33 protein-coding genes (1 of these 33 running past the window's edge) are annotated in these 57,671 nt (G+C 70.6%); 23 read left to right on the top strand and 10 right to left on the bottom strand.

All coding sequences use genetic code 11. The features are described 5' to 3' along the window. The first annotated feature begins 454 nt into the window (after nucleotides 1-454). The gene (locus tag ACFWIW_RS21405) at nucleotides 455-1,654 is read left to right on the top strand and encodes an NAD(P)/FAD-dependent oxidoreductase (protein ID WP_378370032.1); all 1,200 of its coding nucleotides are present in this window, start codon (nucleotides 455-457) and stop codon (nucleotides 1,652-1,654) included. 26 nt (nucleotides 1,655-1,680) lie between these two features. Here ACFWIW_RS21405 and ACFWIW_RS21410 read toward each other — a convergent pair whose 3' ends face one another. Further along, a complete protein-coding gene (locus ACFWIW_RS21410) occupies nucleotides 1,681-2,481 on the bottom strand; it encodes an SAM-dependent methyltransferase (protein ID WP_378370033.1) in 801 nt (266 codons plus the stop codon). 240 nt (nucleotides 2,482-2,721) lie between these two features. Between ACFWIW_RS21410 and ACFWIW_RS21415 the strand changes: the two genes are divergently transcribed. Continuing rightward, entirely contained in the window at nucleotides 2,722-3,510 is a 789-nt protein-coding gene (locus tag ACFWIW_RS21415) for a S1 family peptidase (protein ID WP_378370034.1), read from the top strand. A 55-nt stretch (nucleotides 3,511-3,565) separates the two neighbouring features. On the opposite strand, the gene ACFWIW_RS21420 is transcribed toward ACFWIW_RS21415, so the two are convergent. Beyond that, nucleotides 3,566-4,543, bottom strand: a complete 978-nt coding sequence (locus tag ACFWIW_RS21420; protein ID WP_378370035.1) for a hypothetical protein — start codon at nucleotides 4,541-4,543, stop codon at nucleotides 3,566-3,568. Between the two features lie 857 nt (nucleotides 4,544-5,400). Between ACFWIW_RS21420 and ACFWIW_RS21425 the strand changes: the two genes are divergently transcribed. The 13 genes from ACFWIW_RS21425 to ACFWIW_RS21485 all read left to right on the top strand — a co-directional run bounded on the left by ACFWIW_RS21425 (nucleotide 5,401) and on the right by ACFWIW_RS21485 (nucleotide 38,284). Continuing rightward, nucleotides 5,401-8,829 (top strand): AMP-binding protein, encoded by a 3,429-nt coding sequence (locus ACFWIW_RS21425; protein ID WP_378370036.1) that lies wholly within the window; start codon nucleotides 5,401-5,403, stop codon nucleotides 8,827-8,829. Further along, nucleotides 8,826-12,338: an amino acid adenylation domain-containing protein gene (locus tag ACFWIW_RS21430; protein WP_378370037.1), complete on the top strand. Its 3,513-nt coding sequence runs from the start codon at nucleotides 8,826-8,828 to the stop codon at nucleotides 12,336-12,338. The genes ACFWIW_RS21425 and ACFWIW_RS21430 overlap by 4 nt, the downstream gene beginning before the upstream one ends. A 10-nt stretch (nucleotides 12,339-12,348) precedes the next feature. Beyond that, the gene (locus tag ACFWIW_RS21435) at nucleotides 12,349-17,667 is read left to right on the top strand and encodes an SDR family NAD(P)-dependent oxidoreductase (protein WP_378370038.1); all 5,319 of its coding nucleotides are present in this window, start codon (nucleotides 12,349-12,351) and stop codon (nucleotides 17,665-17,667) included. Between the two features lie 303 nt (nucleotides 17,668-17,970). Further along, the gene (locus ACFWIW_RS21440; protein ID WP_378370039.1) at nucleotides 17,971-21,003 is read left to right on the top strand and encodes an amino acid adenylation domain-containing protein; all 3,033 of its coding nucleotides are present in this window, start codon (nucleotides 17,971-17,973) and stop codon (nucleotides 21,001-21,003) included. Then, entirely contained in the window at nucleotides 21,000-26,426 is a 5,427-nt protein-coding gene (locus tag ACFWIW_RS21445) for an amino acid adenylation domain-containing protein (RefSeq protein WP_378370040.1), read from the top strand. Before ACFWIW_RS21440 ends, ACFWIW_RS21445 begins: the two co-directional genes overlap by 4 nt. Further along, the gene (locus ACFWIW_RS21450) at nucleotides 26,423-27,694 is read left to right on the top strand and encodes an ATP-grasp domain-containing protein (protein ID WP_378370041.1); all 1,272 of its coding nucleotides are present in this window, start codon (nucleotides 26,423-26,425) and stop codon (nucleotides 27,692-27,694) included. The genes ACFWIW_RS21445 and ACFWIW_RS21450 overlap by 4 nt, the downstream gene beginning before the upstream one ends. Beyond that, on the top strand, nucleotides 27,691-28,956 hold the full coding sequence (locus ACFWIW_RS21455) for an ATP-grasp domain-containing protein (RefSeq protein ID WP_378370042.1): 1,266 nt from the start codon (nucleotides 27,691-27,693) through the stop codon (nucleotides 28,954-28,956). Before ACFWIW_RS21450 ends, ACFWIW_RS21455 begins: the two co-directional genes overlap by 4 nt. After that, the gene (locus ACFWIW_RS21460) at nucleotides 28,953-29,888 is read left to right on the top strand and encodes a TauD/TfdA family dioxygenase (protein WP_378370043.1); all 936 of its coding nucleotides are present in this window, start codon (nucleotides 28,953-28,955) and stop codon (nucleotides 29,886-29,888) included. Before ACFWIW_RS21455 ends, ACFWIW_RS21460 begins: the two co-directional genes overlap by 4 nt. 195 nt (nucleotides 29,889-30,083) lie before the next feature. Then, nucleotides 30,084-30,494 (top strand): hypothetical protein, encoded by a 411-nt coding sequence (locus tag ACFWIW_RS21465; protein ID WP_378370044.1) that lies wholly within the window; start codon nucleotides 30,084-30,086, stop codon nucleotides 30,492-30,494. Between the two features lie 184 nt (nucleotides 30,495-30,678). Beyond that, nucleotides 30,679-33,435, top strand: a complete 2,757-nt coding sequence (locus ACFWIW_RS21470) for an AAA family ATPase (protein ID WP_378370045.1) — start codon at nucleotides 30,679-30,681, stop codon at nucleotides 33,433-33,435. A 245-nt stretch (nucleotides 33,436-33,680) separates the two neighbouring features. Then, on the top strand, nucleotides 33,681-35,231 hold the full coding sequence (locus ACFWIW_RS21475; RefSeq protein ID WP_378370046.1) for a S8 family serine peptidase: 1,551 nt from the start codon (nucleotides 33,681-33,683) through the stop codon (nucleotides 35,229-35,231). Nucleotides 35,232-35,257: 26 nt separating this feature from the next. Further along, nucleotides 35,258-36,718 carry a trypsin-like serine protease gene (locus ACFWIW_RS21480; RefSeq protein ID WP_378370047.1) on the top strand — a complete coding sequence of 487 codons (1,461 nt, stop codon included), beginning with the start codon at nucleotides 35,258-35,260 and terminating at the stop codon, nucleotides 36,716-36,718. Nucleotides 36,719-36,745: 27 nt separating this feature from the next. After that, nucleotides 36,746-38,284 (top strand): S8 family serine peptidase, encoded by a 1,539-nt coding sequence (locus ACFWIW_RS21485; protein WP_378370048.1) that lies wholly within the window; start codon nucleotides 36,746-36,748, stop codon nucleotides 38,282-38,284. A 70-nt stretch (nucleotides 38,285-38,354) separates the two neighbouring features. On the opposite strand, the gene ACFWIW_RS21490 is transcribed toward ACFWIW_RS21485, so the two are convergent. Further along, complete coding sequence (locus ACFWIW_RS21490; RefSeq protein ID WP_378370049.1) at nucleotides 38,355-39,386, bottom strand: Lrp/AsnC family transcriptional regulator; 1,032 nt, start codon at nucleotides 39,384-39,386, stop codon at nucleotides 38,355-38,357. A 116-nt stretch (nucleotides 39,387-39,502) separates the two neighbouring features. Here ACFWIW_RS21490 and ACFWIW_RS21495 point away from each other — a divergent pair, with 116 nt between their 5' ends. Together ACFWIW_RS21495 and ACFWIW_RS21500 are read left to right on the top strand one after the other, a co-directional pair. Next, on the top strand, nucleotides 39,503-40,729 hold the full coding sequence (locus ACFWIW_RS21495) for a M20 family metallopeptidase (RefSeq protein WP_378370050.1): 1,227 nt from the start codon (nucleotides 39,503-39,505) through the stop codon (nucleotides 40,727-40,729). Further along, entirely contained in the window at nucleotides 40,726-42,054 is a 1,329-nt protein-coding gene (locus tag ACFWIW_RS21500; protein ID WP_378370051.1) for an MFS transporter, read from the top strand. Before ACFWIW_RS21495 ends, ACFWIW_RS21500 begins: the two co-directional genes overlap by 4 nt. On the opposite strand, the gene ACFWIW_RS21505 is transcribed toward ACFWIW_RS21500, so the two are convergent. The 3 genes from ACFWIW_RS21505 to ACFWIW_RS21515 all read right to left on the bottom strand — a co-directional run bounded on the left by ACFWIW_RS21505 (nucleotide 42,055) and on the right by ACFWIW_RS21515 (nucleotide 44,966). Further along, nucleotides 42,055-43,098 carry a quercetin 2,3-dioxygenase gene (locus tag ACFWIW_RS21505; RefSeq protein ID WP_378370052.1) on the bottom strand — a complete coding sequence of 348 codons (1,044 nt, stop codon included), beginning with the start codon at nucleotides 43,096-43,098 and terminating at the stop codon, nucleotides 42,055-42,057. Next, nucleotides 43,095-44,009, bottom strand: coding sequence for an alpha/beta hydrolase fold domain-containing protein (locus ACFWIW_RS21510; protein WP_378370053.1), 915 nt, complete (start codon nucleotides 44,007-44,009; stop codon nucleotides 43,095-43,097). Before ACFWIW_RS21510 ends, ACFWIW_RS21505 begins: the two co-directional genes overlap by 4 nt. A 75-nt stretch (nucleotides 44,010-44,084) precedes the next feature. Beyond that, on the bottom strand, nucleotides 44,085-44,966 hold the full coding sequence (locus tag ACFWIW_RS21515; RefSeq protein WP_378370054.1) for a LysR family transcriptional regulator: 882 nt from the start codon (nucleotides 44,964-44,966) through the stop codon (nucleotides 44,085-44,087). A 234-nt stretch (nucleotides 44,967-45,200) separates the two neighbouring features. Here ACFWIW_RS21515 and ACFWIW_RS21520 point away from each other — a divergent pair, with 234 nt between their 5' ends. Next, the gene (locus ACFWIW_RS21520; RefSeq protein WP_378370055.1) at nucleotides 45,201-47,504 is read left to right on the top strand and encodes an ATP-binding protein; all 2,304 of its coding nucleotides are present in this window, start codon (nucleotides 45,201-45,203) and stop codon (nucleotides 47,502-47,504) included. On the opposite strand, the gene ACFWIW_RS21525 is transcribed toward ACFWIW_RS21520, so the two are convergent. Continuing rightward, nucleotides 47,479-49,794, bottom strand: coding sequence for an ATP-binding protein (locus ACFWIW_RS21525; protein WP_378370056.1), 2,316 nt, complete (start codon nucleotides 49,792-49,794; stop codon nucleotides 47,479-47,481). The two genes, ACFWIW_RS21520 and ACFWIW_RS21525, sit on opposite strands and share 26 nt — an antisense overlap. Nucleotides 49,795-49,888: 94 nt before the next feature. Beyond that, nucleotides 49,889-50,578, bottom strand: a complete 690-nt coding sequence (locus ACFWIW_RS21530) for a TetR/AcrR family transcriptional regulator (RefSeq protein WP_378370057.1) — start codon at nucleotides 50,576-50,578, stop codon at nucleotides 49,889-49,891. A 266-nt stretch (nucleotides 50,579-50,844) separates the two neighbouring features. On the opposite strand from ACFWIW_RS21530, the gene ACFWIW_RS21535 reads away from it, so the two are divergent. Then, nucleotides 50,845-52,878 (top strand): oxygenase MpaB family protein, encoded by a 2,034-nt coding sequence (locus ACFWIW_RS21535; RefSeq protein ID WP_378370058.1) that lies wholly within the window; start codon nucleotides 50,845-50,847, stop codon nucleotides 52,876-52,878. A 57-nt stretch (nucleotides 52,879-52,935) separates the two neighbouring features. Here the strand turns inward: ACFWIW_RS21535 and ACFWIW_RS21540 are convergent, their stop codons facing one another. After that, entirely contained in the window at nucleotides 52,936-53,562 is a 627-nt protein-coding gene (locus ACFWIW_RS21540; protein ID WP_378370059.1) for a Crp/Fnr family transcriptional regulator, read from the bottom strand. A 132-nt stretch (nucleotides 53,563-53,694) separates the two neighbouring features. Then, nucleotides 53,695-54,105 carry an ArsR/SmtB family transcription factor gene (locus ACFWIW_RS21545; protein ID WP_378370060.1) on the bottom strand — a complete coding sequence of 137 codons (411 nt, stop codon included), beginning with the start codon at nucleotides 54,103-54,105 and terminating at the stop codon, nucleotides 53,695-53,697. 195 nt (nucleotides 54,106-54,300) lie between these two features. Here ACFWIW_RS21545 and ACFWIW_RS21550 point away from each other — a divergent pair, with 195 nt between their 5' ends. The 4 genes in view from ACFWIW_RS21550 to ACFWIW_RS21565 are tightly spaced (at most 34 nt apart) and all read left to right on the top strand, a layout consistent with a single transcriptional unit that may run on beyond the window. After that, entirely contained in the window at nucleotides 54,301-54,705 is a 405-nt protein-coding gene (locus ACFWIW_RS21550; protein ID WP_378370061.1) for an arsenate reductase ArsC, read from the top strand. A gap of 34 nt (nucleotides 54,706-54,739) precedes the next feature. Next, nucleotides 54,740-55,819 carry an ACR3 family arsenite efflux transporter gene (arsB, locus tag ACFWIW_RS21555; protein ID WP_378370062.1) on the top strand — a complete coding sequence of 360 codons (1,080 nt, stop codon included), beginning with the start codon at nucleotides 54,740-54,742 and terminating at the stop codon, nucleotides 55,817-55,819. Next, a complete protein-coding gene (locus tag ACFWIW_RS21560; RefSeq protein WP_378370063.1) occupies nucleotides 55,816-56,865 on the top strand; it encodes an ArsO family NAD(P)H-dependent flavin-containing monooxygenase in 1,050 nt (349 codons plus the stop codon). The genes arsB and ACFWIW_RS21560 overlap by 4 nt, the downstream gene beginning before the upstream one ends. Continuing rightward, nucleotides 56,862-57,671, top strand: partial view of a sulfite exporter TauE/SafE family protein gene (locus tag ACFWIW_RS21565; RefSeq protein ID WP_378370064.1) — the 5' portion only. The gene runs 30 nt beyond the window's last position; the window shows 810 of its 840 coding nt (coding positions 1-810); it begins with the start codon at nucleotides 56,862-56,864; the stop codon falls past the right edge of the window. The genes ACFWIW_RS21560 and ACFWIW_RS21565 overlap by 4 nt, the downstream gene beginning before the upstream one ends.

The following is a 57,671-nucleotide window of genomic DNA, read 5'->3' on the forward strand; positions in this document are numbered from 1 at the left end:
GTTGTTTGGTTTGGGGGGCTCGGTTTTGTTTAAAAGACCCCCCGCCGCCGTGTCCCCGGGCGGGGCCCGACGCCTCCCTCCGCCCAATCCGCCGCGGCGAAGGGAGCCTTCGGCCCGCGTCTGTGTGGATTTCGGGGCGTGGGATGACCGGAAACCCGCACGCCGCCTCAGTCGCGGTGACAAGCGGATGCCGCCGGTCACGCCGAGTGGCTACAGAGGCGACGTTGGGGCGCCCGCGATAACGCCGTCACCCGCTGGACCGGCTTCGATCGGGTGGCTCCTGCCTGCGGACTTGACCGCCGACGATAATAAGACCAAACTTCATTGGCGAAAAGGGGTCATCTCGACGAACGACCCGGAGCAGGCGAAGCGGTCGGTGCGCGGACCGGTCGCGGGCGCGACCGTGGGCGTCGGCGGCGGCCGGCCCGTAGCCCGACCATTGAGGAGCTGACCAGTGGAATCGCCGACGTTTGTGGTCATCGGTGCCGGTCTCGCCGGCGCGAAGGCCGCGGAAGCCTTACGCGACAAGGGATTCGACGGGCGGATCGTGCTGCTCGGCGAGGAAGGGCACCGGCCGTACGAACGGCCGCCGCTCTCGAAGGACATGCTCACCGGAAAAGCCGGGCCCGACAGTGCCTTCGTGCACGACGAGAGCTGGTACTCCGGCCACGAGGTCGACCTGCGGCTCGGCGCCCGCGTCACCGCGATCCATCGCGCGGCCCACGAGGTCGAGCTCGCCGACGGCACCCGGGTCGGCTACACCAAACTGCTGCTGGCGACGGGTGCCGAGCCTCGCGTCCTGCCGGGTGCGGAGGGCGCGCTCACGCTGCGCCGCCTCGGCGACACCGACCGGCTGCGGCAGGTATTGGCGTCCGGGTCCCGGCTCGCCGTGGTCGGCGCCGGGTGGATCGGTCTCGAAGTGGCTGCGGCGGCCAGGCAGGCCGGTCTCGACGTGACGGTGCTGGAAGCGCTCGAGCTGCCACTGCTGCCCGTGCTGGGGCCCGACGCGGCCAAGGTGTTCGCCGACCTGCACACCGCGCACGGCGTCGACCTGCGGCTCGGGGTCAAGGTGTCCGAAACGGGCGCGAGGCATGTCGGTCTCGCCGACGGCACCCGTGTCGACGCCGACGCCGTTCTCGTCGGGATCGGCGCGGTCCCGAACACCGCGCTGGCCGAAGCCGCCGGGCTGACGGTGGACAACGGCGTCCGCGTCGACGCCCACCTGCGCACCGAGGATCCGGACATCTTCGCCGCCGGGGACGTCGCCAACGCCGATCACCCGTTCCTCGGCCATCCGGTCCGGGTGGAGCACTGGGCGAACGCGCTCAAGCAGCCCGCCGTCGCGGCCGCCGGGATGCTCGGCAAGGACGAAACCTACGACGAACTGCCGTACTTCTTCACCGACCAGTACGACCTCGGGATGGAGTACCTCGGCCACAACGCCGGCCACGACCGGGTCGTCTTCCGCGGCGACGTCGGGGCGCGGGAGTTCATCGCCTTCTGGCTCAAGGAAAACCGGGTACTGGCGGGGATGAACGTCAACGTCTGGGACGTCACCGACCCGATCAAGGCCTTGATCCGCGGCGGGCGGCCGGTGAACCCCGGCCGCCTCGCCGACACCTCGGTGCCACTCGGGGAGGTCGCCGTCGGCTGAACCCCGAGGAGCGGCGGGCCGGGTTCTCAGACCTTGCGTCCGACGCCGGCGTAGACATCGTCCGGCTCGATGTCGCGGAGGCCCGGTTCCGCATGCCACAGCGGCGCGCTCACGACCCCCGGTTCGACCAGGTCCAGTCCGTCGAAGAGGGCGGCGACCTCGGCGTAGGGGCGGAAATACATGGGGTCCCGGCTGTTCTTCATCGCCTCGGTGACCGCCGCCATCGCCTCGGGCGCGTGGTCGGCGGTCAAATGCGACAGCGCGACCAGGCTGCCGGACGGCAGCGTTTCGCGGTACCGGGCGACGATCTCGGCGGGGCGCAGACTGTCCGGGATGAAATGGAACACCGCGACCATGAGCAGCCCGATCGGCCGATCGAAGTCCAGCATCCCTTGCGTCGCCGGGGAATTCAGCACCTCCTCTGGCCGGCAGAGGTCCGCCTCGACGACGGTGGCGTTCGGATTCCCGTCGAGGATGAGGCGGCTGTGGGCGACGGCGACCTTGTCGTAGTCGACGTAGACGACTTTGCAGCCGGGGTCCATGTCCTGCGCGATTTCGTGCACGTTGCCGACGGTCGGAATCCCCGAGCCCAGATCGAGGAACTGGGTGATGCCCTGTTCGACCATGTACCGCACGGCCCGGCGAAGGAACGACCGGTTGGACGCGGCGACCCGGCGTCCCGACGGCAGGACGGCCACGACCTTTTCCCCGACGGCGCGATCGGCGTCGAAGTTGTGGCTGCCGCCGAGCAGCCAGTCGTAGACCCGAGCCGCACTGGGCAATCGGACGTCGACACCCTCTGGAACCCGTTCACCCTGCACGGACACCCTGCACCTCATTACGCGTCGGTCGGCGGAAACCCTTTGTCCCCAAGACGGTACCGAGTCTGATGCCCGTGGCAAGCCTGCCGCGACCGGCTGCGACGAGTGCACCCATCGTGTGACGCGGTCACGCTGGGTCGGCCATTCGGCCGATGGGGACCCGGCCGATGAGCTGATCCAGTCATGATCTTCGCCCCATAGTGTGACGACTGTCAGTAATTCGTCGTCTACGGGGAGATCACGATAATGCTTCGCAAAACAGGGATACTGGCGGTCGGGCTGGCCGCGGCGGGAGCGGTGCTGATACCGGGGGTCGCCGCGGCGGACGGCGGGCCGACGCCCTACGTCATCGGCGGGCACGACGCGACCGAGGACTACTCGTTCATGGTGTCGCTGCAGCAGGGCGGGAACCATTTCTGCGGCGGCTCGCTGATCAGCGAGGACTGGGTGGTGACCGCGGCGCACTGCGTGAAGGGAGCGAAGCCGGGGGAGATCAGGACCAGGATCGGGGCGCGGCAGCACAACAGCGGGGGGACCGAGACCGGCGTCAGCCGGATCATCGTGCATCCGGATTTCGTCGGGGAGAAGCCGCCGGGCGGGGACATCGCGTTGGTGCGGTTGGACAAACCGGTGACCGAGAAGCCGATCAAGATCGCCGAGGCGGTGGGCGACGCGGGCACGGCGACCCGGATCCTCGGCTGGGGCGAGCACTGCGCCGAGCAGAACTGCGGTGCGCCGGAGATCCTCCAGGAGCTGGACACCAAGGTGAGGCCGGCCGGGGATTGCCGCAATCTGGCCACGGGCAAGGAGATCTGCACCGGTTCCGACACACCGGACGCGATGGGCTGCTACGGCGACTCGGGCGGGCCGCAGATCAAGGGCAGGCCGGGTGAGTGGGAACTGGTCGGTGCCACCAGCCGCGACGGTGACGCGGATCCGAAATGCGCGAGCGGGCTGGGGATCTGGACCGATGTGACGGTGTACCGGGACTGGATCGCCGAGCAGCAGGCGAGCCACTCGGGCCGCGGGGCGTGACGTCCGGGCGAGGACGGTCGTCACGTGACCGTCCTCGCCCGTTCGCTCCGGACCGTCAGCGGGGCGCGAGCCCCTCCAAAGAGGACAGTGGCGCCTTGTGCAGGTTCGAGATGATGTTCCTCGGCTTGTCCGCGGCCTTGCTGTAGTAGTGCGCGCCGGACTCGAACGCCAGGTAGACGTTGCTGCCGTAGACCGTCAGCCCCTCGGACATGCTCGGCGCGCGGAAGCAGTGCTTCTTGGCCGTGTCCAGGTCCTTGTCGCCGGCGCCGCGCCGGACGACGTAGATGTTGCTGCGGTTGTTCCTGCCGTGCGAAGTGCTGTAGATGAACAGGTCCTTGGTGACGATGAGACCCTGCGTCTTCGTCGGCACCTCCCACGACCCCGGCCGGTAGCTCAGCTTGCCGTCGGAACCGACGGTGTACGAGTGCATCAGTCCGCGTTTGGCGTCCTCGAACTTGCCCGCCCACAGCGTGTCGGTCGGGCCGTGGCTGGTGAGGAACGAGGAGGCGTAGACGGTCTGCGCCTTCCCCTCCTGCTCGATGGGCAGCGACTTCTTGATCGCGTTCTTCAGCTTCGCCAGCGAGTACTTGCGGATCGTGTCGCCCTTGCCCGACACGAAAGCCCAGCCCTGCTTCTCGAACACGGCGATCCCGCCGACGTGCGAGTACGCGAGCAGCGCCTGGCCGACCTGCTTGCCGGTCTTGGCGTCGATGCCGATGATGATCGCGCTGCGGTGGCCCGACTCGTACGAGCTGACCAGGATCAGGTCGTTCGAGCCGTCCCAGTTCGACCAGGTCGCCGTGCCCTGGGGGATGTTGGTCGCCAGCGCGGGGACGGGGTGGCTCTTGCTGAACCGGTTGTCGTAGGCGTAGGAGGCGGATTCCCCGTGGTAGAAGGGCCCGTCCTTGCCGCTGGACTTCGTGTCACAGGTGATGGCCGCGGCCTCAGCGGAGGCGGTGCCCACCACGGTGAGGCCGAGCAGCAGCGTGCTCGCCGCGGCGGTGATCGTCGCCTTCTTGAGTAGCGTCTTCATTCGTTCCCTTGTAGTCGTCGGGCGTCCGGTTCTCAACTTGGACTCGCGGGAGGCGCGTGCGGTTCCGGTGGCTCACGTCCTTTCCCGCCGAGCCGATACGGCGGCGGGTCGCTGCCGCGCGGTGGATCGGTTTCCGGACCCGGCTGCCGTCGTGAGTCCGCGAAGTGTCCACAAGGGACAGTTCGCCACGATGGGTGACCGGTTTATGTCATGATGTCCGCTTCTCGCCCGGGTCGTGAGTGAAAAAGAGGGTTAGAACGATCATTGCCACTCACGACCCCGGCGCAGGACGGCCATGCCTCAGGCGTCGCCGCCCTGCCGCGCATCGAAGCCCGCCCCGCCGGAGATCGAAGTCCGCCCCGCCGGAGGCGGCCCGGCTGCCGATCGCCAACGGCGTCGTCGAGCGGTTCCAAGGAGCCGGTCTTCCGAGCTGTGCGACTACCGCGCCTCGCCCCGGGCAAGGGTGAATTCTTACTCGTTCCGGGAGCGGGTCGCATTTCTGAATCGATTGTGGAAAATTGTCCACTTTGTTTTCGTTAATATGCTTCCCGGCACAGTGTCGGTTAATATCCGACACATTACTGAATGTGATCAACCGAGTGTCGTTGGTGGCCGGAGGGTTCGCCGCGAAAGCAGCCAAGGCTGCCGATTGGACTGGAAGACGTGGGTAGCTGCGTCTTGTGGTCCAAGATCAGTGCGCCATTCGGACCAAATAGGCGGAAATCGTATTCCTCGTCGCGGCCGGCCGTCTTAACCTTGCGTAATTCTTCACCTGCATGGTCACTGGGGAGCAAGATGAAGTCCACGCCGTTGTCGCCGCGCGCCCGAAAAGCCTCGGAGCGACTGCTCGACGCCCGATGAAACAAGCCGGCTGCGTCAGCCGATTCGATGTGCTCGCCCGGCGATCGCCCGACCGGATAGCGGTCTTCGAACACGGCTCCGTGCTCACCTACGCCGCGCTCGCCGGGCTCGCGGGCGGCCGCGCGCTGCGGTTGCGCGACGCCGGGGTCCGGCCGGGGGAGCGGGTCGGGCTCGTCACCGGGCACGGCGGCGCCGCGATCGCGGCGATCCTCGGCACCCTCGCCGCGGGCTGCACCTACGTGCCGCTGGACCCGACCTTCCCCCGGGAGCGTCTCGAGTACCAGATCGCGGCCGCGCGGGTGACCGCCGTGCTCGCGGATCCGGACCACGTCGAGCTGGCGGAGTCCTTGTGCCGCACCGGATCCGCGCGGCTCGTGCGCTCGGGCACGGAGACCGCGCCGCTCCTGGTGCCCGAGCCCGATCCGGACAGCCCGGCGTACGTGCTGTTCACCTCCGGGTCCACCGGCAGGCCGAAGGCCGTCGCGCAGACCCACCGCAACCTCCTGCACGTCGTCGACAACCAGATCGCCGCGCTCGAAATCACCGCGGCCGACCGGCTCAGCCTTCTCGCGTCGTTCGGCTTCGACGCGGCGATCCCGGACCTGTACCCCGCCCTGCTCACCGGTGCCGCGCTCGTACCGGTCGACCTGCGCGCCCACGGCCTCGCCCACGCCGCGCGCGAGCTGGCCCGGCACGAGGTGACCGTCTACCACTCGACGCCCACGGTCTACCGGCACCTGCTCGACATCGTCGGCGACACCGGCCTCCCGTCCGTGCGGACCGTGCTGCTCGGCGGCGAGCGGGCGACCCACGCCGACGTCCGCCGCGGCCGGTTCGCGCCGGACTGCGTGTTCGTCAACGGCTACGGCGCCACCGAGGTGACGTTCGCCGCGCACTACCGGACGACCGCCGCCGAGCTGGACCCGGACGCCGACGGGCCGCTGCCGATCGGGCGGGCGCTGCCCGGATTCACGCTCACCGTGCTGGACTCCGGCGAACTCGAAGTGCGGGGGCGGCACCTCGTCGACGGCTACCTCGACCAGCCGAGCCCGGCGTTCGGGGTGACGGCCGACGGCGTCCGTCGCTACCGGACCGGCGATCTCGCCACGCTGCTGCCGGACGGGAACCTCGTCTGCCTCGGCAGGCTCGACCGGCAGGTCAAGGTCCGCGGCTTCCGGGTGGAGCTGACCGAGATCGAAGCCAGGCTCGCCGAACAGCCCGGCGTGGCCGAAGCCCGCGCGATCGTGCGCGACGGCGACCTGCTCGCCTACGTGACCCCGGACGGCCCGCGTCCGGACGGCCGGATGCTGCGGGCCGCGCTGGCGGACGTCCTGCCCGGCTACTCGGTCCCCGCGGCCGTCGCGGTGCTGGACGGATTTCCGCTGACCGTCACCGGGAAACTCGACGAACTCGCGCTGCCGGACCCGCGGACGATCACGACCGTCCCGCCCGAGCGGCTGACCCCGGACGAGGAACGCGTGCACCGGATCTGGTGCGCGGTGCTTGGCCGTGACCGGGTGGGGCGCACCGAGGCGTTCTTCGACGCCGGCGGCGACTCGCTGCGGCTCGGCCGGGTGCAGGCCGGGCTGGCCGACGAGTTCGGGGTGGACGTCCCGCTGCTCGCCCTGTTCGAGCGTACGACGATCGCCGGGCAGGCCGCCTGGCTCACGGAGTCCACTTCGGACATTCGACAGCCGGTCACGGCGGAGGAGCAGGCCGGGGACCTCATCGCCGTCGTCGGGCTGGCCTGCCGGTTCCCCGGCGCGCCGGACGCCGCCTCGTTCTGGTGGAACCTCTGCGCGGGCGTCGACTCGATCCACGACTACACCGACGACGAGCTGGCGGCGCTGGGCATCGGGCCTGGCCTGCGGGCCGACCCGGCGTACGTGCGGGCGGGCGGCCGGATCGAGGGCGTCGAGGAGTTCGACGCCGGGTTCTTCGGGTTCACCGACGGCGAGGCCGCGCGGACCGACCCGCAGCACCGGCTGTTCCTCGAAACCGCGTGGCAGGCACTGGAGGACGCCGGGCGGGACCCCGCCGCCGAGACCGGGCCGGTCGGGGTGTTCACGTCCACCTCGGTGAACCGCTACTTCCTGTTCCACCTGTTCGGCAACCCGGCGGTGACCGGTGACGTCGACCCGGACGACTGGGAGGGGCGGCTGCCCGGCCGCCAGCTCACCGACCATCTTCCCAGCCAGGTCGCCTACCGGCTCGGGCTGACCGGGCCGGCGGTGGCCGTGCAGAGCGCGTGCTCCAGTTCGCTCGCGGCGGTGGCGCTGGCCGCGCAAAGTCTCCTGGACTACCGGTGCGACGTCGCGCTGGCCGGCGGGGCGAGCGTGACGTGGCCGCGCTATCGCAGCGGTGGGCTCGTCTCGCCGGACGGCCGGTGCCGCGCGTTCGACGTCGCCGCGGCGGGCGCCGGGTTCGGCTCGGGCGCCGGGGCCGTCGTGCTTCGGCGGCTGGCGGACGCGGTCGCCGACCGCGACCACGTCTACGCCGTGCTGCCGGGCTGGGCGATCACGAACGACGGCCCGGACCGCGCGGGCTACGCCGTGCCGGGACCGGCCGGGCAGGCGGCCGCGGTGGCCGAGGCGCTGGCCGTCGCGGACGTGGCCCCGGACGAGGTCGCGCTGCTCGAAGCCCACGGCAGCGGCACCCCGCTCGGCGACGCGATCGAGGTGGCCGCGCTCAACCGCGTCTACCGCGACGTGCCGCCGGAAACGTGCGCGCTGGGTTCGGTGAAGACGAACATCGGGCACCTCGACGCGGCGTCCGGTATCGCCGGGCTGATCAAGACCGTGCTGTCCGTGCGGCACGGCGTCATCCCGCCGAACCTGCATTTCACGGCCCCGCATCCGGAGGCCGACCTGGCGGGCGGCCCCTGGTACATCCCGGCGAAGGCGACCGACTGGCCCGTCCGCGAGCGGCGGGTGGCCGGGGTCAGCTCGTTCGGCATGGGCGGCACGAACGTGCACGTGATCGTGGAGGAGGCCCCCGCCGTCCCGTCACGGCCGGAGGCGGGCGGCCCGTTCGTCCTCCCGGTGTCCGCGCGTGACGCGAAGGCGTTGCGTGAGGCGGTTTCCCGGCTTCGCGACCGGCTCGCCACGGACGCGCCGGACCTCGGGGACGTGGCGTACACGCTTTCCGTCCGGCGGGCGTTCGCGTGCCGGGCCGCCGTGGTGGCGGATTCGGCGGAGTCGGCGGTCGCCGCGCTCGACGCGGTGCTGGCGAACGGAACCGACGTCGAAGGCACGGCCGGGGCGGAGCGGGACCTGGCCGTCCACTGGGCCGGGGGCGGCGAGATGGAGTGGGACGCGGGCGGCGAACCCGGCCGCGTCCCGTTGCCGGGCTATCCGTTCCAGCGGGAGCGGCACTGGATCGACCCGCTGCCTCACCACACGACCGACCAGGAGATCCCTCGGTGACCGACACCTTGCCCGTCACGGGTGGCCACGGCCCGCCACTGTCCTATCCGGACACCACACTCACCGGGCTGATCCTCGCCCAGGCCGCGCGCACCCCCGATGCCGTCGCCGTCCGGCAGGGCGAAACCCGGCTCACCTACCGCGAACTCGTCGCGTCGGCGACCGGCGTCGCCCGGCTGCTGCGGGCCAGGGGCGCCGGGCCCGGTACCCGCGTCGGTGTCTGCGCCGACCGGCGGCCGGAGCTGATCTCGACCGTCGTCGGGGTGCTGCTGTCCGGCGCCGCCTATGTGCCGCTCGAACCCGGCGGCCCGAAGGCGCGGCTGGCCGAAATCGCCGCGGACGCCGAGATCTCCCTCGTCATTGGTGATCGCGCGCGGGCCGAATTCGGTGCCACGGCGGGTATCGAGACGCTCGATGTGCCGCCGCCCTCGGACGAACCCGCCGAATGCCCAGCCGGGCCGGACGACCTCGTCCACCTTCTCTACACCTCCGGCTCCACCGGACGGCCCAAGGGCGTGCTGACCAGCCACCGCAACGTGGTCGCGTTCGTCACCGGGTTCGCCGCCGCCCTCGGGATCCGGCCCGGTGCCCGGGCACTCGGCATCTCCTCACTCGCCTTCGACGCCTTCACCATGGACGTTTTCGTCCCGCTGGCGCACGGCGGATCGGTCCAGCTCACCAGCGCCGCCGACCGGGCCGATCCCGAACGGCTGCGGCGGTTCCTCGTCGAGCACGACGTCGAGTGGGGCTTCGTCACGCCGACGCTGCTGTCCATGGTGGACCCCGCGGCCGTTCCCGGCTGGCGCGTCATCGCCTGCGGTGGCGAGCCGGTACCCGCGGAGCTCGCCGCGCGCTGGCTGCCGGGACGGCGGTTCTTCAACGCCTACGGCCCGACCGAGACCACCGTCGTGGTCGTCACCGACGAGGTCACCGGCATCCCCGCCGACCCGCTGCCGCTCGGCCGCCCGACGCCGAATCACCGGGCGTATGTCGTGGACGCCGAACTGCGGCCGGTCGCGCCCGGCGAGATCGGCGAGCTGCTCATCGGCGGCCCGGGTGTCGCGCGTGGCTACCTCGGCAGCCCGGAGCTGACCGCCGCGAAGTTCGTCGAAGACCCGATGAGGCCGGGGGAGCGGCTCTACCGCACCGGAGACCTGGCCCGCGAGCTGCCCGACGGCCGTCTGGAGTTCCTCGGCCGTGCCGACCGGCAGGTGAAGGTCCGCGGCCAGCGCATCGAGCTGGGCGAGGTGGAGGCCGCGCTCACGACCCATCCGGACGTCGACGCCGCCGCCGTGGCGGCCGTCTCGGGTCCGGCGGGCACGCGGCTGGTGGCCTTTCTCGCACCGGCGTCCGCACCGTCCGATGTGGACGAACTCGGCCGGGACCGGCTCACCGCGGCGATGCGCCCGGCCGCGATCCGGGTGCTCGATCGCCTGCCGGTCAACCCGGTCACCGGCAAGATCGACCGGCCCGCGCTGCGCGAGCTGGCCGAAGCGGCACTGGCCGGAGGACAAGACCTCGGCCCGCTCGGTACCCCGGCCGAACGCGCGGTCGCGGCCATCTGGCGGCGCGTGCTCGGCGACGGCGCGGGGACGGATTTCCTCGCTTCGGGAGGGAATTCGATCGCCGCGATGCGCCTGGTCGCGGCGCTGCGGACGGAGCTGGCCGCGGACGTCGCGACGGAGGACGTCTTGGCCGGCGGCACGCTCGACGGGCTCACCCGGCGGGTCGCGGCCGCGTCACCGCTGACCGGGCCGGGGCTGACCACCGGGCACGCGCCCGCGTTGTCCCCGCAGCAGCGGCGGCTGTGGTTCCTCGACCAGCTCGCCCCGGACGCCGCGCCGTACAACATCGCGATGGCGTTCCGGCTGACCGGCTCGCTGGACGTCGATGCGCTGCGCCACGCGTTGCGTGCGGTCGCCGAGCGGCATGACGTGCTCCGCTGGCGGATCCGCGCCGTCGACGGCGCGCCGGTGGCGGATCGACTGCCGCCGTCGGACGTTCCGCTGCCGGTGGCGCCGGTGACCGAGGACGGTCTGAGGGCCCGGCTGGCCGCCGACGCCGCGACGCCGGTGCACCTCGACCGTGAGGCTCCCTGGCGCGTGCGGCTCTACCGGCTCGGCGAGACGGAGCACGTGCTCGGTTTCACGCTGCATCACGCGGTGTTCGACGGCTGGTCGCAGGACCTGCTGTGCGCCGACCTGTCGGCGGCCTACCGGGGCGAGCCGCTGCCGCCGCCGGTGGCGTCCTATGCGGACTACGCGGTGTGGCGGGCCGCCCGCGACGAACGCCGGGAAGCCGTGGATGTCGCGTGGTGGACCGGACATCTCGCCGGTGCACCGACCACAGTGGACCTTCCGCGCGACCGGCCGCGCCCGGCCGTGCAGACCTACCGGGGCGCGAGCCTGCGTCAGTCCTTTCCAGACGGTGCCGCCGAATCGGTGCGGGCCTTGGCCGCCCGCACCGGCACGACGCGCGCCGGGGTGCTGCTCGCCGCGTTCGGCCAGCTGCTGCGGCGGCTCACCGGCGCGGCCGACCACCTGGTCGCCACGGTCGTCGCGGACCGGCAGCTCGCCGAAAGCCAAGACGTCGCGGGGTTCTTCGTGGACATCGTGCCGGTGCGGCTGCGGGCGGACGACGCCGCGGACTTCGCCACGCACGTCCGTGACGGCGGCGCGGAACTCCTCGCCGCGACCGCGCATCCGGCCGCACCGGTCGAGCGGCTCGTCGAGGCGCTCGGCGTGCCCCGCGATCCCGCGCGCGCCCCGCTCGTGCAGGTGATGTTCAACGTCCTGAACTTCGCCGAGCCCCAGCTCGACCTGCCCGGCATGGCTTCGGCGTGGGTGCCGGTCGACAAACCGGGGTCGCCGTTCGACCTCACGGTGTACGTCCACGACGACGGCGTCGAACTGCTGTACAACCCCGACCTGTTCGACCACGCCCGGATGGCCGGGCTCGCCGAGGACTACGTCGCGCTGCTCGGCGCGCTGGCCGCGGCGCCGGACGCGCCGGTCGGGACGAGCGCGCCGGAGCTGCCGCGGGTGAGCGTCCGCACCGCCGCTCCGGCCGCGGCGGCCCGTACCCCGGCACGGCCGCCGTCGGTGGCCGCGGACCCGGCTCCGGCCGCGGCGGCCCGTACCCCGGCACGGCCGCCGTCGGTGGCCGCGGACCCGGCGGCACTCGCCGCGACCGAGGCCGTGATCGCGCGTGCCTGGTGCGACGTCCTCGGCGTCGCCGAAGTGGGACACACCGACAACTTCTTCGACGTGGGCGGGCATTCGCTCGCCCTCGCCAGGGTGCACGCCCAGATCACCGCCCGGCTCGACCGCCGGATCCCGATGGTCGACCTGTTCACCCACCCCACCGTCCGCGCCCTCGCCGCGCACCTGCACTCCGGCGGCGCCGCCGTCCCGGAGCTGGCGCGTGCCGCCGAACGCGTCGCCGCCCGCCGCGGCCGCATCCAGACCAGAAGACCCCGTCGCACCGCCGGCCCGGCCGGCCCCGGATAGGAGCACCACCGTGACCCACTTCCCCGAAACCGGCACCGGCGATCCCGGAGCCGAACCGATCGCGATCGTCGGACTCGACGTGCGCGTGCCCGGCGCGCGGGACGCGCACCAGTTCTGGCGCAACCTCGTCGACGGCGTCGAGTCGATCGTGCCCGCCACCCGCGAGGAGATGATCGCCCGCGGCGCCGCACCGGACACGGTGGACGATCCGAGCTGGGTGAACGCCACCGCCGTGGTCGACGGCTTCGACGAGTTCGACGCCGAACTGTTCGGCATGACCAGCCGTGAGGCCGAGATCACCGACCCGCAGCATCGGCTGTTCCTCCAGTCGTGCCACGCCGCGCTGACCGACGCGGGCTACGATCCGGCCCGCTTCGACGGCGCGATCGGCGTCTACGGCGGGTCCGGCGGCACCGGCTACCTGACCGAGAACCTGATGCGCAACGAGCGGCTCCTCGCCTCGCAGCACGGCGGGATCGGCATCTCGACCGGCAACCAGCCGAGCTACCTGACGACCTCGGTGTCGTACAAGCTCAACCTGCGCGGCCCGAGCCTCGCGGTGTTCACCGCCTGCTCGACCTCCCTGGTCGCGGTGCACCTCGCCTGCGAGGCGCTGCGCAACGGCGAATGCGACATGGCCCTGGCGGGCGGCGTCAACATCGAGATGCCGCACGGGGTCGGCTACATGGGTGTCGACGGCTTCACCTCACCGGACGGCCACGTGCGGGCGTTCGACGCCGGTGCCAACGGCACGGTCTGGAGCAGTGGCGTCGGGGTCGTGCTGGTGAAGCGGCTGTCGCAGGCGATCGAGGACGGCGACCACATCCGCGGTGTCGTGCTGGGCAACGCGATCAACAACGACGGCGCCACCAAGGTCGGCTTCTCCGCGCCCAGCGTGTCCGGGCAGACGGAAGCGGTCGCGCAGGCCGTCGGCATGGCAGGCGTCGATCCGCGCACCATCGGCTACGTCGAGGCGCACGGCACCGGCACCGCGCTGGGCGATCCGATCGAGATCACCGCACTGTCCACTGTGTACGGTGACAGGGTCGCGGACACCGGCTGGTGCGCGATCGGCTCGGTGAAGTCCAACATCGGCCACCTGTCGCAGGCCGCGGGTGTGGTCTCGTTGATCAAGGCCGTGCTCGTCATGGAGCACGGGCTGATCCCGCCGACCATCAACTACCACGAGTCCAACCCGGGGATCGACTTCCCGGCGAGCCCGTTCTATCCGGCGCGCGAGGTGACGAAATGGGAGGCGGGCCGGACGCCGCGGCGGGCGGGCGTCAGCTCGTTCGGCGTCGGCGGCACCAACGCGCACGTCGTGCTGGAAGAGGCGCCGAGCCCGCAGCGGTCCCGGACACCGCGTCCGGCGCATCTGCTGCGGGTGTCGGCCAACACCGCGGAGGCGCTCTCGGCCGCGGTCGACCGGCTCGCCGACCGGCTGGCCGGGGACGTCGACCTCGATCTCGCCGACGTGGCGTACACCCTCGCGGCCGGTCGCACCGAGTACCCGCATCGCGCGGTCGTCGTCGCCCGTGACCCGGAGGACGCGGTCGACGGGCTGCGCGATCCCCGGCGTCTCGTGTCCGCACAGGCCGGGGAGACGAACGTGGCGTTCCTCTTCCCCGGCCAGGGTTCCCAATACGCCGGGATGGGCGCCGAGCTGTACGACGCCGAGCCGGTGTTCGCCGCGGCCGTCGACGAATGCCTGCGGCTGCTCGAATCCGAGCTGCCGGAGCTGCGCGAGCTGATCTTCGGGCGCGGCGGTGAGCAGGCGCTGCGGGAAACCCGCGTGACCCAGCCCGCGCTGTTCGTCGTCGAGTACGCGCTGGCGAGGCTGTGGCAGAGCTGGGGTGTGCGGCCCGCGGCGATGATCGGTCACTCGATCGGCGAGTACGTCGCCGCCACCGTCGCCGGGGTCTTCACCCTGCCGGACGCGCTGGACCTGGTCGCCGCCCGCGGCCGCCTGATGCAGTCGATGCCCGCCGGGGCGATGCTGGCCGTCCAGCTCGACGAGGAGAGTGTCACCTCGCGGCTGCCGGACACGCTCGCGATCGCCGGGGTGAACGGGCCCGGCACCTGCGTCGTGGCCGGGCCGTCGGACGCGGTCGCGGAGTTCGCGGCGACACTCAAGGCCAGCGGCGTGCAATGCCGCGAGCTGGTGACCTCGCACGCGTTCCACTCGCCGATGATGGACCCGATCCTCGCCGAGTTCACCGCGGCCGTCGCCGCCGTCGCCCGCACCGCGCCCGCGCTGCCGTTCCTGTCGAACGTCACCGGCGACTGGATCACCGACGCGCAGGCCACCGACCCCGCCTACTGGGCCTCGCACCTGCGTCAGGCCGTCCGGTTCGGTGACTGCGTCAAGAACCTGTTCGCGCGCGGCGGCCGCTGGGCGCTCGTCGAATGCGGGCCGGGTCATCAGCTGTCCGGGCTGTCCCGCGGCCAGGTGCCGAAGGGGATGCCCGCGCCGCAGCCGAGCCTGCCGGGCCGCACCGAGCGCATCGGTGACGTCGAAACCCTTTACGGCGCCGCCGGTCTCTTGTGGACGAACGGGGTTTCCCTGGAACCAAGGACATTCGGTGCGCCCGGCCACCGGGTCCCGCTGCCCGGCTACCCGTACGCGCGCAAGCGGTACTGGGTCGACCCGGATCCGGTCACGGCGGCCCAGCCCGTGCGGTCGAGCGGTCCGCTGCCGCTGTCCGAGTGGTTCGCGGTCCCCGCGTGGAGGCAGGCGGAACCGGACCTGAGACACGAACCCTTCGCGAACGCGCTCGTCTTCGCCGCCGATGACGTCCTGCCCGGCCTCCTGCGCGACGCCGGTGTGACGGTCACCGAAGTGCGCCCCGGCGACGGATTCGCCGCGACGGAGACCGGATTCACCGTGCGGCCCGGAGCGCGCGAGGACTACGACGCGCTCGTGGCCGCGCTGCCCGCCCGGCCCGAGCGGGTCGTGCACGCCTGGACGCTGGCCGGGGACGAGCGCGGCATGGCCGCACAGGACCTCGGGTTCTTCAGCGTGCTCAACCTCGTCCAGGCGTGGGGCGAGCCGGTGCGGATCGACGTGGTGAGCACCGGCACCGCCGACGTCACCGGCACCGATCTGACCCGGCCCGAGCACGCGACCCTCGCCGGGATCGCCCGGGTGGTGCCGCTGGAGATCGCGGGCACGGTGGTGCGCCGGATCGATGTGGACAGCCCGCGGGACGCGGTCGCCGAGCTGTTCCGCCCGGCCGACGCGGCGGCCGAGGTCGCGCTGCGGGCCGGTCGTCGCTGGGTGCTCGACTACACCCAGCTCGACCTGCCCGCGACCGCCGAGCCGGTGCTGCGCGAAGGCGGCCGGTACCTGATCACGGGCGGGACCGGCGGGATCGGCATCACGCTCGCCGAGGATCTCGCCCGCCGGGTGCGGGCGAAGCTCATCCTGCTCACCCGCGCCGGGCTGCCGCCGCGGACGGAATGGGACGCGCACCTCGCCGCGCACGGCGGCACCGATCGCGCCGGACGCGCGATGCTCGCCGTGCGGCGGATGGAGACGGCGGGCGCGGTGGTGCACATCGCCGCCGCCGACGTCACCGACGCGGCGCGCCTGCGCGAGGTGCGTGAGCTGGCCGAGCGCGAGTTCGGCGGCCTCGACGGGATCGTGCACGCCGCCGGGCTGCCCGGTGGTGGTGTCGCCGAGGTGAAGGAGCGGGCCGCGGCCGAGGCCGTGCTGGCCCCGAAGATCGCCGGGACGCTGGCACTGGCCGAGGCGTTCGCCGACCTGCCGATGGACTTCGTCGCGCTGTGCTCGTCGATCACCGCGGCGGTGGGCGGCATCGGGCAGGTCGACTACTGCGCCGCCAACAACTTCCTCGACGCCTACGCGCGGGGCGGCCACGGCTGGCGCGCCCGGCTCGTCTCGCACGCCTGGGGTGGCTGGGACGAGGTCGGCATGGCCGCGGAGGTGGCCGCGCCGACCACGATCCGTACCGCCCGGGCGCGGTCGCTCGGCCCGGTCGAGCACCCCGTGCTCACCACGCGCTCCGAGGACGGCGCGCACGGCCTCGTCTCGGCGGCCACGCACTGGCTGCTCGACGAGCACCGGATCGCCGGGGTGCCGGTGGTGCCGGGCACGGGACATCTGGAGACCGTCCGCGCGGCGGTCGCCGCGGCGCTGCCGAAGCCCGGTGACGGGCACGTCGTCGAGCTGCGGGACGTCGTGTTCCTGGAACCGTTCGGTGTCCCGGACGGCTCGACCGCGGAGTACCGCGTGGAATTCGACGGCGACGAATTCACCGTGACCAGCCACGTCGCCGGCGCGAGCCGGACCCACGTGCGCGGGGCCGCGGGATGGACCGCGGCCGGGACGGTGTCCACTGTGGACATCGACGCGGTGACGGGGCGGACCGAGCCGATCGACGACGGGAACGGCTTCGGCACCGGCCGCACCAGCATGGTCACCTTCGGCCCGCGCTGGGCGGCGCTGCGCGAACACCGCATCGGCGCGGAGGAGGAACTGGCCACGATCACGGCTCCCGGCGCGGCGGCGGGTGACCTCGGCGCGTGGGGCCTGCACCCGGCACTGCTCGACGTCGCGACCGCGTTCGGCCGCGGCCGGGGGAGCGGCACCTACCTGCCGATGAGCTACGGCCGGATCGTCGTGCACGACGCGCTCCCGGCGAGTTTCCGCAGCCACCTGCGCTACCGCGACACCGGCGGCGACCAGGTGGTGGCGGCCGATCTGTCGCTGTGCGACGAGACCGGCCGCGTGCTCGTCACGATCGAGGATTTCGTGCTGCGACAGGTCGATCAGGACGCCGTCGGCGGTGGCCTGACTGCCGTGTCTCCTGCGTCTACTGTGGACAATTCATCGACCGGGATCCGGCCGGTGGACGGCGCCGAGGCGTTCGTCCGGGCGTTGTCGCCCGGTCTCGGCGGGCAGGTGGTGATCAGCACCCTGCCGGTGCGGGAACTGATCGAGCGTCAGGTCAGTGCCGAGGAGCTGGAGGAACCCGGCGACGCGCCGGTGGCGGTGTCCGAGGACGACTACGTCGCCCCGCGCACCGAGCTGGAGGCCGAGATCGCCCGCCAGTGGACCGAGCTGCTCGGCGTGGAGAAGATCGGTGTGCACGACGACTTCTTCGCCCTCGGCGGCAACTCGCTGGTCGCGATCCAGCTCATCGCCCAGGTGCGCAAGGCCACCGGCACGCGGCTGGCGATGAAGACGCTGTTCGAAGCGTCCACAGTGGCCACCCTGGCCGAGCGGATCGAGGAGCTGCGCGCCGGCAAGACCGAGGCGCCGTCCGAAGAACCCGCCCGGACCACCATCCCGAAGCTCGAACGCTGAAGCGGTGATGGTCGTTGAGACGCGAACTGAGGGTCGGCCCGGTGGTCCGGCGCGCCCGCGACTGTCCACAAGGGAATCAAATCCCTGCCGGCGTGACCGTTTTGGGTGCTTTGCTCGGGGGTCGTGAGTGGCAATGGTCGTTCTAACCCTCTTTGCCACTCACGACCCTCCCGGCGGAACCGTGCAAAGGTCGCGAATCGGTCAATTTGGCGGCAAAAGCGTCCCTTGTGGACACTTCGGAGCGCGCCAGAGGTTCGATCGTGGACCGGCGGGTTCACCAACAGACATTGAGAACAGGAAATCATGAGCGACACGAAGGAATGGACGTTCCCGGCCTCGTTCGGCCAGGAGCGGATCTGGCTGTCCGGCCAGCTCGACCCGGTGTCCCCGGTGTACAACCTGCACTGCCAGGCCCGGCTGGACCGCCCGCTGACCCCGGAGCAGTGGCGCGCCGCGCTCGGCGTCATCGTCGGGCGGCACGAGGCGCTGCGCACGTCGTTCCGCATGGAGGGCGGCGCGCTCATGCAGGTGGTGCACGCCGAGGTGCCGATCGAGCCCGAGGTGCACGACCTGCGGGATCTGCCCGCCGGCTCCCGTGAAGACCGGCTCGCCGAACTCGTCGGCGCCATCTCACGCGAGGCCATCCCGCTCGACGCACCGCCGCCGTGGCGGGCCCAGGTGTGCCGCATGGCCGACGACGAATGGGTGCTCACGTTCGTCGTGCACCACACCGTGTTCGACGCCGGATCGGTGCTGGTGCTGGGCACGGAACTGGGCGAGGCGTGCGACGCCGTGTTCGAGGGCCGCGAGCCGAAGCTGCCCGAGCTGGCCATCCAGTACCCGGACTTCTCGGCCTGGCAGCGCGGGCAGCTCGAAACGTCCAGTGAACAGCTGGACTACTGGCGCAAGCAGCTCGCCGGGTTGCCGCCGGTGCACGGCCTGCCCACCGACCGGCCGCGGCCCTCGGAGCTGACGTTCGCCGGTGACCAGGTGCACTTCACCCTCCCGGACGGTCTGATCGACCGGGTCGGCGAGCTGAGCCGGGAGCTGTCGGCGTCGCCGTTCATGGTGCTGCTGGCCGGCTACGCGGCACTCCTGTCACGACTGTCCAGAGTGGACGACATCGTCGTCGGCGTCCCGGTCGCCGGCCGCGACCTGCCGGAGCTTGCCCACCTGATCGGCATGTTCGTCAACCAGATGGCCGTGCGCGTCGACTGCTCGGGCGCGCCCGCGTTCACCGAGCTGGTCGGCCGGGTCCGGACCACACTGCTGGAGGCGATCGACCACAGCCAGGTGCCGTTCCAGGCGGTCGCCGAGGCGGTCGGGGCCGAACGCGATCCCGGTGTGCAGGCGCTGTACCAGCTCGGGTTCAACTTCCTGCCCGACTCGGGGCTGGAGCCGATCCGCTCGGCCACCGCGAAGGACGACATCGCGATCGACCTGACCGCCGTGGACGGCAGGCTCGTCTATCGCACCGACCTGTTCGACCGCGAGACCGCCGAAGCCGTGGCCGAGCGGTACGTGCGGCTGCTCACTGCGGCGCTGGCCGATCCCGCTCAGTCGGTCGCGGATCTGCCGCTGCTGTCGGACGCCGAACGTGAATCGGTCCTGAATAGTTGGAACCCGGCAGTGTCCACTTCGGACACAGCCACCGTGCACGCCAGGTTCGAGGACCAGGCACGGCGGACTCCGGGCGCACCCGCCGTCGACTTCGGTGGGGTTCGCTTGACGTATGCCGAGCTGAACGCGCGAGCCAACCGCGTCGCACACCGGCTGCGCGAACTGGGCGCCGGTCCCGGCACCGTCGTCGGCGTCTGCGTGCCGAACTCGGCGGACCTGCTGATCGGTGTGCTCGGCGTGCTGAAGAGTGGCGCGGCCTACGTCCCGCTCGACCCGGCCAACCCGGCTCCCCGGCAGGCGCTGATCCTCGCCGACGCGGGTGCCCCGTTCGTGCTGGTCGCCGGAGAGTCCACAGTAGACACCAAGACGCTGGCCCTGGACGACCCGGCGGAATGGTCCGCCGCGGCCACCGAGGATCCGGAACCCGCGGCAGGGCCGGGCGACGTCGCCTACGTGATCTACACGTCGGGCTCGACCGGGCGGCCCAAGGGCGTCGAGGTCGAACACCGGGCCGTCGACACGTACCTGGCGTGGGCGCGTGAGGCCTACCCCGGCCTGGCCGGACGGGCGCTGCTGCACACGTCGCCGTCGTTCGACCTCACCGTGACGACACTGCTCGGCACCCTCACCGCCGGGGGCGCGGTGGTCGACAGCCGCCCGACGTTCGTCAAGGCGACCCCGACACACCTCGCCATCCTCGCCGAAGAGCTGTTCCCGACGGGTGAGCTGGTGCTCGGCGGTGAAGCGTTGACCGCCGAGGCCGTCCAGCCGTGGCGGGACCGGCACCCCGGCACGCTCGTCGTCAACGAGTACGGCCCGACCGAGGCCACGGTCGGCTGCGTCGTGCACCGGATCGAATCCGGGGACGCGCTGCCGTCCGGGCCCGTCTCGATCGGCCGTCCGGCGCCCGGCACCCGCGTGTACGTCCTCGACGAGCGGCGGCAGCCGGTGCCGCCGGGCGTCCCGGGCGAGCTGTACGTCGCGGGGTCGCAGCTCGCCCGCGGCTACCTCGGCCTGCCTGAGATGACCGCCGAGAAGTTCACCGAGGGTCCGTACGGCCGGATGTACGCGACCGGCGACCTCGTCCGCTGGCGCCGCGACGGCACGCTCGACTACCTCGGCCGCGTCGACGAGCAGGTGAAGCTGCGCGGCTACCGTATCGAGCCCGGCGAGGTCGAAGCGGCGCTGCGCGAGCTGCCGGACGTGCGGGACGCGGCCGTCGCGGTCCGCGGCGAAACGCTCGTCGGCTACGTCGTCGGCAGCACCGAGGGAGCGGCCGAGGCCCTGCGGAAGACGTTGCCGGAGTACCTGGTGCCGACCCGGTTCGTGACGCTCGACGCGTTGCCGATGGCGGCCAGCGGCAAACTCGACCGGGCCGCGCTGCCGGATCCCGAACCCGATGAGGCACCGGCGTACGTCGCACCCCGGACCGCGGCCGAAGAGCTCGTCGCCGAGGTCCTCGGGGAGCTGCTCGGCATCGACGATCTCGGCGCGCACGACGACTTCTTCGCCCGTGGCGGCAACTCGCTGCTGGCGATCCGCGCGATGGCCCGGCTGCGCAAGCAGATCGAGGTCGACATCCCCGTGCGCGGGCTGTTCACCCTCACGACCGTCGCCGGGCTCGCCGCCGAGATCGAGCGACGGCTCGCCGAGGACCTCGACCAGCTCAGCGACGAAGAGGTCCAGCGCCAGCTGGCCGAAGGCGAGAAGTCATGACCGCGATCGACGAGACCAGCGCGGCCGCGCGCCGCGCCCTGCTCGAACGGCGGCTTCGACGGCGCGCGGAGCCGGCGGCGACCATCACGCCGCGTCCCGCCGACGCCGTCGTACCGCTGTCGTATCAGCAGGAACGCGTCTGGTTCATGGAGCAGTTCGCGCCGGGCACCGGGTCGTACCACATCCCGGTGCCGATCCGGCTGACCGGCAGGCTCGACGTCGCCGCACTCCAGTCCGCTTTGGACACTCTGCCCGCGCGGCACGAGGCGCTGCGGATGCGCTTCCCGGAAGGGGAGGACGGACAGCCGACCGTCCACATCGAACCGTCGGCCACCGTCGATCTGTCCATAGTGGACGCCGGAAGCGAGGAAGCGGCCCGTGCCGCCGTCGACGCCGCCGCGGCCGAGACGTTCGACCTGGCCACGGGTCCGCTGCTGCGGGCGACGCTGGCCAGGGTGTCCGACGAGGAACACCTGCTGGTCCTGTGCACGCACCACATCGTGGGCGACGGCTGGTCGGTAGACCTGCTGCTGCGTGACCTCGCCGCGCAGTATCACGCCCTGAGCACCGGCGGCACGGCCGAGCTGCCCGCGCTGAGCATCGGGTACGGTGATTTCGCGCACTGGCAGCGCCGCACGCTCACCGGCGGCGAGCTCGACCGGCAGCTGGAGCACTGGAAGGCACAGCTCGCCGGGGTCGAGCCACTGGAGCTGCCCACCGACCGGCCCCGGCCCGCCAAGCAGAGCTTCGACGGCGCGATCCACGAGTTCTTCGTCGAGCGCGAGCTCGCCCGCGCGCTCGGCGAGCTGAGCCGCGAGCACGGCGTCACGCTCTTCATGACCCTGCTGGCCGCCTACCAGGTGCTGCTTTCGCGGTACTCGGGCCAGGAGGACTTCGCGATCGGCTCGTCGTCGGCCGGGCGCGGCCTGCCCGAACTGGAGGGCGTGGCGGGCATGTTCATCAACATGCTGCCCCTGCGTGCCCAGCTCGCGGGCGACCCGACGTTCGCCGAACTGCTCGAACGCACCCGGCGGCACGTGCTCGACGCGTTCGAGCACGCCGACGTCCCGTTCGAGCGGCTGGTGAACGCGCTCGGCGTGCCCCGCGACGTCAGCCGCTCGCCGGTGTTCCAGGCGATGTTCGTGCTGCAGAACTACGAGATGGGGCGGATGGGTGCCGCCGGGCAGTCCGATGTGGACTTCCGCTGGCTGCCGATGGACCTGCCCGCGACCCGGTTCGACTTCGAGTTCCACGCGATCGAGGTCGAACGCGGGCTGATCGGCAAGCTCGTGTACAACACCGCGCTGTTCACCGAGGACACGGTCGCCGGGATGGCCGGGCGGCTGGTCACGCTGCTGCGCTCGATCGCCGCCGCTCCGGATCTTCGGCTGTCCGAAGTGGACATTCTCGACGCGGCGCAGCGCGAACTCGTCCTGGAGCGCTGGAACGCCACGACGGCCGAGTTCCCGCAGACCACGCTGCACGCGCTCGTCGAGGAGCAGGCCGCCCGGACGCCGGACGCGCCCGCGGTGACCTTCCGCGGCGCGTCGCTGACCTATCGCGAGCTGGACGAGCGGGCCAACCGGCTCGCGCACCGGTTGCGTGGTCTCGGCGTCGGGCCGGGCGTGCTCACCGGCGTGTTCGCGGAACGGTCGTTCGAACTGGTCGTCGCGCTCCTCGGCGTGCTGAAAGCCGGTGGCGCGTATGTCCCGCTCGATCCGGAGTACCCGGCCGACCGGCTGGCGTTCATGCTGCGGGACGCGGCCGCGCCCGTCGTGCTGACGCAGGCGGCGTTGCGCGAAACGCTGCCGCCGGGTGACGCGACCGTCATAGTTCTGGACGACCCTGACGATCTCGCCGAGACGGCCGGGCCGCCCGAACCGCTCGCCGGACCGGAAGACCCGGCGTACGTCATCTACACCTCGGGCTCCACGGGGCAGCCGAAGGGCGTGCCCAACGGTCACCGCGGCATCGTCAACCGGCTCGACTGGATGCAGCGCGCGTACCGCCTCGACGGCACCGATTCGGTGCTGCAGAAGACCCCGGCCGGTTTCGACGTGTCGGTCTGGGAGTTCTTCTGGCCGCTGATCACCGGTGCGCGGCTCGTGCTCGCCGAACCCGGCGGCCACAAGGACGCCGCGTATCTGCGTGAGCTGCTCGCGTCCGAAGGCATCACCACCGCGCATTTCGTGCCGTCGATGCTCACGCTATTCCTGGCCGAGCAAGGCGTCGAGACCTGCACGGCGTTGCGGCGGGTCGTGTGCAGCGGCGAGGAACTGCCGCTCGACGCCGCGCGCGAGTTCGTCCGGCGGCTGCCGGACTGCGAGCTGCACAACCTCTACGGTCCGACCGAAGCCGCCATCGACGTCACCGCCTGGCACTGCACGCCCGCCGCGCTCGCCGACGTCGCGTCGGTGCCGATCGGGGCGCCGATCCAGAACATCCGGATCTACGTGCTCGACCGTGCCGGGCGGCCCTGCCCGGTGGGCGTGCCCGGCGAGCTGCACATCGCGGGTGTCGGCCTCGCCCTGGGCTACCACAACCGCCCGGAGCTGACGGCCGAGCGGTTCGTGCGCGATCCGTTCCACAGTGGACGGATGTACCGCACCGGCGACCTCGCGCACTGGCGCCCGGACGGGACGATCGCGTTCCTCGGCCGGATCGACCACCAGGTCAAACTGCGCGGCCTCCGTATCGAGCTGGGGGAGATCGAGACGACCTTGCGCGCCCGGCCGGGCGTACGCGACGCCGCCGTGATCGTCCGCGAGGACACGCCGGGGGACAAGCGGCTGGTGGGGTACGTCGTCGGCGACGCCGAGCCCGGGGCGCTGCGGACGGCGCTCAAGCAGAGCCTCCCGGACTACATGGTCCCGCCGTCGTTCGTCGCGCTCGACGAGCTGCCGCTCACCCCGAACGGCAAACTCGACCGCAAGGCGCTGCCCGCCCCGGTCGCGTCACGGGACGCGACCAAGGAACTGGTCGCGCCGTCGACCCCGGTCGAGACCTTGCTGGCCGGAATCTGGCGCGACGTGCTCAAGGTGGACGAGCTGGGCGTCGACGACGACTTCTTCGACCTCGGCGGCCATTCGATGCTGGCCACCCAGGTGGTGGCGCGGATCGGCAAGGCGGGCGCGGGCCAGGTCGGCGTCATGGACCTGTTCCAGCACCGCACGATCCGCGAGCTGGCGTCCTTCATGGACGGTGACGACGCCGACCGGCCGCGGCACCTGCTGTACGAGCTGACCAAGCCGGTGAAGCAGCGGACGCTGACCTATGTCTGCTTCCCCTACGGCGGCGGCAGCGCGATCGTCTACCAGCCCTTGGCCGACGCGCTCCCGGAGGGTTACTCGCTCTACTCGGTCGCCATCCCCGGCCACGACGTCGGGCTGTCCGAAGAGGCGTTGCCCTTCGACGACCTGGTCGAGCGGCTGGCCGGCGAGATCCTCGACCGGATCGACGGCCCGCTGGCCATCTACGGTCACTGCGGTGTCGGCAACGCGCTCGCCGTCGCCGTCGCCCGAATGCTCGAAGAGCGCGGCCGCGAGCTGGAGGTCGTCTACATCGGCGCGATCTTCCCGTTCGCCCGGATGAAGGGCGCGGTGGGCACGCTGCGCACGCGGCTGGAGAAGCTGCGCAGCAACCGGTACTACTCGAACTGGCTCAAGGGCATGGGCGTCGACACCGACGACCTCGACCCGGCGCAGGCCGACCGGATCATCACGAACATGCGGGCCGACAGCCGCGCCGCCGAGGAGTACTTCAGCGGCCTGCTCGACGCCCGCGTGGCCAAGCTGCGCGCGCCGATCGTGTCGGTGGTCGGCTCCGAGGACCCGGTCACCGACTACTACGCCGAGCGGTACCGGGAATGGGAGTTCCTCACCGACACCACCGCGCTCGTGGTACTCGACCAGGCCGGGCACTTCTTCCTGCGTTACCGGGCCGAAGAACTCGCGGAGATCGTCACGCGCGTACATCCGGCGCTGGACGATCCCGGCGAGCTCGACGTCCGGGTCCGCGGCGAGGACGCGGGCTGGGCGGTACACGAAACCCATCGGTCCACTGTGGACGACAAACCCGCGGTGCGGCCGAGCATGGGCCGGTTCGTCACGATCACCATCGGGCAGCTGGTGTCCTCGACCGGCTCGGCGCTGACGTCGTTCGCGGTACCGATCTGGCTCTACACCCGCACGGGCTCGGTCGCCGACCTCGGCCTGCTGTGGGCGCTCGCGCTGCTGTTCGGCGTGCTCGTCCTGCCGGTGGCGGGCGCACTGGTCGACCGCGGCGACCGGCGGCGGATCATGATCGCGGCCAGCGGTATCGCGGGCGGCATCCAGCTGATACTGGCGTTGGTGCTGATCACCGGGCACGTCCAGCTGTGGTTGTTCTACGTGCTGATCCCGCTCGGGTCGGTGGCCGCTTCGTTCCAGCGCATCGCCTATCAGTCGTCGGTGGCGCAGCTGGTACCGAAGCAGTACCTCGGGCACGCGATGGGGCTCGCGCAGCTTTCCACCGGTTTCGCCCAGCTACTGATGCCGGTGATCGCGGCCGGGCTGCTGGCGACGATCCAGCTGTCCGGGATCCTGATCCTGGACATGGCGAGCTACGCGTTCGCGATCGTGGGCCTGCTGCTGGTGCGGTTCCCGGACATGCTGGGCTGGCGCCCGCGCGAACCGCTGCTGACCGCGATCGCGGGTGGGCTGCGGTACTCGTGGAACCACCGCGGTTTCCGCACGATGCTGCTGTACTTCGCGCTGGCGAACGTCTTCCTCGCTCCCGCGCTGGTGCTGCTCTCGCCGCTCGTGCTGTCGTTCGGCTCGGTCACCGACGTCGCACAGGTGGCGCTGGCCGAGGCCGTCGGCGCGGTGGCAGGCGGGATCGGGATGGCGCTGTGGGGCGGCCCGCGGCACCGGCGGATGGTCGGCGTGCTCGTCGGCAACGTGGGGATCGCGCTCGGCAGCCTGGTGATGGGCCTGCGGCCGTCGCTGATCGTCGTCGCGGCCGGGGTGTTCCTCCTCGCCGCCGCGATGTCCGTGTCGCAGGGCATCTACGCGACGCTGGTGCAGGTCAAGGTGCCGCAGCGGTTCCACGGCCGGGTGTTCGCGATCAACCAGACGATCACGTGGTCCACGCTGCCGATCGGGTTCGCCGTGCTGGCGCCGTTGGCCGTCGGCTGGTTCTCGCCGCTGCTGGCGCCGGGCGGCGCGCTGACCGGGTCGGTCGGCGCCGTGCTCGGCACCGGCGAGACCCGGGGCATCGGGCTCGCCTACGTCGTCTTCGCGCTGATCCTGCTGCTGATCAACGTGGGCGGGTTCTCGCTGCGGCTGCTGCGCCGGTTCGACACCGAAGTGCCCGATTCACTGCCCGACGACCTGGTGGGGGCACAGGAACGGGAGCGCAAGCTCGCCGGGAAGGAAGCCGCATGAGTACGGCAGTGCTGGTCAGGGAGGCCCGCGGGCACTGGGTCGGCGAGGTCGCCCCGTCGATGCGGGCGGCCGGGCACCGCGTGGTGCTGCTCGCCCCGCCGATGGACGCGGCCGAGCGAGCCGCGCTGGACGGCGTGGTGGACGACATCGTCGCGCTCGACGACGTCCACGACGCGGAGGCCGTCGCGGCGAAGGTCCGGGAGATCGACGGCGGCGCGCTGGCCGGGATCTTCACCGGCTCGGACGGCGCCATCGCGAGCACCGCCCACGCCGCGGAACTGCTCGGCGTGGCGCGCTGCCCGGCGTCGGTGTTCGCCCTGTGCGCGAACAAGTTCGAGGTCCGGGAGGCGCTCGCCGCGGCCGGTCTGCCGGGGCCCGCGCACGCCCTGATCTCGTCGGCAGGCGAGGCGGCAGCGGTCGCTTCGGCGGTCGGGCTCCCGGCGATCGTCAAACCGGTCAACGGGGCGGGCAGCAACCTGGTCCGCACCGTGTCCACTGTGGACGAGCTGGCGGCCGCGTACGAGCATCTGGCCGCGCGGCTGCCCGAGTCCGCGGATCCGCGCTACCACCGTCCTTTGGGGACACTCGATCCTTCGGCGACGTTCCTCGTCGAAGGGTTGCTGTCCGGCCCGGAATACGCGGTGGACGTGCTCGTCCGTGACGGGGTCGCCGAACCGGTCGAGATCCTCGACAAACCGCTGATCGACGAGCGGAAGTTCGAGCTGGCACTGTCGTGCCCGCCCGCCGGGCTCACCGCCGGCCGGGCCGAACTGGTCACGGCGGCGGCGGTCGCGGCCGTCCGCGCACTGGGGCTCGACAACACCTGCGCCCACGTCGAGCTGATCGACGACGCCGACCGCGGCCCGACGATCGTCGAGGTCAACGCGGGTCGCCCGGCCGGGTCGATCATGCCGCTGCTGGCGAAGCTGCGCACCGGCATCGACGTGTTCGCCGAGCTCGCGGCGCTCGCGGTCGACGCACCGCCGCCGGTGCGGGAACCCGCGAAACTGCCGATCCCGCTGGGCATGCTGATCCTCTACGCGGCCGGTTCGGGCCGGTTGACCAGGATCGGCGGGCTCGACGAGATCGCCGAACTGCCCGAGGTGATCGACGTCGTCACCACCGTCTCGCCGGGGCAGGTGCTCACCGACGAACAGGAGACCTACGCGGTCAACCTCGTCGTGGCCGGGTTCGCCGACCACGACGACCTCGCCGCCCTGCACGCCGAGGCGAGCAAGCTCGTCCAGCTGGACCTGGAGGAAGTGTGAACACCGCGTTCGTGGTCTGCGAGACCGCCGGACAGTGGATCGCCGACGTCGTGGCCGCCGTCCGGGCGACCGGCCTGCGGGCCGAGCTGGTCAGCGAGCCCCTGGACCCGGCCGAGCTGACGCAGCTGGCGGACGTGGTGGACGGCATCATCGTCGTCGCCGACGTCCGTGACGCCGAATCCGTCGCCGAGGCGATCCGGGCGCGGAACGCGCGTCCGGCCGGGCTGGTGACCGCGGCCGAGGGGATCATCGCGAGCGTCGCCCGTGCGGCCGAGCTGCTCGGCGTCGCGCGCTGCCCGGCGTCGGTGTTCACGGTGACGCACGACAAGTTCGCGGTCCGGCGGACGCTCGCCGCGGCCGGATTGCCCGGCCCTCGCTGCGCGCTGATCTCGTCGGCCGACGACGCGGAGTCGGTGGCTTCGGCGGTCGGGCTCCCGGCGATCGTCAAACCGGTGAACGGCGCGGCGAGCAATCTCGTCCGCACGGTGTCCACTGTGGACGAATTGGCGGCGGCGTACCGGCTGCTGGCCGAGCGGCTGCCGCACTCGGAGGACGCCCGGTACCACCGGCTCGTCGGGTCGATCGACCCGCTGAAGGTGTTCCTCGTCGAAGGCCTGCTGCGTGGGCCGGAGTACGCGGTCGACGTCCTGGTGCGCGACGGCGCCGCGGAACCGGTGGCCGTGGTGGAGAAACCGCTGATCGACGAGCGGAAATTCGAGCTCGGCATGGTCTGCCCGCCGCTCGAACTGTCCGAAAAGGACACCGAGCGGCTGTTCGCGGCGGCGACGTCCGCCGCGCTCGCGCTGGGCCTGGACAACACCTGCGCTCATCTGGAGCTGATCGACGACGCCGAGCTGGGCCCGACGATCGTCGAGGTGAACGCGGGCCGCCCGGCCGGTGGCGCCCAGCCGGTGCTGCTGAAGCTCGCGACCGGCATCGACGTCATCGCCGAAGCCGTATCGCTGGCGCTGGGCACGCCGCCGCCCGCGCGCGGTACGGGCCTGCCCGTGCCGGTCGGTTACCTGATCTTCTACGCCGAGGGCACCGGACGGCTGATCCGCGTCGAAGGCACCGACGAGGTCGCCGACCTGCCCGAGGTACTGGAGGTCGTCACGATCGTGCGCCCCGGCCAGCTGCTCACCGACGACCAGGAGATCTACGCGGTGAACGTGCTCGCCGCGGGGTTCGCCGACACCGAAGACCTCGCCGCGCTGCACGCCGAGGCCGCCAAGCTGATCCGATTCGAACTGGAGGAGTCATGACCGCCGAACTCACGGCGAACCTCGGGCACATCGAGGGCAACGAACACACGAAGCTCACCGTGTACGCGGCCACGGGCCTGGACTGGGTGCGCGCGCACCGCGAAACACTGCAGGACCGGCTGCGCGAGGACGGCGCGATCCTGCTGCGCGGGATGCCCGCCGACCTGACGGTGTTCAACCAGGTCACCGAGGAGATCGGCGGCTCGCTGCTGACCTACACGGAACGGTCGACGCCGCGCTCGGCGGTGTCGGGCAACATCTACACGTCGACGGAGTATCCGCCCGCCGAGTCGATCCCGATGCACAACGAGAGCTCGTACTCGGCGCACTGGCCGGACCGCCTGTTCTTCCTGTGCGACATCGCGGCCGAAACCGGTGGCGCGACGCCGATCGCCGACAGCCGCGCGGTGTACCGCCTGCTGCCGGAGGACCTGCGTGAGCGATTCGCGGGCGGCGTCACCTACACCCGGGCGTTCCGCGAGGGCCTCGGGCTGAGCTGGCAGGAGGCGTTCCAGACCGAAGACCGGCAGGCGGTGGAGGACTACTGCGCCGCCAACGGGCAGACGTTCGAGTGGACCGACGAGGGCCTGCGCACCCGGCACGTGCGCCCGTCCTTCGTCGCGGAACCGCACACCGGCGGGATGGTGTGGTTCAACCAGGCCAACCTGTTCCACGTCTCGAGCCTGGGGGAGGAGGTCAGCGAGGCGCTGCTGGAGCTTTACCCGGTGGAAGACCTGCCCCGCAACGCCTTCTTCGCCGACGGCTCGCCGATCCCGCAGGCGGATCTCGACACGATCAAGGCGGCGTACGACGAGGTCGGCTACGCGTTCCCATGGCAGCCGGGCGACATCATGGTGATCAACAACATGCTGATGGCGCACGGGCGCGAGCCGTTCACGGGGAAGCGGCGGACCCTGGTCGCGATGACCTGATCTCGGCGCTCCGCCAGGACCCGAACAGGCCGGCCGGACCGTCCCACGCGGACGGTCCGGCTTCGGCTTCCAGGCCGCGGGAGCGGGGTAACCCGCCTCACGCCGTAGCTTCCCCGCCGCCGGCTTTCTCTACGGATCCTCATTTATCGTCTTCGGGCTGGCTGAAGCACTGGTGCGCAGGGAAAGCTGGGGGACGTGTCGAAGCGATTCGAGGAGTCCGCGACAGCCCTCGGAACGCGCTACGTGCGGGACCGCATGGTGGCCGGGGTGCTCCGTCGCATGGCGAGCATGGCGGACGTCGCTCCGTACCTGCGAGGACCCTCACGCGTGGCGGTGATCCGGCTGACCGGCGAGGTGCTTTCCCGCTGCCTCGACGAGCTGGAGCCCGAAGGCCGGCTCAGCGGCGGTGAAGACGCGCTGCGGCCGCGTGCCGGGGAGCCCGCCGCGGTCGGGATCGTGCTGGCCAGGGTCCTGGGCAGGCTCGTCTGGGAACAGCTGACCGAGGTCATCGGCCCGTACGAGGCGCCGCCGCTGGCCGTATGCCGGTCCGCGGAGGTCCTGTTCGACAGCCTCGTCGAGCTGGCCCGCCCGGTCACGTATCAGTGAAGGCAGGGCGACCAGCCGTATCCCAGGTGCCCGCGGCCGTCGGTTTCGCATGACCGGATGGACGTGTCCTTCCACTCAGTCACGCGAAAGGCGGCACCAGGACGTCACGCCCGCGACCGTCGGCCCAATAAATGAGGACCCTTAGAGAAATCCCGTACGGGACGTTCGCGCTTAAAGTCGTTTCATGAACGATGCGACAGCGGACGTCGTCGCCGGGACGGCACGGGCGATCGCCCGCTGTCCGGCCTTCGCCGTGGTCGAGGGCGAACCAGGGGCAGGCCGGACGTGGCTGCTCGACGAACTCGCGCGCCATGAGACCCGGGAGTGCGCCGTGATCCGGGTCCACTGCGCCCGGCGCCGGCGACCCGTCCCCCTCGGCCCGGTCCTCGAAGCGCTGAGCGCCGATCCCGGCCGGTGGTCCTCGGTCGCCTCACGCCTGTCGCCGGTCGCCGGCGTCCTCCGGCCGCTGCTGCCCGAACTGACCGAGGTGCTCCCGGCGGTGACGGTCGACGCGAACGGCCGTCACCTGGTGTTCCGGGCGATCCGAGCGCTGCTGAGCACGCACGAACGCACCGTTCTGCTCGTCGACGACGCGGACGAGGCCGACGAAGAGACCCAAGATCTCCTCAGGTTCTTGGCGGACAATCCTTCGCCGCGGCTGGCCGTCGTCACCACGTCGACGGTCCGGGCGCATCGGCCCGTGCCGGGCGAATCCTGGTGGCCGCCCAGGTCCGGAGTGACCGCGAGAGCCGTCTTGGCGCCGCTGGGCGTCGAGGACGTCGTGTCGCTGGCAGGCTCGCGGGAGACCGGTGAACGGGTTCACCGGCGAACCGGCGGCCTGCGCGGAGCCGTTCACGCGGTCCTGGAGTCACCAGGTACCTCCGTCCCGGCGGCGTGGTCCGCCGCGCTCGCGGCCAGGTTCGCCAAAGCGGACCAGGACTGCGCCGGGATCACCGAGGCGGCCGTGGTCTTCGGCCGTCCGGCGAGCGGGCGAGAGCTGGCCGCCGTCTCGGACATGGCCGATGACGCCGTGGTCGGCGCGCTCCTTTCCGCTCTCGACGCGGGATTCCTGCGGGATCTCGGCAGGGGGCGGTACGCCACGCGCAGCCCTCTGGTGGAGGAGGTGTTGCTCGCCGCGATCCCCGGTCCCCGCCGGTGCCATCTGCACGGTCGCGTCGCTCGTCTTCTCTCCGCGTCGGACGAACCGGACGCGCCCAGGATCGCCCGGCACCATCGGGAGGCCGGTGAACTCGGCGAATGGGTGCGGTGGACCTCGGCGGCCGTGGACGGGGCGGTGACCGAGGGCAAACCGGACGAGGCCGTGCGCCTGCTCGAAGCCGCACTCGCCGACGAGGACCTTTCCCGGGCGGACAGGGAGAACTTCGCCGTCCGGCTCAGCAGGGTGACCGCCTACGAACTGGTCAAGGAGCCGACGGTCCGGTTGCTGCGCACCGCGGTGCGGGACTGGCCGATGAGCAAGTCCGCCCGCGGCGAGATCCGGATCAACCTCGGCCGCCTGCTGATCAACCAGACCGGCGAGATCGACGCGGGGCGCTCGGAGATCCAGCTCGCCGTCGCCGATCTCTCCGGCCACCGGGCGCTGCTCGCGCGTGGACTGGTCACGCTGGCGCTCCCGCACGTCGGCGCGATCCCGGTCGAAGAGAACCTGCGCTGGCTCGACCAAGCGGAGCGGGCCAGTGAAGGCGTCCGCGACGTCGAACTGCTCGCCGCGGTGACCGCGAACCGGATGTCCAGCCGGATGCAGGTCGCCGATCCCGGCGTCTGGCAGGACGTCGTGACGCTCCCGGACTCGCCGCGCTCGGCCGACGTACGCCGCCAGGTCTGCCGGACCTACATCAACCTCGCCGACGCGGCGGCCTGGAACGGCTACTACCCGGTGGCCAGGTCGTATCTCGCCACCGCGCGACGGCTGATCCAGGACGAGCATCAGCCCTATCTGGAGGCACTGGCCGCGGGCACGGATCTGCGGCTCGACGTCGCCATGGGTCTCTGGTCCACTGTGGACGACGAGGCGCGTGCGCTCGTCGCGCGGGTGGGGGAGGACGCTTCCCTGTCGGCCGAACCCCTGCTGGCGCTCGGCTGGTACGACTTCGGCCGCGGGCGCCGGGCGGCGGCCTTGCGCGACTTCGACGCCGCGTCCGCGCTTTCGGCGGGCAGCGTCCCTCTGCAGGCTTCGTCGTTCGCGGGACGGGCGGCGGTCCGGCTCGCGGGCAAGGACCTCGCGGCGGCGCGCCGTCTCGTCGAGTACGGCCTGGAGAGCGTCCGCCGGAAGAACAACTGGGTGTGGGCGGCCGAACTCCTCCCGACGGCGGTCCGGATCCTGATCGGCCAGAAGGAGACCGGGATCGCCGAGGCACTGCTGGCCGAGTACCAGGAGGGCATCACCGGTCGCGACGCGCCGCTCGCCCACGCGGCCGACCTCTTCTGCCGTGGTTTGCTGGCGCGGCCCCGAGCCGCCGAAGCCGCCGAACTGTTCAGCCGTGCGGCGCGGTCCTATCAAGCGTTGCCACGACCCTACGCGGCAGCGAGCGCGGAGGAACTCGCCGGCGAGTGCTACGCCGAACTCGGTGACCACGAACGGGTGCTGGGCGCGTTCACCTCGGCCGAGACCACTTACCGGTCACTGGATTCCCTCGCCGACGCGCAGCGATGCCGCCGGGCGCTGGCGGCGCACGATCCGGACGTCCCGCGACGGGGACGGCGCGGTTACGGCAAGGCGCTGTCACCTCGGGAACTCGAGGTCGTCTGCCTGGCCGCGCGGAGCCTCACCAACCGGCAGATCGCCGAGCGGCTGTTCCTGTCCGCGCGCACCGTCGAAGTCCATCTCGGCCGCGCGCTGGCCAAACTCGACCTGCCGTCACGGGCGGTCCTGAGTGAGGAATTGCTGCGCGATCGGGTCGCCGCGTCGAAAACCGCCTGAATCGTGTGCTTCACTCGGTTTGGTTTCTTCGTGTCCGCGCAGATTGATGAGGTCCCGTACTTTTTCGGCATACTGTCCTAATAGGAACGGAGTTTCCGCCGGTTGGCTCCGGATTTCGGTAAAAGCCCTGGTAGTGGCGCCGTGAATTTAATGGGTAGTCCATCGTGGACGACCACTATTGTTCTCGGCCCTGCCGAAATTCACTGTTGTCATCGCGCCGATTCCCCACCATCAGGAGTAAGCCGATGCGTCAACGCTTCCGTCCTCGAAAGGTCTTGGTCCTCGCCACGGCCTTGTCCGCCGCCCTCGTCCTGCCTGCCGTCGCCTCCGCGGGCGAACAGGCCGTTCTGAAAGGGGGCCCCGGCGCCATCCCGGGCGCCTATCTCGTCACCTTCAAACCAGGGCAGGCCTCCGCCGCCGACGTTCACTCGCTGGCCGCGTCCCACGGCGCGCAGGTCACCCGCACCTACGGCGCCGCGTTGCGCGGGTTCGCCGGTCGCATGACCGAGGCGCAGGCCCGCGAACTCGCCGCGGACCCGGCGGTCGCCACGGTCGAACCGGACGCCATCGCCCACGGCACCGACACCCAGAACGATCCCACCTGGGGACTGGACCGGATCGACCAGAAGGATCTGCCGCTGGACAAGAAGTACACGTACGCCAACAAGGGTGACGGCGCCACCGTCTACGTCCTCGACACCGGGACCGACTACCGGCAGTCCGAGTTCGGCGGACGCGCGAGCAGCGGCTACGACTTCGTCGACAACGACAGCGACGCTTCGGACTGCCACGGCCACGGCACCCACGTCGCGGGGACCGTCGGCAGTACGACCTACGGCGTCGCCAAGGGGGTGAAGATCGTCGCCGTCCGCGTGCTCGGCTGCAACTCCAGCGCGCCGTGGTCGACGATCGTCTCCGGGATCGACTGGGTCACCAAGAACGCCAAGAAACCCGCCGTGCTCACGATGAGCATCGGCGGCGGCGCGACGTCCACCGTGGACCAAGCGGTACAGGGTGCGATCCGGGCGGGGATCACCGTCACGGTCGCCGCGGGCAACGAGGGACAGGACGCCTGCAACGTCTCGCCCGCCCGCACACCCGAGGCGATCACGGTCGCGGCGAGCGACGCGCAGGACAGGCGGTCGATCTTCAACTCGTCGCAGTCGTCGAACTACGGCACCTGCACCGACCTTTTCGGGCCGGGCAGCAACATCACCTCCACCCGCAACGGCGGCGGCACGCAGCAGATGAGCGGCACCTCGATGGCCACCCCGCATGTCGCGGGCGCCGCCGCGCTCTACCTGACCGCGAATCCGTCGGCCACCCCGGCGCAGGTCACCCAGGCCTTGCTCGACAACACGACGCCCGGCAAGATCACCGACACGAAGGGCTCGCCCAACAAGCTGCTGTACACCGGTTTCCTCGACGGCGGCACGCCGAATCCGCCGTCCTGCGCCGGTGGCACCAGCACCGAGGACGTCGCGATCCCGGACGCCGGTGACGCCGTCACCAGTACCGTGACGATCGGCTCCTGCGATGCCAAGGGCACTTCGGGCACCTCGGTCGCCGTGGCGGTCAAGCACCCCTACTCGGGCGACCTGAAGATCGACCTCGTGACGCCGAGCGGCAAGGTCGTCAACCTCGAGCAGGCCGGTGGCGAAAGCTCGATCGACCTGTCCAGGACCTACACCGTCGACACCTCGGGCGAGAACCGTTCCGGCGACTGGAAGCTGCGCGTCCAGGACGTCTACCGCTTCGACACCGGCGTCATCGACAGCTTCGGCCTGACCTTCTGATTTCCCTCCCTGTGAAAGGAAGAACCGTGCAGAGAAAAAGAATCCTGGGCCTGTTGGCGCTGGGTATGACGGCCCTGTCGATCCCCATCGCGGGCGGCACCGCCGGGGCGGCACCCCAGCCGACCGCGTCCGCCGTCGCGCCGACCGGTGACGTCCGGCTCCCCGATGGTGCGAACGCCCAGGGCATCGGTGGCGTGCCGGCCTCGGTGAAGGACTATCCGTTCGCGATCGCGGCCCTGCGTGAAGGCGGCTCGCGGCCCATGGGGCAGAGTTGCAGCGGGTCGGTCGTGGCGCCACGCAAGGTGATGGTCGCGGCACACTGCAAGGAACTGGCAGGCGAGAAGTCCGTCCTTTATGGACTGGACGATCTGGTGACCCCGGGCGGCACGCGGCTCAAGGCCGTCGACTATCAGGTCCACCCGAAGTACACCCAGCCCTGGAACGGCTACGACGTCGCGATCATCACCACCGACGGCGACATCCCCGTCCCGGCGGGCGGATACGCGAAGGTCGCCACCTCGGCCGACACCGGGCTGGAGGCACCGGGCAAGGACGGGTTCAGTCTCGGTTACGGCAAGAAGACCTACAACGACAGCCCCGCCGACGTCACCCTGCAGAAGCTGACGCTGCCCATCGTCGACCCGAGCCAGTGCACCGGGGTGGAGAACGGTGTCGACCCGAGGACGATGATCTGCGCCGGCTACCCCGACGGCCGCAAGACCGTGCTGCCCGGCGACAGCGGCGGCCCCTTCGTCGTCAACGGCGTGGTCGTCGGCATCACTTCGTGGAGCCGCAGTGATTTCAAGTGGTACAGCGTCTACAGCCGCCTGAACAACGAGATGGGGGACTGGGTCAAACAGCAGATCGGCGACGTGCCCGGTACCGACAAGTTCACCCTCGCGGCGTCACCGGGTTCGGTGAAGGTCGACCCCGGCAAGTACATCTCGACGTCGATCACCAGCAAACCGGGCAAGAACGGCAGCGAGAGCGTCGCGCTGACCGCGTCCGGGCTGCCCGACGGAGCCAGGGCGACCTTCCAGCCGTCGACCATCAACTCCGGCGACACCGCGAAGCTGACGATCGAGACCGCGGCGGGCACGCCGGAACGGGACTACACCGTCACCGTCTCCGGCAAGGGAACGACCGACACCGCGACCACCACGCTGACCCTGACCGTCGGCAGGGGCGGCAGCGAGCCCGGCGATCTCAAGGTGACGCTGAATCCGGCTTCCGGGACCGCCAGCCCGGGTTCGATGGTCAGCACGAAGGTCTCCGTGACCGGCGGCAGCGGTTCCATCACGCTCTCCGCCTCCGGACCGGGTCTGCCGTTCGCGCCGTTCTTCAACCCGCAGACCATTTCCAGCGGCGGCACCTCGACGATGCAGGTCTTCCCGCCGTTCCAGGCCGGTACCTACCCCATCACGGTGACGGCGAAGGACGGCTCCGGCAAGACCTCGACCGCCACGTACACCCTCACCGTCCAGTGACCACGACGACCACGGAGGTGATCCACCATGCGTAATCCTCGAAAACTCCTGGTGGTGCTGGGCGCACTGACCCCATTGCTGGCGCTCGGCGCCGGGAACGCCGTCGCCGCCGAAGCCGAAGGTGTGGTGATCCAAGCGAAACAGCACTACGGCGACCAGTACATCGTGGTGCTGAAGGACGGGATGGCGACCGCGCAGGCGTCGTCCGCGTCTTTGACCCGGCGTTTCGGCGGCGAAGTCCGCTCCACCTGGTCGGCCGCGCTGAACGGCTTCTCGGTCAAGAAGATGACCGAGAAGCAGGCACGCCGGCTCGCGGCGGATCCGTCGGTCAAGGCCGTCTACCAGGACGGTACGGCCCGCGGTGCGGACACACAGGCCAACCCGACCTGGGGGCTGGACCGGATCGACCAGAAGAGCCTGCCGCTGGACAAGAAGTACACCTACGGCAACAGCGGCGAGGGCGTCACCGCGTACGACCTCGACAGTGGCATCAACCCGTCGAACCCGGAATACGAAGGCCGCGCCAGCCTCGGCAAGGATTTCATGGGCGGCGACGGCAAGGACTGCAACGGGCACGGCAGCCATACCGCGGGCACCATCGGCAGCAAGACCTACGGCGTGGCGAAGAAGGTCAAGATCGTCGGGCTGAAGGTGCTGGGCTGCGACAACACCGGGCCCGACTCGGGAATCATCGACGCGGTCGACTGGGTGACGGCCAACGCGGTGAAACCGGCCGTGGCGAACATGAGCCTCACCACGGACGCGCCGGGCGTCGGTGACGACGCGGTCAAGCGGTCCATCGCGTCGGGTGTCGTCTACGGCATCGCGGCGGGCAACGCCTCCACCGACGCCTGCAACACCAGTCCCGCCCGAGTGCCGGAAGCCATCACGGTGAACGCGACGGACTCCGGCGACAACCGGTCGCAGTTCTCGAACTACGGTTCCTGCACGGACATCTTCGCCCCGGGCAGCAACATCACCTCGCTGAGCCCGAGCAGCGGCGGCACCGCGGTGATGAACGGGACCTCCATGGCGACGCCGCACGTCGTCGGCGCGGCCGCGCTCTACCTGGCGGCCAACCCGTCCGCGACGCCGAAGCAGGTCCGGGACGCGCTGGTGAACAACGCTTCCGACGGGGTCGTCAAGAACCCGGGCAGCGGTTCGCTGAACAAACTGCTCAACGTCTCGTTCATCGGGAGCGGTGGCCCAGCGCCGAAGTGCGGCACGAAGTCGAACACGAACCCGGTGTCCATTCCGGACGCCGGCGCCGCCGTGACGAGCGCGGTGACGCAGGACGGTTGTGACGGCAAGGCGTCCTCGTCGCTGCCGGTGAAGGTGGACATCTCGCACACCTACACCGCGGATCTGGTGCTCGACCTGATCGGGCCGAGCGGGAAGGCGTACCGCCTCAAGAACTCCGGCGGGGTCGGCACGGCGGGCGGTGTCCACGAGACGTACACGGTGGACGCTTCCGGCGAGAACGCCAACGGCACCTGGAAGCTGAGCGCCCAGGACGTCTACCGGTTCGACACCGGATCGATCGACGGGTTCACCGTCACGTTCTGACCGGGTGCGATGGGAGACGGGGTGGGGCCGGACGCCGAGTCCGGTCCCACCCCGGTGCCGTTTCCCGGCTTCACCCCCGGCGCGCGGGCATGGTGACGACGAAGCCCGTGCTGCGGCCCAGATCGTCCAGTAGCCAGCCCATCCGTTTGGCCGTCCGCAGGATCAGTGCCGAGTCGACGATCGACAACGGGGCCAGGTCCTGTTCCAGATGTTCCTGCATCCGCATCGATTCCTCGATCGAGCGCATCCAGGTGGTCACCAGCAGGTTCGCCGGGCCGGGCAGGCTCGCGATCTGGCGGATCGCCGGGTTGGCCCGAAGCCGGTCCACACAGGTCGGCACGTGCGCGACGGGTACCTGGCACCACCAGTTGACGACGATCGGCGACGGGGTGAGCCCCTGCGCGATCTCGCAGCGGAACGTCAGCGCGTCGGCGGCGAGCAGATGGCCGAGCTGGCGCCGGACGGTCGACACCGGACGGCCGGTGAGCCGGGCGAGGTCCGCGGCGGTGCGGCGCCCGTCCTCGCCCAACGCGGCGGTCAGCGCGGAGTAAGGCTCCTGCCACGGCTGCAGCGCCGTCTGCCGCCCGCCCGCGCCGCCGGACGGCGGCAGCTGGGACAACGCCTGCACGCGCCCCCGGTCGAGCGCGCCCACCCGCCAGGAGCTGCCTTCGACGTGCAACCGGGACACCAGATGCGAACGGATGTTGAGGACACCGGGAAGCCCGGGGATCGCGTCCAGCAGCAGCGTGGACAGGTCGTGCATGCCGAGGCCGAACACGGTCAGCACCAGGCTGTACTCACGCGAAGCCTCCTCGATGCTGACCACCGACGGCCAGGTGGACAGCTCGCGGATGAGTTCCCGCACCTGACCGCTCGCGCAGCGGATCTCGACGTACGCGGCCTGGACCCGGGACTGCCCGGGCACGCGTGGGTACGCCGTCACCCAGGCTCCGCCTCCGTCGCGCAGCCGCTCCCATCGCCGCGCCAGCGTCACCGGCGACGAGCCGAGGGCGTCGCCCAGCTGCGCCCACGTGGCCCGGGGCCGTAGTTGCAGAGCGTGGATGAGCGAAAAGTCCTCCTCATCCAGCGAACCGATCACCATTTGTGCTTCCAGGGGCCGTTCGTTGAGCGATTCCGACAATTCTAGCCCGATATCGGACGTGGATTCGCACACTCGACGACCAAGACGCCGACGTCCGACGCAGAGGAGATCGACCGGTGGACCTTCACGACGACGCTCGAAGCCTGCAGGACGAGCTGGTCCGGTTGCGCAGCGACCTGCACCGCGAACCCGAGATCGGTCTCGACCTGCCCCGCACCCAGGAGCGGGTTCTGCGTGAACTCGACGGGCTCGGCCTGGAGGTCTCCACCGGGACCGACACGACGTCGGTGACCGCGGTGCTGCGCGGTGAAGGCACGCGCCGGGATGCGGCCCGGCCGCGCACGGTCCTGCTGCGCGCGGACATGGACGCCCTCCCGGTGGCCGAAGCGACCGGGCTGGACTTCGCCGCCACGAACGGCGCCATGCACGCCTGCGGCCACGATCTGCACACCACGTCGCTGGTCGGCGCGGCCCGGCTCCTGCACACCCACCGAGACCGGATCAACGGCGACGTCGTCCTGATGTTCCAGCCCGGCGAGGAGGGCTGGGACGGCGCCGGCGTGATGCTCCGCGAAGGCGTGCTCGACGCCGCGGGCAGGCGTGCCGACGCGGCCTACGGGCTGCACGTTTTCTCGTCCATGCTGCCCAGCGGGCAATTCGCCAGCCGTCCCGGCACGCTGATGTCAGCGTCGTACCGGCTGCTCGTCACCGTGCACGGTGAGGGCGGCCACGGGTCGATGCCGCACCGCGCCAAGGATCCGATCTCCGCGACCGCGGCGATGATCACCGCGTTGCAGACGATGGTCACCCGGCGGTTCGACATCTTCGACCCGGCGGTGCTCACCGTCGGCGTCATCCGCGGCGGCACCAAACGCAACGTCATCCCCGCCACCGCCGAATTCGAGGCCACCGTCCGCTGTTTCTCGGACGCCGCCGGCGCGCTGCTCGACACGGCGATCCGCGAGACGATCGACGGCGTCGCGCGGGCGCACGGCGTCACCGCCGACGTCGTGTTCGAAAGCGAGTACCCGGTCACCGTCACCGACGTCGACGAGACCGCGTTCGGCGCCGAGGTCGTCCGCGAGACGATCGGCGAGCAGTACTACACCGAACTGCCCAATCCCGTGGCCGGTTCCGAGGACTTCTCCCGGGTGCTGGCCGAGGTGCCGGGCACGTTCCTCGGGCTCGGTGCGCTGATGCCCGGGCTCGAGCCGGACACCGCCCCCAACAACCACAGCCCGTACGCCGATTTCGATCCGTCCGTGCTGTCCAGGGCCGCCACCGTCTACGCCGAACTCGCCGTCCGCCGTCTCGACCGCTTCGCCGAAGGAGCCACCCGATGAGCGTGACCGCGGGCAAGGACCGCCGCCGTACCCTCTTCGGGCTCGGCGCGGGCAACGCGATGGAATGGTTCGACTGGAACATCTACGCGACGTTCGCGTCGTTCTTCGCCGCACAGTTCTTCAACGCTCAGGACGAGGTCTCGGCGCTGCTGAGCACCTTGGCGGTCTTCGCGGTCGGCTTCGCCGCCCGGCCCCTCGGCGGTTTGGTCTTCGGCTGGATCGCCGACCGCAAAGGACGTCAGCTGTCGATGACGCTGACGGTCGCGCTCGCCGCCGGTGGCAGCCTCGTCATCGGCTTTTCCCCCACGTACGGCCAAATCGGCGTGTGGGCGTCGGTGATCCTCGTGGTGGCACGGCTGGGGCAAGGTCTCGCACACGGCGGTGAGCTGCCGTCGGCGCAGACCTACATCGCCGAGGTCGCCCCGCCCGACCGGCGCGGGCTGTGGTCGAGCCTGATCTACTTCTCCGGTACCTGCGGCGTGCTCGCGGGGACGCTGCTGGGCGCGGTCCTCTCCGGCGCGCTGAGCCATGAGCAAATGCTCTCCTTCGGCTGGCGGATCCCGTTCGTGCTCGGTGGCGTCTTCGGGCTCTACTCGCTCTACATGCGGCTGCGCATGCGGGAAACCGGGGTGTTCCTCGCCGAGACGGCCAAGGACGACGCCGCCGGGAAGAAGGCCGAGAAGGGCCGGATCTGGCAGACCATCAAGCAGAACCCGAAACTGCTCGTGCAGGTCGTCGGGCTGACCGTCGGGGCCACGGTCATCTACTACATGTGGGCCGTCGCCGCGCCGTCGTACGCGATCACCGTGCGCGGCGTCGACCCGACCGGTGCGCTGTGGGCAGGCGTGTTCGCGAACGTGATCTTCCTGATCGCCTTGCCGTTGTGGGGAAGGCTGTCCGACCGTATCGGCAGGAAACCGGTGCTGTTCATCGCGATCGCCGGGCTCCTCGTGCTGAGCTTCCCGCTGAACGCGATGGTCGGCGACCAGGCCTGGCAGTTGTTCCTGGCGATGTCGATCGCGCTGATCTTCATGGCCGGGTTCTCCTCCATCGGCCCGGCCGTCTACGCGGAGATCTTCCCGACCCGCATCCGGACCATCGGCGTCGGTGTGCCGTACTCGATCGCGGTCGCGGCCTTCGGCGGTACCGCGCCGTACCTGCAGACGCTCCTCGCCAAGAACGGCCACCCGTCGCTGTTCGTCGTCTACGGCATGGTGCTCATGGTCGTCAGCGCCTTGGTCGTCTTCACCCTCCCGGAAACCCGGGGCGTCGACCTGCACGAGAAGGCGGAGGCGGGAGTCGGGCCCAGGACCGTCGCCCGCTGACTACAGCCCGGAGGCACGGACCCGGTCCGGGGGTCCGCCGACCACGACGACGTCCAGGTCCGGGTTCGCCCGGATGCCGCCCGCGACCACCGACGGATCGATGAGCCCTTCGGTGTGCACGTGGTCGTCGGTCGGCACCCCGGTCACGTCGAAGAACGGCTCGAAGACGTCCGAGGTGAGCAGGCCGAGCAGCTGGGTGTTGTGCGCAGTGACGGCGAAGCTGTGCACGGCCCCGGCCGGCGCGTGCAGGAAGTCGCCGGGGGTCAGCAGGATCTCTTCGCCGTTGACCCACAGCCAGATCCGGCCGGAGAGGCACAGGAAGTTCTCGGTGTGCCGCCGGTGGAAATGCCGGATGACGTACGGTTGCGGCGCGGCGAGGGTGTTGACCGCGACGTAGTGGCCCCCGGTGTTGCGGCCGCGGGCAAGGAACGAGTTCACCGCGTCCGGCCAGCCCCGCCGCTCTCCGGTGCGGGAGCGCAGGAAATAGCCCTCGGTGCCCGCGGGCAGGGTGTCGTCCCATTCGGCGCTCGGGGCCACCAGGGGAAGGTCGTGCCGCGTCGCCATCGACGGAACTTCCCCGGTGACGTCGGCACCCGCCGCGTAGAGATGACGTTCGACGTTCGCTGTCCCGGCCAGTCCGTCCAGGGCGCCGCCGGGCGCGGAGTACTGGAGCACCTTCGTCAGGTGGCTCAGCATGCGGCAGGCCACCGGGGTTCCCGGTGGGACGTGCACGGAGTCGCCGGGGACCAGCACCCGGCTCTCACCCGGCAGCCAGAACTGAGCGCTGCCCTCGAAGACGTGGAAGGAGCGCTGGTGCCCGGTGAAGCTGTGGAACGGGATCTCCGCTCCCCGCGGGCCGAGCACGAACGCCGCGTCGAAAAGGCCGCCGGTGTCCCGCGCCCGCGCGATGACCGTCCACAGCAGACCCCCGGTTTCGAATCGCAGGCCTTCGCCGCTCGCCAGGTAGTAGGGGACCGGTTCGCCGGGAAGGGCGCCGACCACGGGCGCGAGTCCGTGCATGGTCTCCGTATCCGGACTGGTCACCGGTTTTCTCCTGTCGTGAGGTGCTTTCGGAAGAAGTCGTGGATGTCGGAGAAGCCGAACGCGGCCCGTTCGCCTTCCGCCGCCAGCCTGCCGTCGTCCATCACCTGGCCGAGTGCGACGTCGAGGCGGCCGGGAGGATTGAGGAAACCGTGGCGGTAGCCGTCGAGGAGGTGCAGCTCGCTCGGCACACCGGCGGCCACGAGCGCGGCGTGCAGGCGTTCGCTTTGCCGGTGGGACACCAGCACGTCGGCCGTGCCGTGGGAGAGCTGGAACGGTGGCGCCCCGGGGCTGATCCAGGTGAGCGGGCAGGCCGTTCGGGCCTGCTCCGGCAGCCGGGCGGGATGCCCGCCGAGCAACCGGGCCTCCGGAGTGGACTCCCCGTCGAGCCCCGGACGGGCCGCCTCCGCGTCGGCGACGACCTCGGCGAGATCGACCGGGGGATAGGACACCGCCACCGCTCGTACCGGTACGGCACCGCTTTCCCGCTCGCCCGGTACCTCGGCGAGATGCCCGGTGAGCCCGGCGAGCGCGGCCAGATGACCACCGGCCGACGCGCCCCAGAGCCCGACCGCGCCGGGGCGCAGGCCGTAGCGCCCGGCGTGTGCGTCCAGAAACCGCACGGCGGCGCGGACGTCGTGCCACTGGGCGGGAAACAACGCCTGGGACGAGAGCCGGTATTCGATGGCCGCCATCGCGCAGCCGGTGGCCACGGCGTGCCGTGCGAGGTCGGGGGCCAGTGTGCGGTCGCCGGTGAACCAGCCGCCGCCGTGCAGCCACAGCACCACCGGGACCGTGCCGCCGGTGACCGGGCGGTACAGGTCGAGCAGCAGGTCTCCGGTGTCCCGCCGGGCGAAGACGACGTCGGCGTCCACCCGGACCGCTTCGGACGGGGGCGCGGAACGAGGTGCCATGCCCGCAAGCTTCGTCGCCCGCACCGGGACTTACCAGCGCGATCGTCCGCACGATCGTCCGGCGGATCCGGATGATCAGCCCGCCACGCCGCCGAGTTCGACGGCGATCCGGACGAACCGCTCCAGCGCGCCGGAGCGGCGTTCCCGGCGCAGGTACAGGTAGGTCGTCACCGGTGGGGCGTCCGTGATGGGCACGAACGACAGGCCCGGACGCGCGTAGGTCTCGGGCGCGGATTCCCCGGCGACGTTGACGCCTTGCCCGGCGCCGCACAGTTCGAGCACCTCTTCGAAGTTCCTGGCGACCGGCAGCAACCGTGGGGTGACGCCGGCCTCGGTGAGTGGCGAAGTCCAGTGCCGCGCGGCTTCCTCGTCCTCGACGGACACGAAGGTCTCGCCGTCCAGCTCGGCCAGCCGTACCGATTCCCGCGCGGCGAGCGGATGCCGTCCGGGCACCACCAGCACGCACCGTTCCGCCCACAACGGCACCGATTCGAACGCGGGCACCGGATTCCGGCCGAGTTCGGCGACGAACGCGCAGTCCACCTCGCCCGCGGCGAGCGCGTCGTGACAGCCGACGAAACCGAGCTGCCGGATCTGCCACCGGACCTGCGGCAGCTCGTCGGCGACCGCCGCCATGATGCGGCGGAACCCCGGGCTGGAAACCATCAGGCCGACCCGGACGCTCGGCTCGTCGGCCGTCTTCCGTGCCCAGGCCAGTACCTCGTCCATGGCCGCGATCGCCTGCCGGGCCCGAGGCGCCAGCTCCCGGCCGTGGTCGGTCAGTTCGACGCTGCGGGAGGTGCGCTGGAACAACGTGCGGGCCAGCCGCCGTTCCAGCGCGGCGATCTGCTCGCTCACCGCGGACGAACTCAGATGCAGCCGGGCGGCGGCGCGGCCGAAATGACACTCCTCCGCCACGGCGAGGAAGCACCGGAGGTGATGAATGGTGAGGTCCATGGCCGTCCGCCGCTCAGGGAGCCGCGTGCCCGGTGGTGACCGCCGGGCGGGCGAGGTCGTCGGTTTCGGGCATCCGCGCTCTCCTCGGAGGAAGGCCGTGCCGGGTGCGCGGCGCCGGACTGGATTCCACCACCGAGACTATCCCCGGCGGTTCGCCTGCCGGACGCGACCAGGTTAGGCTGATCGGCCGAGTGATCATGCACACAGGAAACGGTGGGGTCGCTGGTGGAGGGTGTGACACCACGGTGGGTGGCGTCGCTGGCCCATCGCACGAGTTACGTCGGCCGCGAGCGGCTGGTCGCCGAGGCGGCCGAGTTGCTCGGCGCCGGGCCGGTCGTCACCTTGACCGGCGTGGGCGGGGTGGGCAAGACCCGGCTCGCCGGGATGGTCGCCGCCGCGGTCGACCATGACCGTCCCGACGGTGTGGCCTTCGTGGAGCTGGCCGAGCTGCGGGATCCGGATCTGCTGGCCAACGTGGTGGCCGAACGGCTGGGGGTCTACGACCAGTCGGCGCGGCCGCGGCTGGAAGTGCTCATCGAGGCACTGCGGTACCGGCGGCTCCTGCTGGTGCTGGACAACTGTGAGCATGTCCTGGCGGCCTGTGCCCGGTTCGTGACCGAGCTGGTGGCGGGATGCCCGAAGCTGGGTGTGCTCACCACAAGCCGTCAGTCCCTTGGGGTTTTCGGCGAACGCGTGCTGGCGGTGCCGCCGCTTTCCGTGCCCGGCCCCGACTGGGTCGGGTCGGCGGAGGAACTGGAGGGTTACGAGGCGCCGCGGTTGTTCGCCGACCGGGCTCGCGGCGTGCTGCCGTCCTTCGAGATCACCGAACACAACGTCCGCGAGATCGCCGCGATCTGCCGCAGCCTGGACGGCCTGCCGCTCGCCATCGAGCTGGCCGCCATCCGGCTGCGTGTGCTGTCGGTGACCCAGCTGCGCGTCCGGCTCGCCGACCCGCTGTCCCTGCTCACCAGGGGGAGCAGGGGCGGCCCGGCCCGGCATCAGACCTTGCGCGCGATGATCGAATGGAGTTACGACCTTTGCTCCGAAAGCGAGCAGCTGGTCTTGGCGCGCGCTTCGGTGTTCTCCGGTGGATTCGCGCTGGCGGCCGCCGAGGAGGTGTGCGCGGGCGACGGTGTCCGGGCCGAGGACATGCTCGACCTGGTGCACGAGCTGATCGACAAGTCGCTGCTGGTCAGCGCCGAGGAAGCCGACGGCGAGCTCCGCTACCGGATGCTCGAAACGTTGCGTGAATACGGTGCGGAGCGGCTGGCCGAGCTGGGCGGGACCGAGCGGGTGGCCCGGCTGCACCGTGACTGGTACGCGGGGTTCGCCGCCCGCTACGCGGAAGGCTGGATCGGCCCCGGCCAGGTGGAGTGGCTGCGGCGAGTGGCCCGTGAGCACGCGAACCTCCGGCGCGCGCTCGACTACTGCGCGACCACGCCGGGCGAAGGCGTCGCGGGCCTGCGGATGGTCACCCGGCTCGGGGTCTACTGGTCCGTGTGCGGGCTGCTCAACGAAGCACGCACCTGGCTGGTCAGACAGATGGCCGCCGCGCCGCCCGATACGCCGGAGTGGGCGTCGGGCCTTTTGCTCAGGGTCTGGTACGACGTCCTCGGTGGCGACATCGACGCCGCCGAGGCGGACGCGCGGGCCAGCGAGGAGCTGGTCAAGACCCTCCCGGACGAGGTCACCCGCGCTTACGGCGAGACCATCCGTGCCACGGCCGCCTTCTACTTCGGGGATGGGCCCGTCCACGGCTTCGACACCGCGCGGCACGTGTTCCGGCGGCACGGGATCCGTACCGCCGAGGTGTACACGGAAGTCCATCACCGGCAGGCCACCGCGTTCAACGGCGATCCCGGCACGGCCAGGGCGCTGTTGGCCGAAAGCATCGCGGCAGCGGAAGAAGTCGGTGAACTGTTCTGGCGGTCCTGGGACTGGTGGGCGCTGAGCGTCATCGAGGAAACCCACGGTGACCCGGAAGTCGCCGAGCGGGCCGCGCTGGAGGCGTTCCGGCTGCAGAACGTCCTCGGCAATCGGTCGGCAGAGCCGCATATGGTCTTCGCCCTCGGATGCGCGGTGGCCCACCGCAACGACATGGTGCGGTCGGCGACGCTGTTCGGGATCAGCGCCACGATGTGGTCCGCCATCGGCACGGATCCCCGGAATTACGGCCGGTTCTCCGCGCACGGAGCCGAGATGACGGAACGCGTCATCGACGCCCTCGGGCTGGACACGTTCAAACGGCACCATCGGCTCGGCCGCGCCTTCACCCATCAAGAGGCCACACGCTACGTCCTCGGGCAGCAGATCACCGTGCCCCGCGCACCCACCGGGCCGGACGACCCGCTGACCCCGCGGGAACACGAAGTCGCCGAGCTGGTCGCGCGCGGCCTGACGAACAGGCAGATCGCCGGTCAGCTGGGGATCGCGCCCCGGACCGCGGACACCCATATCGGCCACATCCTGACCAAACTCGGGTTCGCCTCACGCGCCCGGCTCGCGACCTGGGTCACCAGCAGGCGGGCGCATCGGTGACGACCCAGGTCGCGATCTGCGTCCGGTTGGTGAAGCCGAGCTTGGTCATGATGTGGTCGACGTGAGTGGAGGCGGTCCGCCGGCTGATGGCGAGCGTGTCGGCGATCCTCCGGTTGGTCATGCCCTGGGCGACCAGGTTGGCGACTTCGGTCTCGCGTCTGGTCAAGGGATGACGACCGCCGGTATGCGGCGAAGGGGTCTCGTCGGCGAGGGTGTAGGCGATGCTTTCGTGCGGGGGCATGGTGTACCCCGTGGTGAAGGCGGCCGCGGCGGCGTCGAGACCGAGCCGGGTGGTGACGGTTTCGGTGTCTTTCTGGATCGGGTCGGTGAAGGCCGCGTACCGGGCCGGGGACATGCCGATCGCCGCCCACATCGCCGTCGCCGCACCGAATACCGTCGCCGCCCGCCGGTGCTGCCCGGTGCGGGCGGCGACACCCGCGCTGACCGTGAGGACGAAGGCGAGGATGGCCTTGTCCTGCACCTCTTGTTCGAGCTGCAGGGTTTCTCGGCAGGCGGCCCGTGCTCTCTCGAGATCGCCGACGAGGTACTCGGTGGCGCCCAGCGACCGCAGTGCCCACGATCGCCAGAAGATCTCGCCGCGGGAGGCGTACTCGCCGACGCACTCACGCAGTATCCGGCGCCCGTGTTCGAGGTCGCCGGAAAGCCCGGTCGAGATGCCGAGGTTGAACCGTGCCCACAGCTCGCCGCTGAGATCACCCAGTTCGTGCTGCCGCGCACCGGATTCCGCGAAAAGGTCGGCGGCTTCGGCCATGCGGTCCGCGGTCAGTGCGTCGTAGCCGCGAACGAGCAGGAGGTAGGCCTTGACGGAGTCGTCGCGTTCCTGCTCGGCGGCTTGCGCCGTCTGTTCCAGCGCTGTCTCGTAGGCGGGACGATCCCCTTGGATCAAGGCCAGAAAGGTATAGGTGAGCAGGGCGTTCGCGCGTCCCGGGGCGTCCGGGCGAGCCGCGTCGAGCAGTTTGCCGAGGTGCAGCCTGCCCTCCGAGGTGAGGCCATGGATCAGCCAGAACTCTTTGATCTGGAACGCCATGGACATCCCGTCGACGGCGTCGTCCGGGTTCTCGCCGCAGAAGTCCAGTGCCGCCCGCAAGTTGGCGTGCTCGCGGTGCAGCCGCCGGCTCCAGCTCAGCTGATCCGGGCCGATCCATGCTTGCCCGCACTGCCTGCCGAGAGCCAGGTACCAGTCACTGTGGCGCCGCCGCATACGGGCCACGTCGCCCGCGGCGGCGAGCTTCTCGTGGCCGTACTGACGGATCGTCTCCGGGAGGCGGTACCACACGACATCGTCTCGTTCGTCGCGGATCAGGATCGACTTTTCGACCAGGCTGTCGATGAGCTCGAGCGTCTGTCCGGCCGTCAGCCCGGCGCCGGAGCACACCGCCCCCGCCGCATCGGCCTCGAATCCTCCGGAGAACACCGACGCCCGGGCCCAGAGCAGCCGTTCGGGCCCGGAGCACAGCTGATGGCTCCAGTCGATCGTCGCCCGGAGCGTGCCGTGCCGCTCCGGGCCGTGCCTCGTCGCGCTCGTGGTCAGCAGCGCGAGCTGTGTGTCCAGACGTTCGGTGATCTGCCGGATCGAGAGCGCGCGCAGCCGCACGGCGGCGAGTTCGATGGCGAGCGGCACACCTTCCAGGCGCTCGCAGAGCCGGGCCACGTCCTCGGCGTTGCTCTCGCCGATCTCGAACGAGGGCAGCACGGCCGAAGCCCGATCGGCGAACAAACGCACCGCGTCGACCGCCGGCAGTTCCCGCAGACCCATCCGCGGCCGGGGGACGGCGAGCGGAGGCACCGGCAAGACCTGCTCGTCGGCCGATTTCAAGGGATGCCTGCTGGTCGCCAGGATCGCCAAGCCCGGACACCGGGTCAGGAGGGTGCTCGCCAGCCGGGCGCAGCCGTCGGCCAGGTGCTCGCAGTTGTCCAGCACCAGCAGGGCGTGCCGATCGCGCAGCCAGTCGGCCAGCACCTCGACCGCCGGACGGGCAGAGCGATCCGTCAGCCCCAGCGCCTCGGCGACCGTGCTCGCCAGCAACGCCGGTTCGTTGAGATCCGCCAGCGCCACGAAGTACGCGCCGTCGGCGAATCCTGTCCGTTCCGAAGTCGCGAAATGCGCCGCGAGGCGGGATTTGCCGACTCCTCCAGGCCCGGTCAACGTCACCATCGGGCCGCTCCGGAAGATCTCCGACAGCCGAAGGAGTTCGGTCTTCCTGCCGACGAAGGTGGTCGACTCCGCCGGTACCCGTCCTGAGCCGCCGGAGGTGCTTGCCAGGCTCATTCCAGTCCCTTCTCGCTGCTGCGGCTCGCCGGGCGGAGGTGCCATTTTCCGGGGACGTCCTGCCTCTCGCAACTTTCGCCCGGATCCCGTGCGATCAGGCGGAGGGAATGTCGCGTTCGCCGAAGAGGGCCATAAGGGTGCGGAGGAACACGGGCGCCAGCTCGGGAATCGCCTCGGCGCCTTTCGTGTGGAGACACTGACGGATCAGGTCGGACATACCGCCGACCAGCAGATCGAATGCCTCGTCCGGTAGTTCCGGCCTGGTCGGGTCCTCCTTTCGCACCACGTGCTTGTAGGTGATGCGGTACAACTCGGCGATACGGGCGATCCGCCGGTGGTACATCGCGGCGATTTCCGGGCCGGCGGCCAGGCATTCGATCTGCAGCGTCCAGGTCGCCTTCGGCTGCGAAGCCATTTTCGCCAGGTATCGCTCCATCGTCAGCGTGACGGCGGCCCGCCAATCCAGATAGGAGAGTTCGCTCAGGGGTTCCGTGATCTCTCCCAGCGCCGTCGACGCTCCGGCCCGGAAAGCGGCGGCGAAACACGCTTGTTTGGTGGGAAACAGGGCGTAGAACGTCTGACGCGACACTCCGGCCCGCTCGACGATGTCGGCGATCGTGGTCGCCCCGTACCCCTTCTCCGCGGCGACCTCCAGGAAGCCGACCAGGATCCGCGCCCGTTGCGACGCCGCGACCTCTTCCGCGGTGAGTCCGTGCCGGCTCGGCAGCCGCTGTCCCACCGTGGCGAGGGCTTCCACACCGGTCAAGGACGGCCGCTCACTCATGGCACCACCTTCTCATCGAGCACCTCGAACGAGCGCGGCCCGGCGGCGCTGTCTTGTGCCGTCGTTGACACCGCGAGGCCGGGAAACTGTGCTCTCCACCCGAGATCGTGACCAAGCATATCGACGCCCCTTGCCGGGACTTTTGGAGAACGCTAGCGTACGCGGAGTACGGACAAGTACTTGAAACTCTTTCAGAGTCGGGCGTCCGGATTTTTCCTTTGTGCGTGGACCACTCCGGTCGGTCGCGGTCACCTCCAGGAGGCGTCATGGACGCGTCGGATCCGACGGCGGACAACATCGACAGCCGGCTGAAGGCGCCACAGACACCGGGCAAGAACCTGCATCCCGCGGTACGAGACGGCCTTTTCGCGCCACTCGTCCTGGCTTGTGCGGTGGTGTTCCTCGTGCTGTACCTGGGCAGCGGTGCGACCGACGTGTGGTTCGCGTGGACCATGGCGAGTCCCCTCACCGCCACGACCGTCGGCGCCGGTTTCGGCGCCGCGGTCGTGCTCTTGTTCCTCGCCGCGTTGGAACCGGGATGGACGAACGCCCGCATCGCGAGTTTCGCGCCACTGGTGATGGCCGCCGGAAGCCTGGTCGTGACCAAGCAGTATCAGGCGGAGCTGAACCCGCCGCGCGAGCTGGCCATCGCCGGGACGGCCTTCAGCGTGCCCGTCCCTGACATCTGGTTGATCGCTCTAGGGATCACGGTCCTGCTCACGGTGCTGACCGTGCCCGCGCAGCTTCTTCGCCGTGTCGATGTCGATGGCGTCGCGGTCGTGACGCCGATGCCCGTGTGGGCACGTGTCTTCGCGGGGATCGAGGGGATCGGGTTGCTCGCCGCCGGGATCGGGGCCACGGTCCGAACTGACTCCTACATCTCGTGGTGGCCATGGCCGGTGAGCGCACTCGACCTGCGTGAGTTGTCCGTCTGGTTGGTCACCTTGGGGCTGCTCATCGTGTACGCGGTGGCGGTCGGTGATCTCCGGCAGGCGGCGGCAGGGCTCGCGGCGCTGGTCGTGTTCGGCCTGCTGGCCCTGGCCGGGGTCCTGCGGTACTGGGGTGACGTGCGGTGGGGATCGCAGGGGGCGCCGATCGTCGTCGCGGCCATGGTCTTGCTGCTCGGCACCGGCTTCTTCGGGTTGGTGCTGCTGGGTTTGGCGCGTGTCGTGCGTCCGGTACTGACCGCGGTGACCGCCGCCGGGCCCGGCCGTCCGCCGTCGGAGGCGTCGGCGTGGGAGCTCGCACGCGGCATCCGGTCGAAGATCACGCCTCATGACGACCGGGGCTTCTTCGGCCCGGAGTCGGTGACCTGGAAGGTGTGGACCTACCCGACTTCGCTCACCGTGGGTTTCCAGCGCGCTGTCGTCGTCGAGGAGCTCGATCCGGCGCTGGTCGCCGCCGTCGACAAGACCAGGGCACTGAGGACCCGCTCGCACACGCGCTACGACCGGACCCTGCGCTATTTCGCGATGGTCGCCTTCGCCGGTACCCGCGTCACCATGAAGGCGTCGGACATCCTGGTGAAGGTCCATTCGACCGGGGTGGGTGTCGACCCGGTCACCGGAAAGCGTTACGACGCCAACGATCCAGCGTCACAGCTGTGGATCCATCTGACGGCATGGCACTCGATCCTCTACGCCTACGAGAAGTACGGGCCGGGAAAGCTCAGCGCGGAGGACGAGGCTCGCTATTGGGCGGATTGCGCGACCGCGGCCGAACTCCAGACCTGCGACCCGGCGGAGATCCCCCGCGACCGCGACGGCGTCCGTGCCTACTTCGAACGCATGCGCCCGCAGCTGATCGGCTCGCCCGTCGCGCGTTCGACCATGGAACACCTCCTGCACGCCGAGGTGATGTTGCCCCCGATGCCGCCGGCGTACTGGCCCGTCGTCTTGGTCGTCACCCGTACCCTGCGCGTCGCGACCATCGCGTCGATGCCGCACTGGATGCGGGATCTGGCGGGGATCCGGCAGAGCCGCCTGCTGGACGCGTTGGTGGTACCGGTCATGCGGCTCTCGTTCCGGTTCGTCCGCATGAGCGGCTGGCTCCAGCTGGCCGCCCTGCGCCTGCTGTCACCTTCGACCCTGCCGATCGTGGCGCCGGTGCTGCTCGGCATCGCGCCCGCCACGGAAGAAACCCTCACTCCCGCCCAAGCCCGTGAACGGTACGGCTACCCGCCGCCCGCGCTGGCGCACCTCGAACTGAGGGCCGGACAGCGTGAACGGGTGTTCAAGGAGAATCGTCCGCCCGACGACGTCGGCCTCGTGGAGTCCGAGCCGATCCTCGGTACCCGCTGATCCGTATGGTCCGCCCCTGACCGGCGGCACGACTCAGATCGTCGGCGGAGACTTTCCTCAGCGGCCGCTCCGGGCTTTGCCGGTCCGCCGTGATCGTCGCGACGCGGCGGGCCGGAATCGCACCGCCAAGCAGACGAAGAACCAGCACAGGAGGAAGATCAACGCGCCGCGCGGGCTCCGGCCGACCGGCGGATACCCGGAAACAGGTGGTGCGGTCCGGTGCACGACGATCTCGTCCACCGTCCGCGCGAACACGGGCGAATTCGCGATCAAGCGAGTGAAGGTCCGAGTGCTCAGCCGAAGCACGGTGACCGGTGTCGCCGCGGAAACGGTTGCCGTGCGAAGAGTGCCTTGCTGCAGTGAAATCTCCCCGACGAGGCTGCCCGGCCCCAGGGCCGCGGTGAGGTCTCTGCCGCACCAGACGGCCAATTGCCCTTCGAGCAGAATATAGGCGACATCGCCGGGGGTGCCCTCGGATATCAACGGCCACCCTTGAGGAAGGGTGACCTTGCGCCCGTATCGCAGGATCCGGCTGACTTCTTCGGCGGGAAAGCGTTGAAAGAAAGGCAATTCGGCGATTCCGGCCGGGAATTCGTTTTCTTTCATTCTGTCGTGTCCCTGAGTGTTCCGCTCGTGAGGATGCGAAAGTCCTCCAGGATGTTTCCTCGCCGGGATCCGCGACAAGTGACCCCCTGTGGTGAAGGATCGACCACCGGGAGTGGTGTGTCAACGGGAGTGAAAAGAATTGTCAACCGGGGGAGAATCCGACTGGCGGATCCTCGGGTGCACGGTACAAGTACGACGCCCGGCCGCGGCTCAGCACCTCGTGTCGCGGCGGGCCTCGGACAGGCGTGCGGGGCGGTCGGCGAGCGGGCCGCCGGAACGGAGCAGCGTTTCCAGGGTTTCCAGTGGTTCGGGGACGACGGTGTACCAGCTCCAGGTCCCGCGGCGTTCCCGCTCGAGGATGCCGGCGGAGACGAGGACCCGCAGGTGGTGGCTCAGTGAGGGCTGGGGCATGTCGAATTCCTCGGCCAGGTCGCAGAAGCACGCCTCGCCGCCGGGGGAGTACCGCACGAGCGACAGCAGCCGGATCCGCACTGGGTCCGACAGGGCCTTGAACAGCTTCGCGGCCGCGTCGGCGTCGTCCGGCGCGACGACCGCGGCGGGCTCGGCCATCAGGAGCGTCACCGGGACCGGCTTCCTGGTGCGGGCGTTCTCGCTCGCCACGCGTCCCTCCTCCGTCCAGGGGGTCCTGTCCCGGACCACCATACCCGCTGAATTGACAAAGCTCGATCCAAGCTCTTCAATTGCATCGGCGGACTTCGATCCAGCCGCCGTGCTTCGAGGGAGTCGTCATGACCCATGGCAAGCGATACCTGGCTGGGACGTGCCCGATGAACACCCCTTGAGGAAGGAACGAAGATGACCCGCGCACCCCAGGTGCTGTTCGTCTGCGTGCACAACGCCGGTCGCTCCCAGATGGCCGCCGCGCTGCTGCAGCACTATTCGCTCGGCCGGATCGCCGTCCGGTCCGCGGGTTCGGAGCCCGCCGAGATGGTGAACCCGGCCGCGGCCGCGGCACTCGCGGAGTGGGGATTGGACATCACCGCCGAGGTGCCGAGCAAGCTGTCCACCGAGGACGTCGAGGCTTCCGACGTGGTGATCACCATGGGCTGCGGTGACACGTGCCCGGTGTTCCCCGGCAAGCGATACCTCGATTGGCCGCTGGAAGACCCGGCGGGTCAGGGAGTGGCGGCGGTGCGCCCGATCCGGGACGAGATCGACCGCCGCGTCCGCGGCCTCGTCGCCGAAATCCTCGACGCCTGACCCCCGCCTCCCCGTATTCCCGGAGACCAGCACCGTGACTCAAGCCACCGACAAGGCCGAGGCCGACGTCCTGCACAAACTGTCCTTTTTGGACAGGTTCCTCCCCGTCTGGATCATCGTCGCGATGGGGGCCGGTCTGCTGCTTGGCAGCGTGATCCCCGGTCTGCAGGGCGTGCTGGACGCGGTGAAGATCGGACAGGTGTCGCTGCCGATCGCGCTGGGACTGCTGCTGATGATGTACCCGGTGCTGGCGAAGGTCCGCTACGACAAGCTCGACACCGTGACCAAGGACAAGCGCACGATGGTGCTTTCCCTGGTGCTGAACTGGATTCTCGGCCCGGCGCTGATGTTCGCGCTCGCGTGGCTGATGCTGCCCGACCTGCCGGAGTACCGGACCGGGCTGATCATCGTCGGCCTCGCCCGGTGCATCGCGATGGTGATCATCTGGAACGACCTCGCCTGCGGCGACCGTGAGGCCGCCGCGGTGCTGGTCGCGCTGAATTCGGTCTTCCAGGTGATCATGTTCGGGGTGCTCGGCTGGTTGTACCTCGACCTGCTGCCCGGCTGGCTGGGCCTGGACACCACGAGTATCGACTTCTCGCCGTGGGAGATCGCGCTCAGCGTGATCATCTTCCTCGGGATCCCGCTCGCCGCCGGCTACCTCACGCGCCGTATCGGGGAGCGGAGCAAGGGCCGCGACTGGTACGAGGGCACGTTCCTGCCCAAGATCGGCCCGATCGCGCTCTACGGCCTGCTGTTCACCATCGTGATCCTGTTCGCCCTGCAGGGCGACAACATCACCTCCCGCCCGCTCGACGTCGCCAGGATCGCGCTGCCGCTGCTGGTGTACTTCGCGATCATGTGGATCGGCGGCTACCTGCTGGGCAAGGCGTCCGGTCTCTCCTACGAGCGCACCACGACGTTGGCATTCACGGCCGCGGGCAACAACTTCGAACTCGCGATCGCCGTCGCCATCGGCGTCTTCGGCGTCACCTCCGGGCAGGCGCTTGCCGGGGTCGTCGGCCCGCTGATCGAAGTACCCGTTCTGGTCGCGCTCGTGTACGTCAGCCTCTGGTTGCGCAAGCGCTGGACAGCGAAAGCGCCCGCGGAGTGACCGGAGCCGCGCGGGTAGTGGTCATCGGCGGGGGCCAGGCCGGTCTCGCCGCGGGCTACCACCTGCGCCGCGCCGGACTGGACTTCGTCATCCTCGACGCCCAAGCCCAGCCGGGCGGCGCATGGATCCACGGCTGGGACTCGCTGCGCCTGTTCTCCCCGGCACGGCACAGTTCACTGCCGGGATGGCCGATGCCGCCTTTCCCGGGGCCCGGGTATCCGACCGCCGAGCACGTCGCCGAGTACCTCGCCGCGTACGAGAAGCGCTACGAACTCCCGGTCCGCCGATCGGAGACGGTGACCGCCGTATCCCGGGACGGCGACGGATTCCGCGTGAGCACCGACTCGGGGGACTGGAGCGCCGGGGCGGTCGTCAGCGCCACCGGCACCTGGTGGCGGCCCTTCCTGCCCCTGGTTCCCGGCGGGTTCACCGGCCGTCAGCTGCACACCGTGGACTACCGGTCGCCGGAGGAGTTCGCGGGCAAGGACGTCGTGGTGGTCGGGGGCGGGAACTCCGGCGCCCAGATCGCCGCCGACCTGGCGGGCGTGGCGAACCTGACCTGGGTCACCCGCCGTCCACCCCGGTATCTGCCCGACCACATCGACGGCAAGGCCCTCTTCGACGTCGCGACCCGCCGCCGCCAAGCCCTCGAAACCGGGCAGACCGACACGGGTGGGGTCGCCGGGCTCGGCGACATCGTCGCCGTCCCGCCCGTCCGCGAAGCACGCGACGCCGGACTGCTGCGGCCGCGCGAGATGTTCGTGCGACTCGACGACGATGGTCCTGTGTGGACAGACGGCACACGGCGGCATGCCGACGTGGTCATCTGGTGCACCGGCTTCCGCCCAGCGCTGAGCCACCTCGCGCCGTTGCGGCTGCGGACCACCCGCGGCCGGATCCAGACCGAGGGCACTCGTGCCGTGGCCGAGCCCCGGCTGCACTTCCTCGGCTACGGCGATTGGACCGGGCCCGCGTCGGCCACGCTGATCGGTGCCGGTATGACCGCCCGCGCCGCCGTCACCGACCTCAAGGCCGTGCTGGAGTGACCCGTCAGCGGAGACCCGATGACGACGCCGCCGAGCATTCGGGTGCCGACCGCGGACCACGGTCGTGGCCCATGGTGTTCTGTTCGGGAGCCGCGATCGGCCTGCTCGGCGGGATGATCGGTCTCGGCGGCGCGGAGTTCCGGCTGCCCGTGCTGATCAGCCTTTTCGGGTTCGTCGCCTTGCAGGCGGTGATCTTGAACAAGGCGATGAGCCTGATCGTGGTGCTCACCGCGCTACCGGCCCGTCTGGTGGCCGTACCCCTCGGCGACGCGGCTCCGCACTGGCCGATCGTGGTGAACCTGTTGTGCGGCAGCCTGCTGGGCGCGTGGCTCGGCGCGTCCTGGGCCACCCGCCTGCGTTCGGCGACGCTGTACCGGCTGCTCGCCGTGTTGCTCCTCGTCATCGCCGCGGCGCTGGCGTGGAATCACCTCGGCGAGGTGGGTACGGTGTCGCTCCCACCGGTCGCCAGGGCCGCGGCGGGGCTCGGCGCCGGTGTCGCGATCGGGATCGTCGCGGCGCTCATGGGCGTCGCCGGAGGCGAGCTGCTCATCCCGACGATCGTTCTGCTGTACGGAGCGGACGTCAAACTCGCCGGGTCGCTCTCGCTCGCGGTGTCGTTGCCGACGATGCTCGTCGCGTTCGCCCGGTACAGCCGTGATCGGAGCTTCCAGGTCCTGCGAGCCAACACCTCCTTCGTCGCCGTCATGGCACTGGGCTCCGTCGTCGGAACAGTGCTCGGGGGCCTGCTGCTCGATGTCGTGCCGGGCGCGGTGCTGATCCCGGTTCTGATCGCCTTGCTGCTGTTG

The organism is Amycolatopsis sp. NPDC058340 (assembly GCF_042723975.1).
In the GTDB taxonomy this organism is placed as follows: domain Bacteria; phylum Actinomycetota; class Actinomycetes; order Mycobacteriales; family Pseudonocardiaceae; genus Amycolatopsis.

Coding starts and splice junctions, on each gene's coding strand:
- ACFWIW_RS21415 (WP_378370034.1), top strand. CDS start 2,722: ATGCTTCGCAAAACAGGGATACTGGCGGTCGGGCTGGCCGCGGCGGGA.
- ACFWIW_RS21525 (WP_378370056.1), bottom strand. CDS start 49,794: ATGAGCCTGGCAAGCACCTCCGGCGGCTCAGGACGGGTACCGGCGGAG.
- ACFWIW_RS21490 (WP_378370049.1), bottom strand. CDS start 39,386: ATGGTGATCGGTTCGCTGGATGAGGAGGACTTTTCGCTCATCCACGCT.
- ACFWIW_RS21485 (WP_378370048.1), top strand. CDS start 36,746: ATGCGTAATCCTCGAAAACTCCTGGTGGTGCTGGGCGCACTGACCCCA.
- ACFWIW_RS21460 (WP_378370043.1), top strand. CDS start 28,953: ATGACCGCCGAACTCACGGCGAACCTCGGGCACATCGAGGGCAACGAA.
- ACFWIW_RS21550 (WP_378370061.1), top strand. CDS start 54,301: ATGACCCGCGCACCCCAGGTGCTGTTCGTCTGCGTGCACAACGCCGGT.
- ACFWIW_RS21470 (WP_378370045.1), top strand. CDS start 30,679: ATGAACGATGCGACAGCGGACGTCGTCGCCGGGACGGCACGGGCGATC.
- ACFWIW_RS21535 (WP_378370058.1), top strand. CDS start 50,845: ATGGACGCGTCGGATCCGACGGCGGACAACATCGACAGCCGGCTGAAG.
- ACFWIW_RS21450 (WP_378370041.1), top strand. CDS start 26,423: ATGAGTACGGCAGTGCTGGTCAGGGAGGCCCGCGGGCACTGGGTCGGC.
- ACFWIW_RS21510 (WP_378370053.1), bottom strand. CDS start 44,009: ATGGCACCTCGTTCCGCGCCCCCGTCCGAAGCGGTCCGGGTGGACGCC.
- ACFWIW_RS21515 (WP_378370054.1), bottom strand. CDS start 44,966: ATGGACCTCACCATTCATCACCTCCGGTGCTTCCTCGCCGTGGCGGAG.
- ACFWIW_RS21420 (WP_378370035.1), bottom strand. CDS start 4,543: ATGAAGACGCTACTCAAGAAGGCGACGATCACCGCCGCGGCGAGCACG.
- ACFWIW_RS21475 (WP_378370046.1), top strand. CDS start 33,681: ATGCGTCAACGCTTCCGTCCTCGAAAGGTCTTGGTCCTCGCCACGGCC.
- ACFWIW_RS21440 (WP_378370039.1), top strand. CDS start 17,971: ATGAGCGACACGAAGGAATGGACGTTCCCGGCCTCGTTCGGCCAGGAG.
- ACFWIW_RS21445 (WP_378370040.1), top strand. CDS start 21,000: ATGACCGCGATCGACGAGACCAGCGCGGCCGCGCGCCGCGCCCTGCTC.
- ACFWIW_RS21530 (WP_378370057.1), bottom strand. CDS start 50,578: ATGAGTGAGCGGCCGTCCTTGACCGGTGTGGAAGCCCTCGCCACGGTG.
- ACFWIW_RS21425 (WP_378370036.1), top strand. CDS start 5,401: ATGAAACAAGCCGGCTGCGTCAGCCGATTCGATGTGCTCGCCCGGCGA.
- ACFWIW_RS21500 (WP_378370051.1), top strand. CDS start 40,726: ATGAGCGTGACCGCGGGCAAGGACCGCCGCCGTACCCTCTTCGGGCTC.